General features: G+C 63.8%; 47 protein-coding genes, 1 tRNA gene and 1 pseudogene (1 of these 49 running past the window's edge). 16 read left to right on the top strand and 33 right to left on the bottom strand.

Annotation, left to right across the window (positions count from 1 at the left end; all coding sequences use genetic code 11):
* The 3 genes from sdhD to AAHE99_RS21975 all read right to left on the bottom strand — a co-directional run.
* Positions 1-146 carry the start of a succinate dehydrogenase, hydrophobic membrane anchor protein gene (gene sdhD, locus AAHE99_RS21985; protein ID WP_342119492.1) on the bottom strand. Its footprint begins 220 nt before the window's first position, so 146 of the gene's 366 nt are visible here — the first part of the coding sequence; its start codon is at positions 144-146; the stop codon falls past the left edge of the window.
* Positions 147-569, bottom strand: coding sequence for a succinate dehydrogenase, cytochrome b556 subunit (gene sdhC / locus AAHE99_RS21980; RefSeq protein WP_342119491.1), 423 nt, complete (start codon positions 567-569; stop codon positions 147-149). It abuts the gene before it with no gap.
* A 92-nt stretch (positions 570-661) separates the two neighbouring features.
* The gene (locus AAHE99_RS21975; RefSeq protein WP_342119490.1) at positions 662-1,435 is read right to left on the bottom strand and encodes a GntR family transcriptional regulator; all 774 of its coding nucleotides are present in this window, start codon (positions 1,433-1,435) and stop codon (positions 662-664) included.
* 197 nt (positions 1,436-1,632) lie between these two features.
* Here AAHE99_RS21975 and AAHE99_RS21970 point away from each other — a divergent pair, with 197 nt between their 5' ends.
* The 5 genes from AAHE99_RS21970 to AAHE99_RS21950 all read left to right on the top strand — a co-directional run bounded on the left by AAHE99_RS21970 (position 1,633) and on the right by AAHE99_RS21950 (position 8,238).
* The gene (locus AAHE99_RS21970) at positions 1,633-2,622 is read left to right on the top strand and encodes a malate dehydrogenase (protein WP_342119489.1); all 990 of its coding nucleotides are present in this window, start codon (positions 1,633-1,635) and stop codon (positions 2,620-2,622) included.
* A gap of 95 nt (positions 2,623-2,717) precedes the next feature.
* Positions 2,718-3,719 carry an HpcH/HpaI aldolase/citrate lyase family protein gene (locus AAHE99_RS21965; RefSeq protein ID WP_342119488.1) on the top strand — a complete coding sequence of 334 codons (1,002 nt, stop codon included), beginning with the start codon at positions 2,718-2,720 and terminating at the stop codon, positions 3,717-3,719.
* The gene (locus AAHE99_RS21960; protein ID WP_342119487.1) at positions 3,716-4,129 is read left to right on the top strand and encodes a hypothetical protein; all 414 of its coding nucleotides are present in this window, start codon (positions 3,716-3,718) and stop codon (positions 4,127-4,129) included. The genes AAHE99_RS21965 and AAHE99_RS21960 overlap by 4 nt, the downstream gene beginning before the upstream one ends.
* A gap of 15 nt (positions 4,130-4,144) precedes the next feature.
* Positions 4,145-6,850 (top strand): aconitate hydratase AcnA, encoded by a 2,706-nt coding sequence (gene acnA / locus AAHE99_RS21955; protein WP_342119486.1) that lies wholly within the window; start codon positions 4,145-4,147, stop codon positions 6,848-6,850.
* Between the two features lie 122 nt (positions 6,851-6,972).
* Complete coding sequence (locus tag AAHE99_RS21950) at positions 6,973-8,238, top strand: DUF2863 family protein (protein ID WP_342119485.1); 1,266 nt, start codon at positions 6,973-6,975, stop codon at positions 8,236-8,238.
* A 58-nt stretch (positions 8,239-8,296) separates the two neighbouring features.
* On the opposite strand, the gene AAHE99_RS21945 is transcribed toward AAHE99_RS21950, so the two are convergent.
* The 5 genes from AAHE99_RS21945 to AAHE99_RS21925 all read right to left on the bottom strand — a co-directional run bounded on the left by AAHE99_RS21945 (position 8,297) and on the right by AAHE99_RS21925 (position 13,309).
* Positions 8,297-8,764, bottom strand: a complete 468-nt coding sequence (locus AAHE99_RS21945; protein WP_342119484.1) for a CYTH domain-containing protein — start codon at positions 8,762-8,764, stop codon at positions 8,297-8,299.
* 5 nt (positions 8,765-8,769) lie between these two features.
* Positions 8,770-9,894: a M14 family metallopeptidase gene (locus tag AAHE99_RS21940; RefSeq protein ID WP_342119483.1), complete on the bottom strand. Its 1,125-nt coding sequence runs from the start codon at positions 9,892-9,894 to the stop codon at positions 8,770-8,772.
* Between the two features lie 52 nt (positions 9,895-9,946).
* Positions 9,947-11,410 (bottom strand): catalase, encoded by a 1,464-nt coding sequence (locus tag AAHE99_RS21935; protein ID WP_342119482.1) that lies wholly within the window; start codon positions 11,408-11,410, stop codon positions 9,947-9,949.
* 85 nt (positions 11,411-11,495) lie between these two features.
* A complete protein-coding gene (locus AAHE99_RS21930) occupies positions 11,496-12,557 on the bottom strand; it encodes a patatin-like phospholipase family protein (protein ID WP_446728947.1) in 1,062 nt (353 codons plus the stop codon).
* Between the two features lie 8 nt (positions 12,558-12,565).
* On the bottom strand, positions 12,566-13,309 hold the full coding sequence (locus AAHE99_RS21925) for a transporter (RefSeq protein ID WP_342119480.1): 744 nt from the start codon (positions 13,307-13,309) through the stop codon (positions 12,566-12,568).
* 61 nt (positions 13,310-13,370) lie between these two features.
* On the opposite strand from AAHE99_RS21925, the gene AAHE99_RS21920 reads away from it, so the two are divergent.
* Positions 13,371-13,724 (top strand): VOC family protein, encoded by a 354-nt coding sequence (locus AAHE99_RS21920; protein WP_342119479.1) that lies wholly within the window; start codon positions 13,371-13,373, stop codon positions 13,722-13,724.
* Positions 13,725-14,003: 279 nt separating this feature from the next.
* Here AAHE99_RS21920 and AAHE99_RS21915 read toward each other — a convergent pair whose 3' ends face one another.
* From AAHE99_RS21915 to AAHE99_RS21900, 4 genes are all read right to left on the bottom strand, one after another.
* Positions 14,004-14,744: a metallophosphoesterase family protein gene (locus AAHE99_RS21915; RefSeq protein ID WP_342119478.1), complete on the bottom strand. Its 741-nt coding sequence runs from the start codon at positions 14,742-14,744 to the stop codon at positions 14,004-14,006.
* A complete protein-coding gene (locus AAHE99_RS21910; RefSeq protein ID WP_342119477.1) occupies positions 14,745-14,972 on the bottom strand; it encodes a hypothetical protein in 228 nt (75 codons plus the stop codon). It lies immediately after the preceding gene.
* A gap of 77 nt (positions 14,973-15,049) precedes the next feature.
* Entirely contained in the window at positions 15,050-15,451 is a 402-nt protein-coding gene (locus AAHE99_RS21905; protein ID WP_342119476.1) for a VOC family protein, read from the bottom strand.
* Positions 15,452-15,536: 85 nt separating this feature from the next.
* A complete protein-coding gene (locus AAHE99_RS21900) occupies positions 15,537-16,364 on the bottom strand; it encodes an SIR2 family NAD-dependent protein deacylase (protein ID WP_342119475.1) in 828 nt (275 codons plus the stop codon).
* 64 nt (positions 16,365-16,428) lie between these two features.
* On the opposite strand from AAHE99_RS21900, the gene AAHE99_RS21895 reads away from it, so the two are divergent.
* Positions 16,429-16,505, top strand: a tRNA-Pro gene (locus AAHE99_RS21895).
* A gap of 49 nt (positions 16,506-16,554) precedes the next feature.
* Here the strand turns inward: AAHE99_RS21895 and AAHE99_RS21890 are convergent.
* From AAHE99_RS21890 to AAHE99_RS21880, 3 genes are all read right to left on the bottom strand, one after another.
* The gene (locus AAHE99_RS21890; protein WP_342119474.1) at positions 16,555-18,099 is read right to left on the bottom strand and encodes a class I SAM-dependent methyltransferase; all 1,545 of its coding nucleotides are present in this window, start codon (positions 18,097-18,099) and stop codon (positions 16,555-16,557) included.
* A gap of 63 nt (positions 18,100-18,162) precedes the next feature.
* Positions 18,163-18,870: a fumarylacetoacetate hydrolase family protein gene (locus AAHE99_RS21885; protein WP_342119473.1), complete on the bottom strand. Its 708-nt coding sequence runs from the start codon at positions 18,868-18,870 to the stop codon at positions 18,163-18,165.
* Between the two features lie 10 nt (positions 18,871-18,880).
* A complete protein-coding gene (locus AAHE99_RS21880) occupies positions 18,881-19,486 on the bottom strand; it encodes a TetR/AcrR family transcriptional regulator (protein WP_342119472.1) in 606 nt (201 codons plus the stop codon).
* A gap of 99 nt (positions 19,487-19,585) precedes the next feature.
* Between AAHE99_RS21880 and AAHE99_RS21875 the strand changes: the two genes are divergently transcribed.
* Positions 19,586-20,089, top strand: a complete 504-nt coding sequence (locus AAHE99_RS21875; protein ID WP_342119471.1) for a GNAT family N-acetyltransferase — start codon at positions 19,586-19,588, stop codon at positions 20,087-20,089.
* Here the strand turns inward: AAHE99_RS21875 and AAHE99_RS21870 are convergent.
* The 8 genes from AAHE99_RS21870 to AAHE99_RS21835 form a co-directional block, all read right to left on the bottom strand.
* Positions 20,086-21,471: an efflux transporter outer membrane subunit gene (locus AAHE99_RS21870; RefSeq protein WP_342119470.1), complete on the bottom strand. Its 1,386-nt coding sequence runs from the start codon at positions 21,469-21,471 to the stop codon at positions 20,086-20,088. The two genes, AAHE99_RS21875 and AAHE99_RS21870, sit on opposite strands and share 4 nt — an antisense overlap.
* A gap of 1 nt (position 21,472) precedes the next feature.
* Positions 21,473-24,607, bottom strand: coding sequence for an efflux RND transporter permease subunit (locus AAHE99_RS21865; RefSeq protein WP_342119469.1), 3,135 nt, complete (start codon positions 24,605-24,607; stop codon positions 21,473-21,475).
* A gap of 16 nt (positions 24,608-24,623) precedes the next feature.
* A complete protein-coding gene (locus AAHE99_RS21860; protein WP_446728946.1) occupies positions 24,624-25,814 on the bottom strand; it encodes an efflux RND transporter periplasmic adaptor subunit in 1,191 nt (396 codons plus the stop codon).
* A 62-nt stretch (positions 25,815-25,876) separates the two neighbouring features.
* Complete coding sequence (locus tag AAHE99_RS21855) at positions 25,877-27,196, bottom strand: reverse transcriptase family protein (protein ID WP_342119467.1); 1,320 nt, start codon at positions 27,194-27,196, stop codon at positions 25,877-25,879.
* 188 nt (positions 27,197-27,384) lie between these two features.
* Positions 27,385-28,101 carry a hypothetical protein gene (locus tag AAHE99_RS21850; protein WP_342119466.1) on the bottom strand — a complete coding sequence of 239 codons (717 nt, stop codon included), beginning with the start codon at positions 28,099-28,101 and terminating at the stop codon, positions 27,385-27,387.
* 108 nt (positions 28,102-28,209) lie between these two features.
* Positions 28,210-30,099: an MFS transporter gene (locus AAHE99_RS21845; RefSeq protein ID WP_342119465.1), complete on the bottom strand. Its 1,890-nt coding sequence runs from the start codon at positions 30,097-30,099 to the stop codon at positions 28,210-28,212.
* Positions 30,100-30,264: 165 nt separating this feature from the next.
* On the bottom strand, positions 30,265-31,587 hold the full coding sequence (locus AAHE99_RS21840) for a homoserine dehydrogenase (RefSeq protein WP_342119464.1): 1,323 nt from the start codon (positions 31,585-31,587) through the stop codon (positions 30,265-30,267).
* 22 nt (positions 31,588-31,609) lie between these two features.
* A complete protein-coding gene (locus tag AAHE99_RS21835) occupies positions 31,610-32,842 on the bottom strand; it encodes a pyridoxal phosphate-dependent aminotransferase (RefSeq protein ID WP_342119463.1) in 1,233 nt (410 codons plus the stop codon).
* 133 nt (positions 32,843-32,975) lie between these two features.
* Between AAHE99_RS21835 and AAHE99_RS21830 the strand changes: the two genes are divergently transcribed.
* From AAHE99_RS21830 to AAHE99_RS21820, 3 genes are all read left to right on the top strand, one after another.
* Positions 32,976-33,350, top strand: coding sequence for an Mth938-like domain-containing protein (locus AAHE99_RS21830; RefSeq protein WP_342119462.1), 375 nt, complete (start codon positions 32,976-32,978; stop codon positions 33,348-33,350).
* Between the two features lie 24 nt (positions 33,351-33,374).
* A complete protein-coding gene (locus tag AAHE99_RS21825) occupies positions 33,375-33,830 on the top strand; it encodes a peroxiredoxin (protein WP_342119461.1) in 456 nt (151 codons plus the stop codon).
* Positions 33,831-34,071: 241 nt separating this feature from the next.
* On the top strand, positions 34,072-35,850 hold the full coding sequence (locus AAHE99_RS21820) for a PhoH family protein (protein ID WP_342119460.1): 1,779 nt from the start codon (positions 34,072-34,074) through the stop codon (positions 35,848-35,850).
* Positions 35,851-35,900: 50 nt separating this feature from the next.
* Here the strand turns inward: AAHE99_RS21820 and AAHE99_RS21815 are convergent, their stop codons facing one another.
* Positions 35,901-36,800 carry a LysR substrate-binding domain-containing protein gene (locus AAHE99_RS21815; protein WP_342119494.1) on the bottom strand — a complete coding sequence of 300 codons (900 nt, stop codon included), beginning with the start codon at positions 36,798-36,800 and terminating at the stop codon, positions 35,901-35,903.
* A 105-nt stretch (positions 36,801-36,905) separates the two neighbouring features.
* Here AAHE99_RS21815 and ycaC point away from each other — a divergent pair, with 105 nt between their 5' ends.
* Both ycaC and AAHE99_RS21805 read left to right on the top strand, forming a co-directional pair.
* Complete coding sequence (gene ycaC / locus AAHE99_RS21810; RefSeq protein ID WP_342119459.1) at positions 36,906-37,511, top strand: isochorismate family cysteine hydrolase YcaC; 606 nt, start codon at positions 36,906-36,908, stop codon at positions 37,509-37,511.
* A gap of 67 nt (positions 37,512-37,578) precedes the next feature.
* Positions 37,579-37,779: a heavy-metal-associated domain-containing protein gene (locus AAHE99_RS21805; RefSeq protein WP_342119458.1), complete on the top strand. Its 201-nt coding sequence runs from the start codon at positions 37,579-37,581 to the stop codon at positions 37,777-37,779.
* On the opposite strand, the gene AAHE99_RS21800 is transcribed toward AAHE99_RS21805, so the two are convergent.
* Positions 37,763-38,506: a glutathione S-transferase gene (locus tag AAHE99_RS21800; protein WP_342119457.1), complete on the bottom strand. Its 744-nt coding sequence runs from the start codon at positions 38,504-38,506 to the stop codon at positions 37,763-37,765. The genes AAHE99_RS21805 and AAHE99_RS21800 overlap by 17 nt on opposite strands.
* 26 nt (positions 38,507-38,532) lie before the next feature.
* Between AAHE99_RS21800 and AAHE99_RS21795 the strand changes: the two genes are divergently transcribed.
* Positions 38,533-39,279, top strand: coding sequence for a sulfite exporter TauE/SafE family protein (locus tag AAHE99_RS21795; protein ID WP_342119456.1), 747 nt, complete (start codon positions 38,533-38,535; stop codon positions 39,277-39,279).
* Here the strand turns inward: AAHE99_RS21795 and cueR are convergent.
* From cueR to AAHE99_RS21755, 8 genes and pseudogenes are all read right to left on the bottom strand, one after another.
* Positions 39,280-39,660 (bottom strand): annotated as a pseudogene (gene cueR / locus AAHE99_RS21790) (Cu(I)-responsive transcriptional regulator); the annotation flags it as partial. It abuts the gene before it with no gap.
* A 3-nt stretch (positions 39,661-39,663) separates the two neighbouring features.
* Positions 39,664-41,886, bottom strand: a complete 2,223-nt coding sequence (locus tag AAHE99_RS21785; protein ID WP_342119455.1) for a heavy metal translocating P-type ATPase — start codon at positions 41,884-41,886, stop codon at positions 39,664-39,666.
* A gap of 68 nt (positions 41,887-41,954) precedes the next feature.
* Positions 41,955-42,773, bottom strand: a complete 819-nt coding sequence (locus AAHE99_RS21780; protein ID WP_342119454.1) for a FecR family protein — start codon at positions 42,771-42,773, stop codon at positions 41,955-41,957.
* Positions 42,742-49,242, bottom strand: coding sequence for a two-partner secretion domain-containing protein (locus AAHE99_RS21775; RefSeq protein ID WP_342119453.1), 6,501 nt, complete (start codon positions 49,240-49,242; stop codon positions 42,742-42,744). The genes AAHE99_RS21780 and AAHE99_RS21775 overlap by 32 nt, the downstream gene beginning before the upstream one ends.
* Positions 49,243-49,251: 9 nt before the next feature.
* Entirely contained in the window at positions 49,252-50,823 is a 1,572-nt protein-coding gene (locus AAHE99_RS21770; protein ID WP_342119452.1) for a ShlB/FhaC/HecB family hemolysin secretion/activation protein, read from the bottom strand.
* A gap of 163 nt (positions 50,824-50,986) precedes the next feature.
* On the bottom strand, positions 50,987-51,592 hold the full coding sequence (locus AAHE99_RS21765) for a hypothetical protein (RefSeq protein WP_342119451.1): 606 nt from the start codon (positions 51,590-51,592) through the stop codon (positions 50,987-50,989).
* A 125-nt stretch (positions 51,593-51,717) separates the two neighbouring features.
* On the bottom strand, positions 51,718-53,979 hold the full coding sequence (locus AAHE99_RS21760; RefSeq protein ID WP_342119450.1) for a CHASE2 domain-containing protein: 2,262 nt from the start codon (positions 53,977-53,979) through the stop codon (positions 51,718-51,720).
* Complete coding sequence (locus AAHE99_RS21755; RefSeq protein ID WP_342119449.1) at positions 53,980-55,596, bottom strand: GAF and HD-GYP domain-containing protein; 1,617 nt, start codon at positions 55,594-55,596, stop codon at positions 53,980-53,982.
* Between the two features lie 124 nt (positions 55,597-55,720).
* Here AAHE99_RS21755 and AAHE99_RS21750 point away from each other — a divergent pair, with 124 nt between their 5' ends.
* Both AAHE99_RS21750 and AAHE99_RS21745 read left to right on the top strand, forming a co-directional pair.
* On the top strand, positions 55,721-56,614 hold the full coding sequence (locus AAHE99_RS21750) for an MBL fold metallo-hydrolase (protein WP_342119448.1): 894 nt from the start codon (positions 55,721-55,723) through the stop codon (positions 56,612-56,614).
* Positions 56,611-57,671, top strand: a 1,061-nt coding sequence (locus AAHE99_RS21745; RefSeq protein ID WP_342119447.1) for an ATPase, T2SS/T4P/T4SS family, incomplete at its 3' end; no start/stop codon positions are given. The genes AAHE99_RS21750 and AAHE99_RS21745, both read left to right, overlap by 4 nt.

The raw sequence follows: 57,671 nt of genomic DNA, 5'->3' as shown, positions 1-57,671 counted from the left end.
GGGGTCGACGAGGTGAAGACCAGGAAGAACAGGACGGCGGTGTACACCACCATCAGCACGGCGGTCACACGCTGGACCAGCCAATCCTTGACGCCGTAGTGGGCGCCGACAACCAGGCGTTTTGGGCCGATGTTATTGTTAGCCATTTAGAACACTCCAAACAATTTCAGTGCGGCCAGCGCGGTCACCACGACGGTGATCACGATGACGACGGTGGCGGACTTGCGCGCGGAATCCTTGTCCAGGCCCACGTGGGTGTCCATGACCAGGTGGCGTACGCCGGCGCAGAAGTGCTGCACATAGCCCCAGATCAGGGCCAGCATGACCAGCTTGGCGATCGGGTGGGAGGCGATGATCATGAAGTTGGCGAAGGTGTACTCGGAGCGCAGGGATTCCTGCAGCAGGTACAGCACGAATGGCAGCAGCAGGAACATCAGTGCGCCGCTGATACGGTGCAAGATGGACACGATGCCGGCCAGCGGCAGCCGGTAATTCATCAGGTCCGTAACGTGGATGTTACGGAATTCTGGCCGCTCTTTTTTTGCGTTATCCCGCACGGCTTCAGTCATATACAACCTCCCTATGCTTTATTACTAATGATTTGCCAAAGTTGGCGAAACTGCGATTTTCGCCTATTTCGTTACATTTCACCAAATTTTCTCTAGCTGAGATCATTTTGATAATGATGACGTTCCGTCAAGTACAACCCACGGCGCAGCTCCACAGGTTTATCGCCGTAGGTGAACGAGACGCGTTCGGCGCATAACAGCGGCGTGCCGGCCGCTACGCGCAGCAGTTCGGCATCGCCCGGCTCGGCGCAGACGGCGCGGATTTTCTCCTGCGCGCGGATCATGCGGGTGCCAAATTCGGATTCAAACAGGCCGTACATCGGGCCTTTGTATTCATTCAGGCGTTCGGCGGTCAGGCCCTTGAAGATCAGGCCCGGCAGCCACAGTTCTTCCACGATGGTGGGCACGCCGTCAAAGTTCTGTACGCGCTTGATGTACACCACCGCATCGCCGGATTTGAGGTCCAGCAGGCGCGCCACTTCGGCCGGCGCGCGCAGGCGTTTGACTTCAATAAACGTCGATTCTGGATAATGCGGCACACCTTCGTCCGGCATTAAGCGCAGGAAACGGAAATGGGCGCGTGCCTCGTGGTGGGTGGAGACAAAGGTGCCCTTCCCCTGCCGGCGCATCACCAGGTTCTCCGCCGCCAGCTCGTCGATCGCCTTGCGCACGGTACCTTGGCTCACTTTGAAACGGTTGGCCAGTTCGACTTCGCTCGGGATCATTTCGCCCGGCTTCCATTCGCCGGATTGCAGGCTCTGGGTGATCAGGCCCTTGATTTGCTGGTATAGCGGGGAAAAGGTAGGCGATGCTGCCGCCGCGCCGGTGGCGTCAGAAGTGGTCTGGTTGGGCGTGACGGGATTCATAACCCGCAATTTCACCACATCCGACCCTTGGCGTCCAGAAAAATCCCCATAATTCATATGTCTTATATAAGACATAAGATAGGATTGACACACAGCCAATGGAAGCCTAAACTCGCCGTCGAAGCTGGTCTGCCCCGACTAAAATTGTCGTATCATTACGAGCTTACACCGTTTTCTATCCACCTTGGAGATTCACCATGGCTAAAACCCCAATGCGTGTTGCCGTTACCGGCGCCGCCGGCCAGATCGGCTATTCCCTGCTGTTCCGCATCGCCAACGGCGACATGCTGGGCAAAGACCAGCCAGTCATCCTGCAACTGCTGGAAATCCCTGACGAGAAGGCCCAGAAAGCGCTGAAAGGCGTGATGATGGAGATCGACGACTGCGCATTCCCGCTGCTGGCCGGCATGACCGCCCACTCCGACCCGATGACCGCCTTCAAGGACGCCGACGTCGCCCTGCTGGTCGGCGCGCGTCCACGCGGCCCAGGCATGGAGCGTAAAGACCTGCTGGAAGCCAACGCACAGATCTTCACCGTGCAAGGCAAGGCGCTGGACGCCGTCGCTTCGCGCAACGTGAAGGTCCTGGTGGTGGGCAACCCAGCCAACACCAACGCCTACATCGCCATGAAGTCCGCGCCATCGCTGCCAGCGAAGAACTTCACCGCCATGCTGCGCCTGGACCACAACCGCGCCCTGTCCCAGATCGCCGCCAAGACCGGCAAGGCCGTCAAGGACATCGAAAAGCTGTGCGTATGGGGCAACCACTCCCCAACCATGTACGCTGACTACCGTTTCGCCACCATCGACGGTCAGTCCGTAAAAGACATGATCAACGACCACGACTGGAACGCCAACACCTTCCTGCCAACCGTGGGCAAGCGCGGCGCAGCGATCATCGAAGCACGCGGCCTGTCTTCCGCAGCTTCCGCAGCCAACGCTGCGATCGATCACGTGCGTGACTGGGTGCTGGGCACCAACGGCAAGTGGACCACCATGGGCATCCCTTCCGACGGCTCCTACGGCATCCCTGAAGGCACCATGTTTGGCTACCCAGTGACCTGCGAAAACGGCGAATACAAGATTGTGCAAGGCTTGGCAATCGACGAGTTCTCGCAAGAGCGCATCAACATCACGCTGAAGGAACTGACCGAAGAGCGTGAAGGCGTGAAGCACCTGCTGCCATAATCGTTTTATAAACAGTGGAACCGGTTAAGCCACCGATCCGCCGTACCCGCCGCGCTACCGATGGTAGCGCGGCTGCTGTTTCTTCTTCTGCACTAATGCATCCATCCGAGGTTTTATTCCAGGGCACACGCCAGCCGCTGCTGCTTCCTGCTTGCGACCACTACGCAGGCAATGAGAAGCTGATGCGCAAATCCATGGCCCTGCAACAAGAGCTTGGTCCCCTGTTCGACATCACCTTCGATTGCGAGGACGGCGCCGCCGCCGGCAACGAAGAATCCCACGCCAAGCTGGTGGCCCTGCTGCTGCTGGACGAAGCCAACCGGTTCAACCGCATCGGCGCGCGCGTCCACGACGTCAACAGCCCGCATTTCGAGCGCGACGTGGAAATCATCTGCACCGAAGCGGGCCACAAGCTGGCCTACATCGTAGTGCCCAAGCCGGAAAGCGTACTGGAAGTAAAGCGCGCCATCGACCTGGTGAACAAACATGCCGCCAGTTCCGGCCGCACCACCCCGGTGCCGGTGCACGTGCTGATCGAAACCCACGGCGCCCTGCGCGACGTGCACGATATCGCCGCCCTGCCCCAGGTCGAATGCCTGTCGTTCGGCATCATGGACTTCGTCTCGGCCCACTACGGCGCCGTGCCGGGCAGCGCCATGCGCACGCCGGGCCAGTTCACCCACCCGCTGGTGGTGCGCGCCAAGCTGGAAATCGCCGCCGCCTGCCACGCGCACGGCAAGGTGCCATCGCATAACGTGACGACTGAAATCAAGGATTCCGCCGTGGTGGCCACGGACGCCCAGCGCGCGGCCGCGGAATTCGGCTACACCCGCATGTGGAGCATCCACCCTTCGCAGATCAAACCTGTCATAAAGGCATTTACGCCACGGGTTTCCGAGGTCAACGAGGCCGCCGCCATCCTGCATGAGGCAGAGAAGGTACAGTGGGGCCCCATCAGCCAGCATGGCCGCTTGCACGACCGCGCCAGCTATCGCTATTATTGGACGGTTCTGCAGCGAGCCAAGCTCGCAGGCCTGCCGCTGCCGGACTCCGTTGCCGCCCTGCTCGGGGCGGCCGAAGCCAAAGGAGCCCAATGATGTCGATTCTGAAACTGTTCACCGCCTGCGCCATGGCCTGTGCCATCGCCGTCGCCCCATCCGCCCACGCCAATCCGAAGAAAGCCGCCGCCAAGCCGGCCGCCGCCGCTCCCGCCGAGCCGGAGCCGAGCGTGACGGAGCACAAGGCCACCGAATACGCCTGCGAATTGGGCAACAAGATCACCATTTACACCAACGCGGAAGATAGCAACAGCATCGCGCTGCGCTGGAAGAACCGCCTGCACCGCCTGACTCGCGAAGCCACCACCACCGGTGCGCAGCGCTTCGAGAACAAGCTGGCAGGCCTGATCTGGATCGGCATTCCTGCCAAAGGCATGCTGCTGGATTCCAAGGTGAACCGCCAACTGGCAAACGAATGCAAAACATCTGAACAAGCGCTCGGACTTTAATTACAAGGAGAGGACATGTCCCGCAACACACTGAATACGCTTAAGGATTTCCCGATCGGGGGCAAGAAGGGTAAGTTCTACTCCCTGCCTGCTCTGGAAAAGGAACTGGGCGCAAAAATTTCCCGCCTGCCGGTATCGATCCGCGTCGTACTGGAATCCGTTCTGCGTAACTGCGACGGCAAGAAAGTGACCGAAGAGCACGTCAAGCAGCTGGCTAACTGGGGCGCCACCGCGGCCCGTACCGACGAAATCCCATTCGTCGTAGCCCGTGTTGTGCTGCAGGACTTCACCGGCGTTCCGCTGCTGGCCGACCTGGCTGCAATGCGTAACGTCGCCTCCAAAATGGGCGTGAACCCGAAGAAGATTGAACCGCTGGTCCCAGTGGACCTAGTGGTCGACCACTCCGTCACCATCGACCACTTCCGCGAGCCTAAGGCCCTGGACCTGAACATGAAGCTGGAATTCTCGCGCAACAACGAGCGCTACCAGTTCATGAAGTGGGGCATGCAAGCCTTCGACACCTTCGGCGTGGTTCCACCAGGCTTCGGTATCGTCCACCAGGTGAACCTGGAATACCTGGCACGCGGCGTGCACAATGCATCCGGCGTGTACTACCCTGATTCGCTAGTGGGCACCGACTCCCACACCACCATGATCAACGGTATCGGCGTGGTGGGCTGGGGCGTGGGCGGCATCGAGGCGGAAGCCGGCATGCTGGGCCAGCCAGTGTACTTCCTGACCCCGGACGTGATCGGCGTGAACCTGACCGGCGTGCTGCGCGAAGGCTGCACCGCGACCGACCTGGTGCTGACCATCACCGAAATGCTGCGTAAGGAAAAAGTCGTGGGCAAATTCGTCGAATTCTTCGGCGAAGGCACCGAGTCGCTGTCGGTTACCGACCGCGCAACCATCGCCAACATGGCGCCTGAATACGGCGCGACCATGGGCTTCTTCCCGGTTGACGACGCCACCGTCGAATACTTCGAAGGCACCGGCCGCACCAAGGACGAAATCGCTGCATTCCAGTCCTACTTCAAGGCACAGGGCATGTACGGCGTGCCGAAGAAAGGCGACATCGACTACACCCGCGAACTGCACCTGGACCTGTCCACCGTTGCACCGTCGCTGGCCGGTCCTAAGCGTCCGCAAGACCGTATCGAAATCGGCAACGTGAAGTCCACCTTCACCGAACTGTTCTCGAAGCCAACCACCGAGAATGGCTTCAACAAGAAGGCCGACGACCTCACCAACGTCTACACCACCAGCAACGGCGTTCACGTGAAGAACGGCGACGTGCTGATCGCCGCCATCACCTCCTGCACCAACACCTCGAACCCGAGCGTGCTGCTGGCAGCCGGCCTGCTGGCCAAGAAAGCTGTGGAAGCCGGCCTGACCGTCGCACCGCACATCAAGACCTCGCTGGCTCCTGGCTCGCGCGTGGTGACCGAGTACCTGACCGCCGCCGGCCTGCTGCCATACCTGGAAAAACTGGGCTTTGGCGTGACCGCTTACGGCTGCACCACCTGCATCGGTAACGCTGGCGACCTGACCCCTGAGCTGAACGCCACCATCACCGGCAACGACATCGTTGCTGCTGCGGTGCTGTCCGGTAACCGTAACTTTGAAGCGCGTATCCACCCGAACATCCGCTCCAACTTCCTGGCATCGCCACCGCTGGTCGTCGCTTACGCGATCGCCGGCAACGTGACCCGCGACCTGATGACCGAACCGGTCGGCCAGGGCAAGGATGGCAAGGACGTGTACCTGGGCGACATCTGGCCGACCTCGAAAGAGATCAACGCCCTGATGAAGCACGCGATGAACTCCAAGGTCTTCAAGTCCAACTACGCCGACGTCAAGGGCAACCCAGGCAAGCTGTGGGAAGCGGTTTCCTCGACCGAGGGCCAAGTGTACAACTGGCCAGATTCGACCTACATCGCCGAACCTCCGTTCTTCGATGACTTCGCGATGACCCCGAAAGCGGCTGCTGCCGGCATCACCGGCGCGCGCGCACTGGGCGTGTTCGGCGACTCCATCACCACCGACCACATCTCGCCAGCAGGCTCGATCAAGGAAGACGGCCCGGCAGGCAAGTGGCTGAAGGACAACGGCGTCCTGAAGGCGGACTTCAACTCCTACGGTTCGCGTCGCGGCAACCACGAGATCATGATGCGCGGCACCTTCGCCAACGTGCGTATCAAGAACAAGATGATCCCTCCAAAGGCAGATGGCTCCGCGGTTGAAGGCGGCATCACCATCCACCAGCCATCGGGCCAGCAACTGTCGATCTACGACGCAGCGATGAAGTACGTGGCGGAAGGCACCCCGACCATGATCTTCGGCGGCGAAGAATACGGCACCGGCTCCTCCCGTGACTGGGCAGCCAAGGGCACCCAGCTGCTGGGCGTGAAGGCTGTGATCTGCCGCTCCTTCGAGCGTATCCACCGTTCCAACCTGGTGGGCATGGGCGTGCTGCCGCTGCAGTTCATCGGCAACGACTCCGTCGAGTCCCTGGGCATCACCGGCAAGGAGGTGTACGACCTGAAGGGCCTGGAAGGCGAAATCAAGCCACAGCAACAGGCGACCCTGGTGATCCACCGCGCCGACGGATCGAAGAAGGAAGTGCAGGTACTGCTGCGTATCGACACCCCGATCGAAGTCGACTACTACAAGCACGGCGGTATTCTGCCATTCGTGCTGCGCCAGCTGCTGGCTGCATAATCAGGACTACTTCCTGCCAAAAACGCCGGGTTCGCCCGGCGTTTTTTATTGCTCCGCCATTTCTTGCCGAATCCACTACAATAGGCGTAACAAGTATCTTTTTTGACTAAGACAAAAGCGCTATGCGTCGCCCATCTAAAGATTCAACCCATAAATTATCTGCCGACAGCCAGCGCCTTATCACCCTCGCCCAAGCCCTGGGCCAGGCCGCCAGCCGCATTGAAGAGCGTAACTGGGAACGGGCACTGGATGTCCAGCTGCACAAACTGCTGCGTACTGGACACCAGGACACGGTCGATACCGCCCTGAACTCCCTGTTCAGCGTGGACCTGCCCGCCTACGACATCCTGATGGACAGCGTGGAAGCGGTCAGCGAATCCGACACCATCGTGGTCGAAATCGACGGCGAATCGCGCGAATACGACATCCTGCTGGTCGCCGCCCCGGTACTGGCCTGGACCCGTTTCTCGATCGCCTCCGGCCAGATCCCGGCCGACATCCTGAACACCCTGTCGGCGCACTTCTCCGCCCACCTGCTGGCCGATGGCACGCACATGGCGATGTCGTCCACCTTCTACTCCATCGACCAGCTGCCGCGCACCCATGCCGAAGCCTATTCCAAGGTGCACAAGCTGGCGCAGGCCGCGCTGAAAGGCCAGGCCGTCAAGTCCGAGCCCAAGGCGGCGGAAACCGCGCCCTTCCTGGCCGACACCCGCTACCTGATGGTGGCCGTGGTGGCGCCGCACAACGGCCCGCTGTTCCGCTGGCAGATGCCGGCACACCACGCCGCGCAAGCCGAAGCGCGCCGCGACGCACTGGCCGCCTGGACCACCCAGGCCACGCCAACCGTCGCGCGCCTGCTGCCGGGCTGCGGTATCGAATTGCTGCTGCCGGAAGCGTATTACACCGGCTGCCGCGAAGCCGACAAACTGATCCGCCCGGTCTCGATCCGCGCCGCCGTGCATTACCTGACACACTCGCTGGCCTGCGAAGCGTCCGACCTGCGCGCCGTGATCGCCGGCTTCGGCGAGGAATCCGCGCCGGATGGCCAGGTCGACGAGTACCGCGTCGCCTTCACCCGCCGCTCCGACAGCGATGTGATGTACGGTGTGGTGTGGCCTTTGTACGGCCAGGAAGACGAAGACGGCACGCCGGCCGAAGGCCTGTCCGGCAGCATGGCCGAGCTGCTCAAGCCACGCACGCCGGTGGAGGAAATCGTCGAGCACCTGAACGCCGCCGGCGTCACGCAGGTGAAAAAGCTGGGTGAGAAGTATGTCGCCGAATACTGCGACGACTGCGGTGCCCCGCTGTTCGCCGACCCAAGCGGAGAACTGGTCCACGCCGAAATGCCGGAAGACGCCGCCACCGGCACCGAACACTTCCACTAAACAAAAAGCCCGCGGTCAACGCGGGCTTTTTTTCTTGGGTCGGCGCCGGCTGCGCCAATCACTTCCAGGTGGTGAACGGCTGCTTGATCAGACGGGAGTTGAGGTAGCGCAAGTCGTGGGTGACTTCCTCCCCGACCCAATCGGGTTTGTCGAAAACGGCGTCCTCCGCCGGCAATTCGATCTCGGCGACAACGAGGCCGGCGTTCTCGCCGAGGAACTCATCCACCTCCCACACAAAGCCGCCGAACGGAATCCGGCGGCGGTACTTTTCGATCAGCGGACGCTCGCACAAGCCATCCAGCAGCTCGGCCGCTTCGGCCACGGGGATCTCATACTCCCACTCCCCGCGCGCCGCACCCACATTCTTGCTTTTGATGGTCAGAACCGCCCGCTCACCCTCGATCCGCACGCGCACCGTACGCTCGGCATGCGAGGAAAGATACCCCTGGCGCAGCAGCACCGGCTCGCCTTGCGCGCGCCAGCCCTCCCCCGCCACCAGGAACTTGCGTTCGATCTCGACGCCCATCAAGCTTACTCGTCCAGCGACAGCAGGATCGGCTGCAGGATCGCCGCGCCCAGCGCCGCGCTGCGGGCACCATTCCAGCCCACGGTCGGCACCGGTAGGTCCGCATTATCCTTGAACGGCATTTCCAGGGTCAGCGACAGCACCTGGAAGTGGTGGCCGATGTACTTGGAGGCCAAGGTCAGCATGTCTTCCTTGTACTTGGAAGGCGCATAGCCCACCGCATCCTGGAAGTCCGGCGACGCATTCTTGTAGCGGTCGATGAAGTTCTTCTGGCGCGCCATCTGCTCCGGCGTGAAGTTTTCCAGCATCTCGTTACCCGCCACGAAGTTGTACGGCAGCGCCTCATCGCCGTGGATGTCGAAGAACATATCCACGCCAACTTCGTGGATCTTCTCTTTCACGCACAGCACTTCCGGCGAACGCTCCAGCGAAGGCGTCATCCACTCGCGGTTCAGGTTTGCGCCAGCCGCGTTGGTACGCAGGTTGCCACGGATCGAACCGTCCGGATTCATGTTCGGCACAATGTAGAAGCAGCAGCGCTGCAGCAGCTTGCGCGCGATCGGGTTCGCATCGTCCAGCAGCGAATCGATCAGGCCTTCGATGAACCACTCGGCCATCGACTCGCCCGGATGCTGGCGCGCGATGAACCAGATTTTCTTTTCCGCTTCCGGATCGCCGATGACGACCAGGTTCATGTCGCGGCCATCGATCGAGGAACCGATATCCAGCACGCGCGCAATCGGGTTCTCGGCCACTTCGCCCAGCAGGCGCAGGTGGCGTTCCCACGAATACGGCTCGAAGTAGGCGTAGTACACGCTGTCGTTATGCGGCGTGTGCTTGATGGTCATTACCTGGCCATCGAAAGAGGTCGGGACGCGGAACCAGTTCTCGCCATCGTAGGACGCGGCAGCGTTGTAGTCTTCGTAACCTTTGGCGTAGGTGGCGTCGCCGGCGTTCAGGAACTTCATCGTCAGCGCTTCGCCACGTGCACCCTGCACGCGGAAGTGGAACCACTGGTGGATGTCGGCAGCGTTGTCCTTGCGGAGATTCAGTTCGATGTTCGCGGCGTTGTCGGCGCGGACTACTTCGATGGCGCCAGAGTCGAAGTTCTGGCTGATTTTGATGGTCATTGCGGTCCCGTTCAGATGCATGGGTTGATCGGAACCGCTATTTTACACAGGCTTAGTCGACGTTGCGCCCCCGAGCCTTGAGCGCAGCCCGCACACCGGCCCCATACGCCGCATCCGCCTTATCGAAAAGCGCCAGCTGCCGCTGGACAATCTCGTCGCTGACCTGGCTCAAGGGTCCGGAAATATTATCAAACAGGTTCTGCTTTTCCTGCGCCGGCATCAAGCGGAACAGGTTGCCGGCCTGGGTGTAATCATCCTCCTTGCCACGCCCATCGTAGCGTCCCGCCCCGCCATCCAGCGCCAGCACCGGCTCGCCATGTCCCATGCCCTGCGGATTGGTCCCAGCCGCCTCGGTCGGCGCGTAGTTCTGCTCCGCCCCGCCATAACCCAGCGCCATGGCGCCATCGCGCTGCTGGTGATGGAAAGGGCAGCGCGGCGCATTAACCGGCAGTTGCTGGTGGTTGGCGCCTGCCCGGTACAACTGCGCGTCGTGGTAAGCGAACAGGCGCGCCTGCAGCATCTTGTCCGGCGAGAAGCCCATGCCCGGCACGATGCTGGACGGCTTCAGCGCCGCCTGCTCCACCTCCGCATGGTAATTGACCGGGTTGCGGTTCAGTTCCAGCACGCCGACCGGGATCAGCGGGAAGTCCGCATGCGGCCACACCTTGGTCAGGTCGAAGGGGTTCCAGCCCGTACGCTGCTCCCAGGACGCCAGTTCCTGCTCGGTCGCCACCTGCAGCTTCACCTCCCACTGCGGGAAGTCGCCTTTGGCAATAGCGTTGAACAGGTCGCGCTGCGCATAGTCCGGATCCTCGCCCGCCAGGCGCACCGCATCGGCCGCGCTCAGGTTCCTTATGCCCTGCTTCGTCTTGAGATGCCATTTCACGTAAACACGCTCGCCGGCCGCGTTAATCAGGCTGAAGGTATGGCTGCCGAAACCGTCCATATGGCGATAGCCATCCGGAGTGCCACGGTCGCTGAACAGCATGGTGACCTGGTGCAGCGATTCCGGCGAGCGGCTCCAGAAGTCGAACATCATGGTTGGCGACTTCAGGTTGGTCTGCGGACAGCGCTTCTGCGTATGCACGAAGTCCGGGAACTTGATGCCGTCCTTGATGAAGAACATCGGGGTGTTATTGCCGACCAGGTCCCAGTTGCCTTCCTCGGTATAGAAACGGACTGCGAAGCCGCGCGGATCGCGCTCGGTATCGGCGCTGCCACGCTCGCCGCCGACGGTGGAGAACCGTACAAAGGTTTCGGTCTGTTTGCCGATGGCAGAGAACAGCTTGGCCTTGGTGTACTTGCTGATATCGTGGGTGACGGTGAAAGTGCCGTAAGCGCCGGAGCCTTTGGCATGCACGACGCGCTCTGGAATGCGCTCGCGGTTGAAATGCTGGAGCTTTTCAATCAGGTGGAAGTCCTGCAGCAGGACTGGGCCGCGCGGGCCGGCAGTCAGGGAATTCTGGTTATCGACGACTGGAATGCCGGATGCGGTAGTAATCGGGGTCTGGCTCATTGAATGCTCCTTCATGTGATCGGTGAAATCATTCTAAAGAGACACGAGCGATAAATAAATTTGATTAAACCTATGAAATCGATAGCTAAAATTGCTCGTGGATGGCAATGCCCCCGAAGGTGTCCGCTCCCGCGGCCCAAGGCTTTGCCTTGAATGCCCGCTGCGCATCCGCGTAGCCGGCCTGCCAGCGCTGGCTGATGCCCGCGCTCGAGAAGTCGATATCCTTGGTGTGGTCCTCGCAGCTCAGGCGCGGCGCCTTGAGCAGCACCACATGCATCACCGTGCCGCAGCCCCACAGCGCCAGCTCGCGCACTTCCGGCGACTGCCGCACATCCTCCGGCAGCTTCAGCGCCAGCTCGCGGATCACACGCCGCAAGCGGTGCAGCTTGCGCTGCTGCTCGATATGGCTGGCGCGGCTGGCGTACTGGATCTCCTTGTGCTTCTCCAGCACATCCAGCACGCTTTGCGGCTCGCTGCCGTCCGGGTTCCAGACCTGGACTGAAAAGATGACCGAGTCGCGACGCGGCTCATCGTCCAGCACCGCCTCGATCGGCGTGTTGGAATAGATGCCGCCGTCCCAATACGGCTCGCTGCCGATACGTACCGCCGGGAAGGCCGGCGGGATCGCGCCGGATGCGATCACGTGCGACAGCTCCAGCGCTTCTTTGCGCGTATCGAAATAGCGCATCACGCCGTTGCGCGCATTGACGGCGCCAACCGTCAGCCGCGTATGGCGCTCATTCAGATAGGTCATGTCCACCAGCCCTTCCAGCGTCGCACGCAGCGCGTTGGTGCGGTAGAAGGCCGCATTCTCCACGCCCAGCGGCGCAGCGGGATTCCACCACGCCATCGGGTTCGGATCGAAGAAAGCAGGGATACCCTGCGTCAGCGTGAGCGCATTGGCGAAGGCTGGAGGAAGGCCGGCGAAGAGATCGTGCCGCTCCATCGCCTCCCAGAACGCGCGCAGGCGCGGCAAGCGCTGTTCCGGCGGATTGCCCGCGATGATGGCGCCGTTCAGCGCCCCGATGGAAGTGCCGATCACCCAGTCCGGCTCAACGCCCGCCTCGTGCATCGCCTGGTAGACGCCCAGCTGGTAAGCGCCGAGCGCCCCACCGCCTTGCAGCACCAGCACAACCTGCCCCGGCATCGGCTTCTTCACAGGCGCACCGACAGGCCGACGGTCAGCGCACGGTCCGGCGTGCGGCGGTTCAGGCCCAGCATCACACCGACATCCACGTGCAGGTCGCGCGTCAGCGAATAGCCGCCGCCGAAATCGAAACTGGCCGTGCTGCCGCCATCGCGGCCTCGCGCAATGCGCGGCGCTGCCAGTTCAACGAAGGTGTAAGCGCGCTCGCCAAAATTCTTCGCCACGGTGATGCCGAACTGGCCGGTCGATATGCGGCGGCCGCGCTCATTGCGATCCAGATAGATGCCGGGCATGACACCCAGGTTCAGGTCATGCGGCAGATCCCACTCCAGCGGCAGCCGCAAAGAAGGCCGCGTGCCCTCGCCACGGAATTCCCGCGAGCCGGTGGACAAATCCAGCTGGCCAATCAGCCCGATCGCCGGCGCGCCACCCTCCGCCTCCCGCCACAGCCACTTGGCGCTTAGCGCCACATCGCCCCAACCCCGAGCGTGCCCTGCCGCGCCACGCTCGGCCAGCCGCCCATCCGACTCAGCGCGCAGCTCGACATCATCGGACACGCCCAACCGCAGCATCCACGGCGTACTGCGCGCCTCCTTCGATTGCAGCCAGCCCGTCTCCAGTTGCACGCGCCCTTTGCCGACAACAGCCGGCGCATCCACGAAGTCCGGACGGTCAGTCCCGATCCAGTCCTCGGACTCCGCCGCCGCACAACACAACGGCAAGGCAAGTACGCACAACAGGCTTCGTGGCATAAGGCTCTCCCGGCACATTTGGCTTAGGATAGAAATATGCCATCAATACCGGAGATCAACAATGCAGCTTAACCATATTGATTTGCCCGTTACGGACCTGGAAGGCGCCGCCGACTACTTGCAGCGCGGCTTCGGCTTCCAGCGCGTGCACGCGCCGGTCGATAGCATGGCCATCCTGCGCGGCGAAGACGGCTTCGCCCTGATCCTGCAGCAGGCCGAGAAGGCCGAGTACCCGAAAGCCTTTCACATCGGCTTCCTGCAACCGTCCGACGACGCCGTACACGCAGCCTACCAGCGCCTGGCCGACGCCGGCCTCCCCCTTCCAGCCGAGCCAGCCGTCAGCTACGGCTGCCTCGCCTTCTGGTGCCAAGCCCCCGGCGGCATCCTGATCGAGGTCAGCCACCGCCCCGGCTAAAAATTCCTGGAACTTTCCAGCATCCTTGCTGTCGAAGCTCAAAACGCCCGGCCATGGAGCACAACGAGAATGCAACGCCGAGAACCGCGCCCATACCGACCGCCAGGTCGAAAAACTCCGGGACCATTCCGAACAACAACTCGCCGAGCAGCGCAAGCACCACAGCACGCAGACGCAGCCCGGCATGAGGACAACATCATCAAGAGCATCCGCTGGACCACAGGCGCCATCCTGACCCTGGCTGGCATGATGATCGCCATGTACGCCAAACAGCTCGGCCTATACTAACATCCGCCCCGTACGCAGAGCAAAAGCCCACTCCGGCCGCCCATGCCGCTCAGCCACCTGCGCCGCAGCCTCCCAGTCATACGGCACCGCATACTGCTCAACTGCCCAGCCTCCGGCAGTCCGCTCCACAATCGCATACCGCGCATGCGGCGTCCCATTCTCCGCCTTGTGTGGATAGGGATGCTCGTCCGAATAAGCCTGCAAGCCCACGCTGCCCGGATTGACCACCAAGCGGCCATCCTCCAGCAATACAGAACGCGGCACATGCGTGTGCCCGCATAAAATCAAGGAAGCAGGTGCATTCCCCGCCCGCTCCAGCACCTCAGCATAAGTTGCCGCCCGCTGCCCCGCCGGATCGACCGTCTCCATCCAATACACCAGATCCGACCCCGGCGTGCCATGCACCATCTGCACATCGTCGTGCAAGCGCAGGGAAGCCGGCAAACCCGCAATCCAGGCGCGGTGCGAATCAGAAATATGGTCATGCGCCCAGCGGTCCGAAGCCCCCATGCGGGCCGGATCGTGCTCCAGGACTTGCCGTTCATGATTGCCCCGGATAGTCGGCAGCCCAAGCGCCATCAAGCGCTCAGCCGTCTCCGCAGGAAGTAAAGGGCCCGACAGAATGTCGCCCAGATTGACCGTCGCATCCACACTGCGCCGCGCCAGGTCAGCCAGCACTGCCTCAAGCGCCCACAAGTTACCGTGGATGTCAGACAAAACAGCTATCCGCATCTAATTTCCCGACAACGCATCCGCCACCTTATCCATCTGGGAAGCTTTAGCCACCGCATTGGCTGGCGCGCGTTCGTTCTTTTGGGCAAGCTTTTCAGAGGCGGGCGGTGGCACCGGCAACAACGAGGCAACGCGCACCGTGTCCATGGCGTACAGCGAAGCTGCGCCCCCCACAGTTGCAATCAATAGCCAGCGAACCCACCAGGACAGCACGATGACCTCCGACAAACTTGCCCACTCCTTCAGTGTAGTGAGCAAGTTTGCCTAAAAACTATACAATTGTCACGCGCTTAAGGAAACTTTTATTACTTTGGTGCCTCGGTCATGTAAACCAGCTCCCAAATGTGGCCATCCAGGTCTTCAAAGCCGTGGGCATACATGAAACCGTAATCCTTCGGCTCACGCGGCGTCTTGCCACCGGCCGCCACCGCCTTGCGCACCAGCTCATCGACCTCCTCGCGGCTTTCGCAGGACAGGCAAACCAGCACCTCCGTCGCCTCCTTCGCGTTGGCGATCGGTTTCGAGGTAAAGGTGCGGAAGAAGTCCTCCACCAGCAGCATCGCGTAGATGCTACCGTCATGGATCACCATGCTCGCCGCATTTTCGTCGGTGAACTGCGGGTTGAAGGTATAGCCCAGCGCAGCAAAGAAGGCTTTCGACTTTTCCAGGTTCTTGACTGGCAGGTTCACGAAGATTTGCTTGTTCATTTTGTCCTCACTGTTTGGTTAGTTGATGGCAGCACGCCTGCCATATTCCGACGACGCGCCAGCTTTCCCGAAATCGACAGCTGCTTCAATTTATTTTCGCAATCGCGCGCAGCCCTTCCAGCGCGCCGGCTGCGATACCGACGTCCGCGCCACTCGCAACCGCGTGCTCGCGCGGATTGATACGCACCATCCGGCCGCCGCGTTGCAGCACGCTGTGGCCAAAGTGGCGCACGGACGGAATCGCCGTCCCCGCCCCCAGCTCAATCACCAGCGGCCGCCGCACCCGCGACAGCCATGCCTCCAGCCGCGCCGCCTGCAGCTCGCTGCGCCGCTCGATCCAGCCCCAATCGCCGAACATCAGAATATTCGGCCGCGCCAAGCCACCGCAATGCGGGCAGCGCGGCGGCTCGTTGCGCAAACGGCAGGCACCGGCATCGACATCCGGAACGAAATCGTCCGCCGGCCAGATCGCGCCGCCGCACGGCTCCAGGCATTGCAGGTGATGGATCGAGCCATGGCATTCGTAAATGGCTTGCGGGTCGAAACCAGCCTTCTGGAACTGGCCATCGACATTGCTGGTGAAAACGAAGCAGCCATGTTCCATCGCCCCGCCCCAGGCGCGCAGCAGCGCAAAACCCTCATGCGGCACGGTTGCGCGGTAAAGCGCCAGCCGGTGGCCATAAAAGCCCCAGGCGAGCGCCGGGTCTTCATGGAAGGTGCGCGGCGAGGCGATGCTGGTGAACTCCATGCGCGCCCGGCCAAGGGCCGGATAGGCTTTCCAGAACCCCTCGTTGCCGCGGAAATCGGGCAAGCCGGAATCCACGCCAAGCCCGGCACCGGCCGCGATCACAAGTCCATCCGACTGCGCGATAAGTTCGGCGGCGCGCTCCGCCTGGGTCAGTTCGATTGGCATTTGTGTAGTCTGAGGTAACTTTGACAAAAGCTCAAATCGCTCTGCTATAATCCGAGGCTCGAGTCGGGGCGTAGCGCAGCCTGGTAGCGTACCTGCATGGGGTGCAGGGGGTCGGAAGTTCGAATCTTCTCGCCCCGACCATTCGAATAAAAAAAGGGTTACAGTTTTTGGCTGTAACCCTTTTCCATTTTCAAAGCATGTTCAGGTGGCGCCAAACCGGCAATTTTTCGCGCAGCACCGTGCCAATCTGGGTCGTCAGTTCCGCGATGTTGGATGCATCATCCGACAAATGGACGCCCTCCTTCACCATGTGGCGGCCCTGCGCCTTCATAAGGACCCAGCCCGCCTTGCCCAGCGCCTTTTCATCGACTTCGATCTTTTCGCCGGCAATCAGCCAATACACCAGGCGTGCGATGAAGTCGGTTCCCAGCGCCCCGCCGGTCAGGCTGCTGCACAGGTTGTTGAATTCGTCCCCATAACGGGCTTTGGCCGCCAGCGCCAGGTTCATCCGCTTGGCCTGCGCGGCGTCTTGCTCCGCGCCGTCCAGATTGAATAGAACCGCCTGTTTCGATGCCACCAGCAAGGCGGCCAGCTGCACCACGTCTTCGAAATTCCGCCCCTGCAAGGCCGGCAATTCCGCCAGCTGCGCCAGGGTGTGCGGCTTGCGGGCCAGGGCATCGCAGATTGGCAGGCAAAGCTCCGATTTGACCGTTACTTCTCCAATGCCAAAGCTCATGCTCACCTTGACATCATCGCGCGTCACGCACAACGCCAGCCCGGTTCGCTCCAGCAGTTGCCGGCGCCGTAGAGGCTCCAGTTTGCGCGCGCCGCGGATATAGATGTCCTTGCGGAAGCAGGTATTCTGGCAGTAGTCCTTGATGGTTTCCTGCATTGCCGAATCAGGGAAGGTGGCAATCAGCTGCTGCTTCTCTTCCGACAAATACAGTTTCGGATACGCTTCCGGCAATTCGGCCGTGCCAACGAAGTCCAGCTTGGCATCGGTGAAGTCGCGCGCCACATCGGCGTGATAGAGCGGCTGCCAATGCTTATGCATGTATTCGTGCACCAGGTAGCTGCGGTTGTACTTCGCAAACGCATCCAGCCGGACTTGCAGCATGGGGCCGCCAGTGCCGAAGTAGGAGGCCTTCGCGTCCACCATTTTTTGCACGAATTCCACCGCGTTGCCGACCTGGATGTCGCTGCGGTTCGGGAAGGCGTCGCCATACTCCACCAGCAGGCGCTGCAAAGGCAAGCTCACGGTCCAGCCAGGCATCGCGTTGTAGCTCACGTAGACAAAGCCGCCGGGCTTCAGGTAGCGGGCCACGAAATCCACGATGCAGCGGCGGTTTTCCGCCGTCACCCAGGTATAAATGCCGTGCAAGGTGATGAAGTCGAACTGCGGCAGTTCCACCGCGCCGGCGGCCAGGTCGGCGAAACTGCTTTCCAGCAGCGTCAGGTTTTCCAGGCCAGCGGCATTCGCCAGCGCAGTGGCGCCGGCCACATGCGCCGGGTTGAAGTCCGCCGCGTAGAAGCGCCCTTGCGGGTTGGACGCTGCCAGCAGGTTCACCGTCTCGCCGCGGCCAAAGCCCAGCTCAAAATATGTGAACGGCTTATCCAGTGGGTGCGGCTCGTAGCCGTTCACCGTGGCGACGAAATTCAGCAGTACCGGATTCTGCTCCGGGTAATAGCCTGCCGTGTACTCAATGTCTGAGGTGTATCCACCGGTCCAACCCATCTGCCTACTCCTTTTTCGGTTGATAAAAAAGTAATGCGGTGATGGATTCTAGCGCAGTTTTCGTTACACGAACTTCACGGACAAGCTATCCAGGCCATCGATGCTGCCGGTCAGCGACTGGCCGCGCTCGACGGCGCCGACGCCTTCGGGCGTGCCGGTGAAAATCAGGTCGCCCGGTTCCAGCCGGAACAAGGTGGACAGCTTGGCGATGGTTTCAGCCACCGACCAGATCATGTGATCGGTGCTGCTTGACTGCCGCACCGCGCCATCCAGCGCCAGCGCGATGCCGGCGCTTTCGACGCCGGGCACCTCGGAAGCGCGGCGCAACTGGCCGACCGGCGCGGAGTAATCGAACGCTTTGCCGATTTCCCACGGACGGCCGGCGTCCTTCATCTTGCCCTGCAGGTCGCGGCGGGTCATGTCCAGGCCAACGGCGTAGCCGAAGATGTGCTGGTGCGCGTCCTCTACTGGGATATCGCTGCCGCCCTTGCCGATCGCCACCACCAACTCGCATTCATAGTGGTAATTGCTGGTCTGAGGCGGGTATGGCAGCTCGGCCACCGTGCCTGGCGCCACCGGCACCACCGCGGCGGCGTCGCCCGGTTTGCAGAAGAAGAATGGCGGCTCGCGGTCAGGGTCGGAACCCATCTCGCGCGCATGGCCGGCATAGTTGCGGCCCACGCAGTAGACGCGGCGCACCGGGAAAAGCTGGTCGCTGCCGGCGATGTGCAGGGCCGCGAACAAGTGCGGCGGGAATACGTAGTTGGCCATGCTGATGTCCTTAGCTAAAAAGCAGCGCCTTCAGCGCGATGCGGAAAGAGTCGACCACGCCGGCAACCGGCAGGCCAGGATTATGCAGGGCCCGCAGCTGCAAGCCCTGGTACAGGCAGATCACCGCCTCCATGCGCGCGGCGACGATAGCGTCGTCCGCCGCCAGGCCATGCTTTTCACGGCCAGCCTTCAGCAAGGCGTGGAAGCGCACGCCCATGCGGCGGTCGGCGTCCTGGCTCAGGGCGGCGATGACGGGGTTGCGCGCACTCTCGGCAAAAATTTCGAGGGGAAGCGCCCAGTGGTCGGGGTCCAGGTTGTTGCGGACGCTCTGCTCCACATCGTCCACAATAGCCTGCAGCGGGTCGGGCTGGATCTCGATCGCGTGGATCAGCTCCATGACGCGGGTGACGTTATCCTCAACGAAGGCCGCGATGATGGCGTCCTTGCTGGCGAAGTAATTGTAGATATGGCCCGCGCTCATGCCGGCCGCCTTGGAAATCTCCGACATGCTGGCGCCATGGAATCCGCTGCGGCGGAAACAGATAGTGGCGGCATCCAGCACCTGGCGGCGGCGGGTGGCGGCGCGCTCTGGGTCAATGTGGCGTTTTTCAGTCATAAGGCGTTTACTCTGGCCAAGGGAATGCGCTTTGTCAAATTACAACGTGCTATGATTGAAAGGCAGTTACTTCATTCTTAAAGGAAAGAGTGTAACGATATGCCCTCCCGAACCTCCCGCTCCATCGAGATGCGCCCCGCCGAAGCGGGCGATATGGCTTTCATGCAGCAGCTGTATTCCAGCACCCGCAGCGCGGATGTCCACATGGGAGGCTGCGACCTCGAAACGGAAACCCTGCTGCAAGGCTTGCAGTTCAAGGCCCAGCAAACCTGGTTTGAAACCCGCTACCCCAATGCCGACCTGGCCGTGATCTTCGAGCGCGACCGGCCGGTGGGCCGCCTGTATGTCGATTACGGCCCGGACGAACTGCGCATCCTCGACATTTGCCTGCTGCCCGAATGCCGCAACCGCGGCATCGGCCTCGGCCTGCTGCGCAGCCTGCAGGCCCAGGGCGAGCGCCTGCGCCTGCCGGTGCGCATCAATGTCATGCTGGGCAGCCCAGCCCAGCGCCTGCTGCAGCGCTGCGGCTTCGAGATCCTGGGCGTGGACGGCATCTACAACGTGATGGAGTGGATGCCGCCGGCCGGTATCGATCTCGATTAAGCCCAGCCCCCAAGCACCTTGTACAAGGCCACCTGGTTGGCCGCCTTCGCCAGCCGCACGCTGATCAGGCCTTGCTGCGCCGCGTACAAGGCACGCTGCGACACCAGGGCATTCAGGTAAGACTCCGCACCTTTCTGGTAGCGCGCCTCGTGGATGCGGTAGCTGCGGCTGGCCGCTTCGGCCAGCGCGGCCTGCGCCGCCACACGTTCGTCCAGCGTACCGCGCTGGGCCAGCGCATCCGACACTTCGCGGAACGCCGACTGGATCGACTTCTCATAGCGCGCCACGGCAATGCCGTTGTCGGCCTTGGCGATATCCAGCCTTGCGTTGTTGGCGCCCGCATCGAACAGCGGCACGGTCAATTGCGGCAGGAAACTCCAGGCGCCGCTGCCGGCCTTGAACAAGTCGCCCAGCGCGCCGCTGGCACTGCCCGCCGTGCCGGTCAGCGTAATGCTCGGGAAGAAGGCGGCGCGCGCCACGCCGATATTGGCGTTGGCGGCTTTCAGCGCATGCTCGGCTTCCAGCACGTCGGGGCGTTGCAGCAGCACCGACGACGGCACGCCTTCCGGCAGTTCGGCCAGCGTGGTGACGGCTGTCGGCAAGGCCTGCGGCAGCAGGCTGGCCGGCACTTGGGTACCGACCAGCAGGGCCAGCGCGTTCTCGCCGGCCGCTACCTGGGCGGTGTAAAAGGCCATGTCGCTGCGCGCAGCTTCAACGCTGGTTTGCGCTTCGTACATGTCGAGGCCCGAGGTGGCGCCGGCTTCGAAGCGGCGCTTGCTCAGGTCAAAAGTGGTTTGCTGGCTTTTCAGCGTGTCCTGCGCCAGGCGCAGGCGCTCCTTGTCGGCCGCCAGGCCAAGCCAGGTGGTGGCCACTTCGGCCACCAGGCTAAGGCGCTGGGCGCGCTGCGCCTGCTCAGTGCCGAGCCAGGCTTGCAGGCCCGCCTCCGACATATTGCGCAGCTTGCCGAACAGGTCCAATTCATAAGCCGGCAACGCCAGGCCGCCGCTGTACTGGCGGCTGATGTCGCCGCCCGGAGCGCGCGCTGCGTTCTGGCCGACTTGTGCGTTCACCTTCGGCAGCTGGGCGGCACTGTCGATGCCGTACTGCGCCCTTGCCTTCTCGATATTCAGCGCAGAGACGCGCAGGTCGCGGTTATTGGCCAGCGCCAGATCGACGACGCCGCGCAACTGCTGGTCGCCGATGAAGTCGCGCCAGGCGATTTCGCTGGCCGGTTTGGCATCGGCGGCGCTGGCCGCCGGCTTATACGCTTCGCCTTGCGGCCAGGCTGCGGCGACCGGCGCCGCTGGGCGCTGGTACACCGGCGCCAGGCTGCAGCCGGCCAGCAGGGCCGCCGCAGCAAGAGTAAAGATAGTCTTGTTCATATCACGCCTCCTTGGCGATAGCGGTTGGCGCGACGGCGGGGGCGGCCTTGCGGGCCACCCATGCGCGCACCAGCACGAAGAACACCGGCACGAAGAAGATGCCGAGGAAGGTCGCGGTCAGCATGCCGCCCAGGACGCCAACGCCGATAGCGTTCTGGCTGCCGGAACCGGCGCCGCTCGCCAGCGCCAGCGGCAGCACGCCGAGGCCGAAGGCGATGGACGTCATCAGGATCGGGCGCAGGCGCAGTTTTACTGCCTGCAGCGTCGCTGCGCGCAGCTCAATGCCCTGCTCCTGCAGTTCCTTGGCGAATTCCACGATCAGGATCGCATTCTTCGCCGACAGGCCGACCACGGTCAGCAGGCCGACCTGGAAGTACACGTCGTTCGCCAGGTGGAAGCCCCAGGTTGCCAGCACGGTGCCGATCACGCCCAGTGGCACCACCAGCAGCACCGAAAACGGTACCGACCAGCTCTCATACAGCGCGGCCAGGCACAGGAACACGATCAGCACCGAGATGGTGTACAGCACCGTGGTCTGCGAACCGGAATCGCGCTCTTCGATCGACAGGCCGGTCCACTCGAAGCCGATACCGGCCGGCAGCTGCGCCACCAGCTTCTCCATCTCCGCCATGGCGACGCCGGAACTCACGCCAGGCGCCGGCATACCCTGCACGTTCACCGATGGCACGCCGTTGTAGCGCTCCAGGCGCGGCGATGCGTAGATCCAGCGGCCGGTGGCGAACGCCGAGAACGGCACCATTTCGCCATGCGCGTTGCGCACCGACCACTTGTTCAAATCTTCCGGCGACATGCGCGATTCCGGCGTACCTTGCAGGTACACGCGCTTCACGCGGCCACGGTCGACGAAGTCGTTCACGTACGACGAGCCCCAGCCCACGCTCAGCACCTTGTTCACGTCGGCCACGGTCAGGCCCAGCGCGGTGGCTTTCTGCTGGTCGATATCGAGCTTGAACTGCGGCGTGTCTTCCTGGCCGTTCGGACGCACCGCCATCAGCATCGGGTTCTTGGCGGCCATGCCGAGCAACTGGTTGCGCGCCGCCATCAAGGCTTCGTGGCCCACGCCGCCCTGGTCCTGCAGCTGCAGGTCAAAGCCGCTGGCATTACCCAGTTCCATCACAGCCGGCGGCGCAAAGGCAAATACCATCGCTTCGCGGATCTGCGAGAAGGCGCCCATGGCGCGGCCGGCAATCGCTTTCACGCCCAGTTCCGGGCCCTGGCGTTCCGACCAGTCCTTCAGGCGCACGAAGGCCAGGCCGGCATTCTGGCCGTTGCCTGCAAAGCTGAAACCGGCCACCGTGAAGATGGAAGCCACCGATGCTTTTTCATTTTCCATAAAGTGGTGCTCCAGCTTTTCCAGCACTTTCTGCGTGCGCTGCTGGGTGGCGCCGGTTGGCAGCTGGACCATGGAGAACAGGATGCCCTGGTCTTCTTCCGGCAGGAAGGAGGTTGGCAGGCGTACAAAGGCCACCGCCAGCACGGCCAGCATCGCGCCATACACCAGCAGCGAACGGCCGCTGCGCGCAATCATCTTGCCGACCCAGCCCTGGTACCTGGTGCTGCTGCGGTCAAAGGTTCGGTTGAACCAGCCGAAGAAGCCCTTCTCCGATACGTGGGCGCCCGGCTTCAGGAAGGTTGCGCACAGTGCAGGCGTGAACACCATCGCCACCAGCACCGACAGCGCCATGGCGGAAACAATGGTCACCGAGAACTGGCGGTAGATCACGCCGGTCGAACCGCCAAAGAACGCCATCGGCACGAACACGGCCGACAGCACCAGGGCGATGCCTACCAGCGCACCGGAAATCTGGCCCATCGACTTGATGGTGGCCTCCTTCGGCGACAGGCCCTCCTCCGTCATCACGCGCTCAACGTTTTCCACCACCACGATGGCATCGTCCACCAGCAGGCCGATCGCCAGCACCATGGCGAACATGGTCAGCGTATTGATCGAGTAGCCGAGCGAGAACAGCACGGCGAAGGTACCCAGCAACACCACCGGCACCGCCATGGTCGGGATCAGCGTGGCGCGGAAGTTCTGCAGGAACAGGTACATCACGATGAACACCAGGATCACCGCTTCCACCAGGGTTTTCACCACTTCTTCGATGGACAGCTTAACGAACGGCGTGGTGTCGAATGCCACCACCGCCTTCATCCCTTGCGGGAACTGCTTGCCCATCACTTCGATCTTCTGCTTCACCGCGTCGGCGGTGTCCAGCGCATTGGCGCCGGTCGCCAGTTTGATCGCCACGCCCACCGCCGGCGCGCCGTTGTAGCGCGCCATGGTGTTGTAGTTCTCGTTGCCAAGCTCCACGCGCGCCACGTCGCGCAGGTGCACGGTAGCGCCGCTGGCGGTAGTTTTCAGCAGGATGGCGCCGAACTGCTCCGGCGTCTGCAGGCGGCTTTGCGCCGTCACGGTGGCATTCAGCTGCTGGCCCGGCACGGCAGGCGCGCCGCCCAGTTCACCGGCCGATACTTCGGCGTTCTGCGCCTGGATGGCAGCGGTCACGTCGGCTGGCGTGAGCTGGAAGCCTTGCAGCTTTTGCGGATCGAGCCAGATGCGCATCGCATACTGGGAACCGAACAGCATCACGTCGCCCACGCCCTGCACTCGGCTCAACGGGTCGATCACGCTGGCTGCCACATAGTCGCCCAGGTCGGACTGTTTCATCTTGCCGTCTTCGGAGACGAAGCCCAGCACCATCAGGAAGTTGCGGGTGGCTTTCGACACCACCAGGCCTTGCTGGGTGACTGCGCTTGGCAGCAACGGCGTCGCCAGCTGCAGCTTATTCTGCACCTGCACCTGCGCGATGTCTGGGTTGGTGCCGCTCTTGAAGGTCAGCGTGATATTGATGCCGCCGGTCGAATCACTGGTCGAAGACATATAGCGCAGGCCGTCGATGCCCTTCATCTTCTGCTCGATGATCTGGGTCACGGCATCCTCCACCGTCTTGGCCGATGCGCCCGGATAGGAACCGGTGATCGAGATCGACGGCGGGGCAATGCTTGGGTACTGCGAGATTGGCAGCCCTTTGATTGCCATGACACCCGCCAGCATCACGACGATGGCGAGTACCCAGGCAAAAATCGGGCGGTTGATAAAGAAGCGGGCCATGGTTCAGACTCCCCGCTCAGCGTGCGGCGACTGCGCTGGACGCATCGCTGCCGGCGGCCGGCGCCGGGCTGGCCGACTTGGCGACGATAGCCGCAGCCCCCGGCTTCACCTTCTGCAGGCCTTCCACGATGACGCGGTCACCGGCGCTCAGGCCGGACTTCACCAGCCACTTGTCGCCGACGGTGCCGCCGGTCTGCAGCACGCGCTGTTCAACCTTGCCTTCCTTGTTCAGCACCAGGGCCGTGGCCTCGCCTTTCGGGTTGCGGGTCACGCCCATCTGCGGCACGGCGATGGCCTGCTCGCTGACGCCGGTTTCCAGCACGGCGCGCACGAACATGCCCGGCAGCAGGTCATGCTTCGGGTTCGGGAACAGCGCGCGCAGGGTCACATTGCCGGTGCCAGGATCGACGCTGACATCGGAGAACTGCAGCTTGCCCGGCAAGGCATACTTGCTGCCGTCCGCCAGCAGCAGGGTCACGTTGGCCTGGCCATTGGTTTTCCTGATCGAGCCGTTGTCCATCTCGCGCTTCAGGCGCAGCAGCTCTTCGCTGGACTGGGTCACGTCGACATAGATCGGGTCCAGCTGCTGCACGGTGGTCAGTGCGTTAGCCTGGCCGGCGGTTACCAGTGCACCGGGCGTCACGCTGGAGCGGCTGATGCGGCCCGAAATCGGCGCCGCCACCTTGGTGTATTCGACATTGATACGCGCCGCATCCAGCGCGGCCTGCGCGGCTTCCACTTCGGCCTTGGCCTGTTCGTGGGCGGCCACGGCATCGTCGTAATCCTGGCGGCTCACGCCTTCGATCGCCACCAGTTCCTTATAGCGCGCCACTTTCGGGCCGGCTGCCGCCAGGTTGGCTTTGGCCTTGGCCAGGTTGGCCTTGGCGGAGTTGAACGCTGCCTGGTAGGTGGCGGCGTCGATCTGGTACAGCTGCGAGCCGGCCTTGACGTCGCCGCCTTCAGTGAACAGGCGCTTCTGGATCAGGCCACCGACCTGCGGACGCACCTCGGCCACCTGGTAGGCGGCGGTGCGGCCTGGCAGCTCGGTACTCAGGGACAGCGCTTGCGGTGCCACGGTATAGACGGCCACTTCCGGCGCCTGCTGGCCGCCTGCGGCAGCAGGGGCGGCGGCAGGTTTGCCGCCGCAGCCGGCGAGCATAGCAGCCACTGCGGCGACAGCGCCCAGCAGCACAAATTTCTGTTTCATGTTTTTCATCGTTTTTCCAGAAATAACTAGAATGAACGATCATTCTAACATGAATTCCTACACTAATGAATTTCCCAGCGGATTGCCTCGAACAGCGCCTGCAGGCGGATGGCCCGGCTCGGATTGAGTGCCCGGGCATAGGAAATTCTGCCGGCCAGGTAGGCCTGGAAGTCGGGATGCTGCGCCCGGTTTTGCGATGCGGGGCCGTGCCGCACGCAGTTCGTTAGCGTCGCTTTCAGCCGGTCATATTCGCCGCGTGCGAGGTTCGGGTGCCGGTTGACGACGACGCCGGTCACTTGCTGCCGCATCCCGGCGCGCATCAACTTCGTCTTGCGTGTATTCACGCGGAAGCCCTCTTCCAGCGCGATGGCGGCGACCTGGATATGGAAGCGCTCCGCGCTGCGCGCAAATTCGGGGCCGCCGGAAAAGGCCAGGTCGTCGGCATAACGCGTATAGGTGGCGCCAACCGATCGGGACAGCGCCTCGAGCCGCATGTCGAGCCGGTAGGCGCACAAATTGGCCAGCGCCGGCGAGCATGGCGAGCCTTGCGGCAGATGCGGCGACTTTAAAGCCTGGCGCTCGGCCCAGTCCTGCCCCAGGCGCAGTACTTCCTGCGGCGCGCGGTTCACGCACAGCCGCGCCAGCACACCGGCGACGCTGGCCGGATAGCCAAGCTTTTCGAACAGCGCGTGCAGCCGCGAATACTGGATGCGCGGGAAGAAGTCCTTCAAGTCCATGCGGACCACAGCATGCTGCCCGGCGTGCGGCGCGGCATGCGTGATGCTGGAACGCCCGCGCCGGAAGCCATGCGCGGAAGGATGCGGCGGCACCAGGTCCAGGATCCCGCGCAGGATCCTGTGCTGGATGCGGCGCAGCCGCTGCTTGGGAATTTCGATCAGCCGCTGGCCGCCGCTGCGCTTGGGCACCCAGCGGTAGTGGTAGTGCTGCAAGCGCGCCTGCCCCGCGCTGCCGGGCCGCCACTGGTCGGCGAACCATTCCAGCGCCCCAACCGGCTCCTCCAGCCAGGCGGCCAGCACACCCGTTGTCGCTAGTTCCGGCAGCGCCAGCGCCTGCAGCCACCCGGCTTGAGGCGGACGCACCGGCGGCTCGACGCAGTAGCGCCGCAACGGTGGAATGGCGACCGATGCGCGCTGCAGCAGCTGCGCCAGGATATCGGCCAGCTCCTGCCGGTTGAAGTAATGGAAGTTATCGCCGGTGCGCTTGGCGAGCGCGCGGCAAATGCGCGGTGCCCAGGGCGGCGCCAGGTCGAACACGCGCTGGCATGCGGCGACCAGTTGTTCCAGGCTGCCGTCGGTGGCAAGCATCATGTCGGCCAGCGCCAATGCGGCCAATTTCCTTGTATTCAGGAGCGGAGCCTCCAACGAGTCTCGTGATGCGTGAGCAAGGGTGCGTGGAACGCACGGCCGCTCATGCGGCGAAATGCTGGATATTGAAAATCCCACGGGGTAACCCCGTAGAGGCTGTCCCTGCACAAGGCATAAGACAGGCCGGCTTGGAGGAATCCGCCCCGGCCTTCACAGTAGGTGATTTTTATCTAATCGTCAACACTTCACAGCTTGACGGGAGTCACTTCGAGCAGCAGCGATTGCAGTGCGATTTCGGAGCGCGCCTCGAAGCCCGAGTCGATGCCCACGATGACCCACACCGCGCCGTTGGCGTCGGTCGTCACTTTATGCTCCTTCGTGCTGGTCAGGGTCTTGCTGGCATAGGTAGTGCTGCCGCAGGACAGGCCGTTGGCGATATTGCCGATCACCTGGGCATCCTTGCCGCCTTCGGCCTGGTTGCCCTTGTCGATGTTCATGCGGATTTCACCGTTCACGGTAACCGGCTTCGGTTCGGCCGCAGTGGCGCCGGCATACACCCACACCGCCTCGCCCGGCGCACCGCCCACGCCCATGCAGCCGGACGGCACGTTGCTGGCAATCTTGAGCGTGTACTTCACGCTATAGGTGGTGTTTTTGGCCAGGCCGTTGAACTGGCGCTTCACGAACAGGAACAGGTCGTCGCTGCGGTTGGTGCCGCCGATGAAGTAGGCTTTGCCGGTCAGCGGCGATGCCAGCCCGCGCTGCTCAAAGACCACGTTGGTCGGTGCGGTTTCCGGGCTGTAGTCGGACGAGCCGCCGGTCCAGCCGGCAATGCCCTTGTCGAAGTCGGTCAACGACGTAATGGTTTCCGGCTTGGAGCCAGCTTCGCCATTGCCGCCACCGCATGCGGCCAGCAGCGACAGCATTGCGATGGACAGGCCGGTCTTCAAAATTGTTTTCATTTGTCTGCTCTTTCACAAAAGTTTTGGAATGAACGATTGTAAAAAAGGCCAAAGGCGTCCGACGGACGCCTTTGTATGTAGAAGTATGTAGCCGGCAACTACAATTTATTACTTCCAATCGCCGCGCAATTCTGCCACCTGGCGGTACAGCATCTCCGGACTCACGTCGGTCGGCGCAAGCGGCTGTCCGACCGCCAGCGACAGCTGCGAACGGAAGCCTTTGCGGAAAGCCCGTTCCAGCAGGCTGTCCTGGCTGCGGCTAAGCAGGTGGCCCCACAGGCCGCGCAGCGCCATCGGGATCACCGGCACGTGCGAGCGTTCCACAATTTTCTTGATGCCGCCTTTGAACTCGCTCAACTCTCCGTCGCGCGTCAGCTTCCCTTCCGGGAAAATGCAAACCAGCTCGCCTTCGTGCAGGGCCTGCGCGATATCGACGAAAGCCTTCTCCATCAGCCACGGGTCTTCCTTGGCCGGTGCGATCGGGATCGCCTTGGCGGTGCGGAAGATCCAGCCGAAGAACGGGGTCTTGAAGATGCGGTAGTCCATCACGAAGCGGATCGGGCGCGGGCTGGCCGCTACGATCACCAGGGCATCGACGTAGCTCACATGGTTGCACACCAGGACCGCGCCGCCCTCCTCCGGAATGCGGTCGGCATCGACGGTTTTCACCTTGTGCACGGTATGGATCAGGATCCAGGCCAGGAAGCGCAGCAGGAATTCCGGCACCAGCGAGAAGATGTACACCGCCACCACGCCATTCATGATGGCCGTGGCCAGGAACAGCTCAGGAATGGTGTAGCCCATTTTCAGCAGCAGGATCGCCACGCCGGTCGCCACTACCATGAACAGCGCGTTCATGATGTTCATGCCGGCAATGGTGCGCGACAGGTGCTGCGAGTCGGCGCGCAGCTGGATCATCGCGAACAGCGGCACGATGAAGAAGCCGCCAAATACGCCGATCAGGACGACGTCCATGATGATGCGCCAGGCGCCAGGCTGCAGCGCCATCGCCATAAAGTCCACCTGGCCGGCCGGCACGCTGTAGCCCAGGCTCGCCAGGTACAGGTCAATGCCGAACAACGACAGGCCGATGGAACCGAACGGCACCAGGCCGATCTCCACCTTGCGGCCGGAGAGCTTTTCGCACAGCAGCGAGCCGGCGCCGATACCCAGTGAGAACATGGTCAGCAGCAGCACGAAGACGGTACGGTCGCCGTTCAGGAAATCCTTGGCGTACACCGGGAACTGGGCCAGCACGATCGCGCCGTAGAACCAGAACCACGAGTTGCCCAGCATGGACAAGAAAACCGTGCGGTTGGAGGCCGAAAAACGGATATTGCGGATCGATTCGGTGAACGGGTTCCAGTTGATCTTCAGGTCCGGCTGCGGCGCCGGCGTGCGTGGGATGCCGTAAGCCGACACCAGGCCCATTACCGCAAAGATCACCGTCGCCGCCGCCAGCCACGCCACGCCATTCGGCTTTTGCTCCACGATCACCGCGCCGAACACTTGCCCGAGCAGGATGCCGACGAAGGTGCCCATTTCGACCATGCCGTTGCCGCCGGTGAGCTCTTCCGGCTTGAGGTGCTGCGGCATGTAGGCATATTTGACCGGGCCAAACAGCGTCGAGTGCATGCCCATGCCGAACACGGCGAACATCAGCAGCCACAGGGTGTGCGTGAACCAGCCAACCGCAGCCACCGACATGATGCCGATTTCCAGCCACTTGATGACGCGCGCCAGGCTGCCCTTCTCGATCTTTTCGGCGATCTGCCCGGAAGTGGCGGAGAAGAATACGTACGGCAGGATGAACAGGCCGGGCACCAGGTTGGTGACCAGCGATGGCGGCAGGTCGGTCCAGTTGGCGGCGTCGAACGCCAGCGCCACCACCAGGGCGGTCTTGAACAGGTTATCGTTGAACGCGCCGAGGAATTGCGTCCAGAAGAAGGGAGCGAAGCGGCGCTGTTTCAGCAGGTCGAACTGGCTGGGATGGCTCATGTTGCGTCACGGGAAAAGTGAAAGTGCTGACAACATACAGCACATTCTCCCGCCACTCAACCCGCCTTGTCAAAGTATCGTTATTTAATACTTTACAGTGGCAGAACGATGGATAGCCCCGAAAACAGGGACGGAACAAGTTTCCGTCCCCGTTGTTCGAATTGCTTACGCCAGGTTTTCGAGTCGGATCTTGGTGACGTTGCCGACTACGCTGGACAGCTTTTCAATCTTCTCGATCGCCGCCGTCACATTCTTTTCCTGCGTCTGGTGCGTCAGCAGGATGATGTCGGCTTCGGTCTCGCCTTCCGCCGGCTCCTTCTGCATCATGGCGTCGATCGAAATGCTGCCGTCGGCCAGGATGCGGGTCAGCTCGGCCAGCACGCCCGGACGGTCGGCCACAGTCATGCGCAGGTAATAGCTGGTGGTGATTTCCGACATCGGCATGATCTTGATATCGGTCATCGCATTCGGCTGGAAGGCCAGGTGCGGCACGCGGTGCTCCGGATCGGCAGTCGCCAGGCGGGTGATATCCACCAGGTCCGCAATCACGGCGGAAGCGGTCGGCTCAGGACCCGCGCCTTTGCCGTAATACATGGTCGCGCCAATGGCGTCGCCCTGCACCAGCACCGCATTCATCGCGCCCTCCACATTGGCAATCAGGCGCTTGGCCGGGATCAGGGTCGGGTGCACGCGCAGTTCGATGCCCTCGCCGCCATTCACCTTGGCGCGGCGCGCGATACCCAGCAGCTTGATGCGGTAGCCCAGTTGTTCGGCGTATTTGATGTCGATCGCCTGCAGCTTGGTGATGCCTTCCACGTGCGCCTTGTCGAACTGCACCGGAATGCCGAAGGCAATCGCCGACAGGATGGTCGCCTTGTGCGCCGCATCCACGCCTTCGATGTCGAAGGTCGGGTCGGCCTCGGCATAACCCAGGCGCTGCGCCTCCTTCAGCACGGTGTCGAAGTCCAGGCCCTTGTCGCGCATTTCGGACAGGATGAAGTTGGTGGTGCCGTTGATGATGCCGGCGATCCATTCGATGCGGTTGGCGGTCAGGCCTTCACGCAGCGCCTTGATGATCGGGATGCCGCCCGCGACAGCCGCCTCGAAGGCCACCATCACGCCCTTGGCCTGCGCCGCGGCGAAGATCTCGGTGCCGTGCAGCGCCAGCAGCGCCTTGTTGGCGGTCACCACATGCTTGCCGTTGGCGATGGCCTGCATCACCAGTTCCTTGGCGGTGTCATAGCCGCCAATCAGCTCCACGACGATATCGATTTCCGGATCGTTGACGATCGCGAACGGGTCTGCCACGACTTTGCACTGGCCCTCAGTGCGCTCCTTGGCGCGCTCCAGGTTGCGGGCCGATACGGCCACAATCTCAATACCGCGGCCGGCGCGGCGGCGGATCTCTTCCTGGTTGCGACGCAATACACTGAACGTTCCTGCGCCTACGTTGCCGACGCCCAGCAAACCTACTTTAATCGATTTCATCTTTCAAATTCCCTGGATTGTGTTAACCGTGCCCGTGCCGTTTTCGGTAGCCTTCCATGAAGCGCGCGATGCGGCCAAAGGCATCTTCCATATCGTCCGAATTGGACAGGAAGACCACGCGGAAGTGGTCCGGGCTATGCCAGTTGAAGCCCGTGCCCTGCACGATAAGAACTTTGGTTTCTTCCAGCAGTTCGTAAGCGAATTGCTGGTCATCCGCGATCGGGTAGATCTTCGGATCGAGGCGGGGGAACATATAGAGTGCAGCTTTTGGCTTGACTACGCTGACGCCCGGAATCTCGGACAACAGCTTGTATGCCAGGTCGCGCTGCTTGAGCAGGCGCCCGCCGGGGGCCACCAGGTCGTTGATGCTCTGGTAGCCGCCGAGCGCAGTCTGGATCGCACACTGGCCCGGCGCATTGGCGCAAAGGCGCATCGAGGCCAGCATGTTCAGGCCCCAGATATAGTCCTTCGCGTACTTTTTGTTTTCGCCCGAAAGCACCATCCAGCCGGCGCGGTAGCCGCACGAACGGTAGCTCTTGGACAGGCCGTTGAAGGTCACGCAGAACACGTCCTCGCACAGCGCGGCGATGGAAGTGTGCTGGACGCCGTCGTACAGCACCTTGTCGTAGATTTCGTCGGCGTAGATGATCAGCTGGTGCTGGCGCGCCAGTTCGATAATCTGCAGCAGCACCTCATCCGGGTACAGCGCGCCGGTCGGGTTGTTCGGGTTGATCACGACGATCGCCTTGGTGTTCGGCGTGATCTTCTTGCGCATATCGTCGATATCCGGGAACCAGTCCTGCTGCTCGTCGCAGACATAGTGCACCGGTTTGCCGCCGGACAGGCTGACCGCAGCGGTCCACAGCGGATAATCCGGCGCCGGCACCAGCACCTCGTCGCCGTTGTTCAGCAGCGCATTCATCGACATCACGATCAGCTCGGACGCGCCATTCCCCAGGTAGATGTCGTCCATGGTCACGCCGGCGACGTTCTTCTGCTGGGTGTAATGCATCACCGCCTTGCGCGGTGCGAACAGGCCCTTGGAGTCGGTATACCCCGCCGCATTCGGCAGGTTCAGGATCATGTCGTGGACGATTTCGTCAGGCGGGTCGAAGCCGAACGGCTGCATATTGCCGATGTTCAGCTTGATGATCTTGTGGCCTTCTTCTTCCATCAGGCGGGCCTTTTCGGGCACCGGACCGCGGATTTCGTAGCAAATCTCGTTTAGCTTGTTGGATTTCTGAACCGGACGCAAAATCAATCCCTTACCTGTAAATGCTGCATTGCGAAAATACCCATTCTGCCGAATTAAATTGGTTTAATCAACCATGGATATGCGCAAAACGTTACAATAAGATCTCTATTGCATTTAAATATAGCTAAGCGTTATGAAACTTCACTCTTCCAGCACCGGCCAGTATCAAACCGTTTCCGGTTATTTCGAGGGTGGAGTCGAGATTAACGGCCAGCCTTTCGCCTACAGCCTGATGGTGCTGCCGGAAAGCACGCCGCGCGCCTGGCCGGTCGCCAAGTTCGAGGAACTGACGGTCGAACACTTCGAACAGCTGCTGGCCGAGCAGCCCGATGTCGTCATCCTGGGCACCGGCGAGCGCCAGCGCTTCGTGCATCCGCGCCTGACCGCCCCGCTGATCGGCAAGCAGATCGGCGTCGAATGCATGGACACCAACGCCGCCTGCCGCACCTACAACATCCTGATGGGTGAAGGCCGCAAAGCCCTGCTGGCACTGATCATTGAGAAATAAGAATTTGCATCCATATACACGCGCATGAGCCAAAACATCCCTGATTTCAGCGCCGCCATGACCAGCGGCCAGACCTTCCAGCTTTCGGGCCGCCCTGCCAAATCCACCGTCCTGTTCTTCTACCCGAAGGACAACACCCCGGGTTGCACCACCGAGAACATGGCTTTCCGCGACCTGCATGAGCAATTCACCGCAGCCGGTGCTGAAATTTATGGCATCAGCCGCGACTCCCTGCGCTCGCACGAAAACTTCAAGTCCAAGCTTGGCCTGCCGTTCGAACTGATCTCCGACCCGGACGAAGCGGTATGCCTGGCCTTCAATGTCATGAAGATGAAAAAAATGTACGGTAAAGATGTACGCGGCATCGAGCGCAGCACGTTTGTGATTGACGCAAAAGGCCGATTGGTGAAAGAATGGAGAGGCGTGAAAGTACCAGGTCACGTCGATGAAGTGCTGGAATTCGTGGCAAACCTGGGCTGATGGCAAAGCCCTCGCTGCGAATGTGTTAGCTCAACGGGAGCTTTACATTTGATCGTGTCAGCCAGATTTTGAGTCGAGTAAGTCCTTCCACCCACTGTCCCCGGTGGCACAATGCCCACCGGCTTTCGGGCGACGCAGACGCCCGCCAGGCATCCTTTAGTTTTTCCGATTACCCCCTTGATCGTCCATGCACAGGCGTATGCCTTCGCGTGGCCGCATCCTTTTTGAGATTGAGATCCTGATGCCACTGCCAAAACTGCCTAGCAAGCCAGCCACCCTGCTGCTGGCTAAAGACTACCCGAAGGCGAGCGGAGCGAATCCGGTTCCCTTCCCTACCGAAGAAAAGGCAGCACCTGCGCCGAAGAAAGCGGCGACCAAGACTGCTGCCAAAGCAGTGAAACCCGCACCAGCGGCCAAAGCCCCAGCGAAAAAAGCTCCGGCATTGAAGGTCGCCAAGCTGCCGGACGATGTGCCGGCACCACCGCGCACCAAGGCCGCGCCGCAAGCGCGCGCCAAGGTCACCCCGATCAAGGCCGATGCGCCGCATCCAGCCAAGCACAAGGCGCACGAAGTGGTGCTGAAGTCCGCCACCAGCCGCAAGGCCGATGTGCTGGGCAGCACCAAGCTGTTCGTGCTCGATACCAATGTGCTGATGCACGACCCGTCCTCGCTGTTCCGCTTTGAGGAACACGATGTCTTCCTGCCGATGATGACGCTGGAAGAATTGGACAACCACAAGAAAGGCATGACCGAAGTCGCCCGCAATGCGCGCCAGGTTTCCCGCACCTTGGATGCCCTGGTCAGCAACACCGACGACGACGACATGGAAGCCGGCATCCCGCTCAATAAGCTGGGCAACAAGGACGCCAAGGGCCACCTGTTCTTCCAGACCAAGGTACAGGTAGCCGACCTGCCAGAAGGTCTGCCGCAAGGCAAGGCCGACAACCAGATCCTGGCCGTGGTGCGCTCGCTGGAAGCCGAGCAGCCAGGCCGCGCGGTGGTGCTGGTGTCGAAAGACATCAATATGCGCATCAAGGCGCGCGCCCTGGGCCTGCCGGCGGAAGACTACTTCAACGACCACGTGCTGGAAGACACCGACCTGCTGTACTCGGGCATCGTCCAGTTGCCGGACGACTTCTGGAACAAGCATGGCAAGGACATGGAGTCCTGGCAGGAGAACAAGCACGGCCAGTCGAGCACCTTCTACCGCGTGACCGGCCCGTTCATCCCGTCCCTGTTGGTGAACCAGTTCGTGTTCCTGGAACCGAACAACGGCGAGGCGCCGTTCTACGCGCAAGTGAAGCAGATCAACGGCAAGACCGCCGTCCTGCAAACCCTGCGCGACTACTCGCACAACAAGAACAGCGTATGGGGTGTCACCGCCCGCAACCGCGAACAGAACTTCGCGCTGAACCTGTTGATGAATCCCGAGTGCGACTTCATCACCCTGCTGGGCCAGGCCGGTACCGGCAAGACCCTGCTGGCCCTGGCCGCCGGCCTGGCGCAGGTGCTGGAGACCAAGCTGTATAACGAGATCATCGTCACCCGCGTCACGGTGCCGGTGGGTGAAGATATCGGCTTCCTGCCGGGTACCGAGGAAGAGAAGATGGGCCCGTGGATGGGCGCCTTCGACGACAACCTGGAAGTGCTGAACAAGTCCGACGGTGAAGGCGGCGAATGGGGCCGTGCGGCAACGCAGGACCTGATCCGCTCGCGCATCAAGATCAAGTCGCTCAACTTCATGCGCGGCCGTACCTTCGTCAACAAGTTCCTCATCATCGACGAGGCGCAGAACCTGACGCCGAAGCAGATGAAGACCCTGGTGACGCGCGCCGGTCCGGGCACCAAGATCCTGTGCCTGGGTAATATCGCGCAGATCGACACGCCATACCTGACCGAAGGTTCGTCCGGCCTGACCTATGTGGTCGACCGCTTCAAAGGCTGGGCGCACAGCGGCCACGTCACGCTGGCACGCGGCGAGCGTTCCCGCCTGGCCGACCACGCGAGCGACGTGCTGTAATCCAGCACCGCCGCAGCAACCAGAGCCCCGCCAAGTGCGGGGCTTTTTATTTAGTCCTGCTGGATATTCGCCGCCAGGAAGTCCAACAGCAGCCGCACCCCCGGCAGCACGCCGCGCCGCGACGGGAATACCGCGTGGATCAAGCCTCCCTTGGGCGCCCATCCGGGCACTACATCGACCAGCGTGCCCTTAGCCAGCGCATCCTCCACCACCATGCACGGCAGCTGCACCACGCCGATGCCTTCCAGCGCCGCCTGGCGCAAGGCCGTCATATCGTCCGTGATGTAGCGCGGCTGGTGCGGCACCGTAGCCAGCACGCCGTCCGCGCCTTCCAGCTGCCACACATGCTCGCGCGCAGGTCCCCAGTCCAGGCTGGGCAAGCCAGCCACCGCCAGTGCGTCGGGATGCCTGAACGATTTGCGCGGCTTTAGCAAGGCCGGGCTGGCCACCAGCCGCTGCGGACTGTTTGCCAGCACGCGCATGACCAGCTCGCTCGACTCCAGCGGCGGAAAGCGCACCCGCAACGCAATATCGAATCCCTCGCTCAGCACATCGACGCGGCGGTTGCTGGCTTCCAGCAGTATTCGTACTTTCGGCCACTGCTTCATGAAGCGCGCCACCAGCGGGCCGATGCGGTACTCCAGCAAGGCCGTCGGGCAGCTCACCCGCACCATGCCTTGCGGCTCCGAACGCTGGCGCTCCATCACCTCGCGCGCGCCCTGCACCTGCGCCAGCACCGCCTGGCATTGCTGGTAGAACTCCAGCCCGGTATCCGTCACGGAGAAGTGGCGCGTGGTCCTTTGCAGCAGGCGCACATCGTATTGCTGCTCGAGGGCGGCGATGCGCCGGCTCAGTTTCGACTTCGGCATGCCCAGGGCCCGCCCGGCAGGTGTAAAGCCGCCATGGTCCACCACTTGCACGAAGTAATAGAGGTCGTTCAGGTCGTTCATCATTGTTCCGCAAAAAGAACACTGAAGCCATTTTACGGCACTACCGCCCCGATTGATGCGTGTCTATGCTGTCCTTACCCCAAACCACCTCCCAAGGAGAATGCCATGTACAAACGCCTCGACAAGAACAATGCCGCCGTGCTGCTGGTCGACCACCAGGCTGGCCTGCTGTCCCTGGTGCGCGATATCGAACCGGACAAGTTCAAGAACAATGTGCTGGCATTGGCCGCCTCGGCCAAGTACTTCAAGCTGCCCACCATCCTGACCACCAGTTTCGAGAACGGCCCGAATGGTCCGCTGGTGCCTGAGCTGAAACAGATGTTCCCCGAAGCCCCGTTCATTCCGCGCCCAGGCCAGATCAATGCCTGGGACAACGAGGACTTCGTGAAGGCCGTCAAAGCCACCGGCAAGAAGCAGCTGATCATTGCCGGCGTGGTGACTGAGGTGTGCGTCGCCTTCCCCGCCCTGTCGGCGATCGACGAAGGCTTCGAGGTGTTCGTGGTAACCGATGCTTCCGGCACCTTCAACGAGATCACCCGCGACGCAGCATGGCGCCGCATGCAGGATGCCGGCGTGCAGCTGATGAGCTGGTTTGGCGCCGCCTGCGAGCTGCACCGCGACTGGCGCAACGACATCGAGGGCCTGGGCACCCTGTTCTCCAACCACATCCCCGACTACCGCAACCTGATCACCAGCTATAACAAAGGCTGAACACGCTTGACCTTGCTACGGTGGGAGGGATTAAAGTACGTTTAGCCATCATTCGAAAGGAGCAAAAATGTACGATCTCACCGTAGAAAACATGACTTGCGGCCACTGCGTGTCGGCCGTAACGGAAGCCGTCCACGGCGTCGACCCGGCGGCGCTGGTCGAAGTCGACCTGAAAGGCAAGCACGTCAAGGTTAACTCGGCAGCGGCGCTGGAACCGATCAAAGCCGCCATCGTGGACGCCGGCTACCCGGTCACGCGCGCGGCCTGACGCGCACGCCCTGTTCCAGTTCGGGGTAATGGCGGAAAACGTCATCCTCGTTATTGGGCAGGCGGCGTTTTGAGGCAAGATAGGCCGCCACGCGCGGCCGTGCCGCCACCCGGCCGGACAGCCGCGCCAGGCCAGGCCAGCGTCCTTCATAGGCTTCCATCGACTTCGGGAAAGCGTAGCGCAGGCCGTCCAGCAGCTGGAACAGCGACAGGTCCACATAACTCAGGCGCGAGCCAACGATCCATCCCCCGCGTGCGTGGTTGGCCCGCAGCACGCTCTCGAAATAATCCAGGTACTTCGGAATGCGTTCGGTGGCGAAGTCGCGCGCCCGCGCCTTCGATTCGCGCGCCTGCTCTTCGTAGTACATGTTCACGGAAATAGGATGGTGCGTGTCGTGCGCTTCCCCCACGATGTCGGCGATGGTGAGCTGCAGCTGGTTGCACCACAGCCGCCCCGCCTCGGCACGCGGCGCCAGCCCATGGCGCGCGCCGAGGAACATCAGGATATTGGCGGTCTGCCCAATCAGCAGCTCTCCCGCCCGCAACACCGGCGGTGCGAATGCCGCGCGGATGTCGCTGCCGCCGGCAATCAGCTCCTGCATCGCTTTCATGCCCCCTTTGCCGCGCGCCACGTCGATATACGGCACGTCGGCCTCCTCCAGTGCAAGACGCACAAATTCGCCGCGCCCCTGGATGGTCGGCCAGTAGTAAAGCTTGTAAGGCTCCATCTTTGCTCCTTGGCTATAATGATCCGATGCCCGACATTCATACCATCTTACTGCTTGCCGCCGCCGGACTGTTTGCCGGTACGCAGAACGCCTTGGCTGGCGGAGGTTCCTTCATCACCTTCCCTGCCCTGTTGCTGGCGGGACTGAACCCGGTGGCCGCCAATATGACGTCCACCGTTGCCATGTTCCCGGCCCAGGCCACGTCCGCCATCGCGGGCCGCAAGATCGCGGAAGGCGTCAGCGGCCTGAGTTTCGGCCAGCTGTTCACCATCAGCATCATCGGCGGCATCATGGGCGCTATCCTGTTGTGGATTACACCGCCGACCTTTTTCGCGAAACTGGTCCCGTGGCTGGTGTTGTTCGCCACCGCCATGTTCGCATGGGGCGCGTTCCGCCGCCAGCCGATCCAGGCCACCGCCAGTATGCCGAAATGGGTACTGGCCGTGGTGCAGTCCTGCATCGCCATCTACGGCGGCTACTTTGGCGGCGGAATCGGCTTCCTGATGCTGGCCGCACTCACCATCGCCGGCCAGCAGATCCGCGCCGCCACCGCGACCAAAAATATGCTGGCCATGGCCATGAATGCCTCGGCCACCCTGATCTTCGCCTTCTCCGGCATGATCAGCTGGGCCGCCGCCGTGGCCTTATGCGCCGGTGGTATTGCGGGCGGCCTTCTGGGCTCGTGGCTGATCTACCGGCTTCCCCCGCAGCTTATGCGCATCTTTGTCGTGATGGTGGGCGCAGTTCTCACCGTGTACATGTTCCTGCGCTGATCCAAGGGTTTGCAGGATCGGGCATTCCGGCCGGCCGTCGCCGTGGCAGGTCTTGGCCAGGCTGGCCAGCGTGTCGCGCATTTCCGTCAGCTCCACGATGCGCTGGTTCAGTTCCTCCACATGGCCCATCGCAATCGACTTCACGTCGGCACTGGCACGGCCGGTGTCCTGCCACAGCGACAGCAGGTCGCCGATCTGCTCCAGCGAAAAGCCCAGGTTGCGGGCGCGCTTGATGAAGCGCAGCGTGTGCAGGTCGTTGTCGCCGTAAATCCGGTATCCGCTGTCGGTGCGCGCAGTTTCGCGCACCAGGCCGATGCTCTCGTAGTAGCGGATCATTTTGGCGCTGACGCCGGATGCGGTGGCGGCTTGTCCGATATTCATGGCTTACTCCTTCGAAGGTTGCCAGCGGCGCAGCAGCAGCGCGTTGCTGATCACGCTGACCGAGCTGAATGCCATCGCGGCGCCGGCCAGCAAGGGGTTCAGCATGCCGAGTGCCGCCAGCGGAATCCCTGCTACATTGTAGATGAAGGCCCAGAACAGGTTCTGGCGGATCTTGGTGAAAGTGCGGTGCGAGATATCGATCGCGTCCGCCACCAGCAGCGGTTCGCCGCGCATCAGGGTGATGCCGGCGGCGTTCATCGCTACGTCGGTGCCGGTGGCCATGGCGATGCCCACGTGCGCTGCGGCCAGCGCCGGCGCGTCATTGATGCCGTCGCCGACCATGGCGACGCGCTTGCCCTCCGCTTTGAGCCTGGCGATGACGGCGGTCTTGTCGGCCGGCAGAAGGTTGGCTTCCACCTGGCCGATGCCGAGCGCTTGCGCTACAGCCTGCGCGCTGCCCAGGTTGTCGCCGGTCAGCATCACGGTGGCGATGCCGCGGGCGTGCAGGCGTTCGACCGCAGCGCGCGCGTGCGGCTTGGGCTGGTCGGCGAAGGCCAGCAGGCCAAGCAGCCGCGCTGCCCCGGCATCGGCCAGCCAGGAGATGGTGTGCCCCTGCACTTCCAGTTCGGCCGCGCGCAGCAGCAGCGGCGCCAGGTCGATACCGCGCTCCGCCATGAGCCGCCCGCTACCCAGCAGCAGCTCGGCGCCATCCACCCGGGCCTGCAGCCCGCGCCCCGGCAACGTCACCAGCGCGTCTGCCTCCAGTATGGGCAGTCCAATCCCCGCCGCCCCGGCCCCGCGACCGCTTGCCGCGCCGGCGGCGCCGTCGGCGCTCGCCTCGGCGTCAAGGACGGCGCGCGCCAGCGAGTGTTCGCTGCCGCGCTGTATGGCCGCTGCGAGCTGCAGCAGGCGCGGCGCCTCCACCTCGTGCGGCAGCAGCTGCGCCAGCACGGGCTTACCTTGCGTCAGCGTGCCGGTCTTGTCGAACACCACGGTATCCACCTGGCGCGCCATTTCCAGCGCCTCCGCATCCTTGATCAGGATGCCGTGTTGCGCCGCCACGCCGGTACCCGCCATGATGGCCGCCGGCGTCGCCAGCCCCAGCGCGCAGGGACAGGCAATCACCATCACCACCACCGCATTGATCAGCGCCTGCTCCGCATCGCCCGCCACCAGCCACCAGCCAGCAAAGGTCAGCGCCGCCAGCACCAGCACCACCGGCACGAACACCGCCGCCACTTTATCGACCAGCTTTTGCACCGGCGCCTTGGCCGATTGCGCATCCTCCACCAGGCGGATGATCCGCGACAGCATGGTCTCGGCCCCGGTCGCGCTGGTGCGCACCAGCAGCAGCCCCTCGCCATTGATGGCGCCCCCGGTCACGCGGTCGCCCACATGCTTGGCGACCGGCAGGCTCTCACCGGTTATCAGGGATTCATCCACGTGGCTGGCCCCATCCACCACCTCGCCATCCACCGCCACCCGCTCGCCGGCGCGGACCACCACGATGTCGCCCACCAGCACCTGCGCGATCGGCAGGTCGGCATCCGACTCCCCTTCGCGCCGCACGCGCGCCGTCACCGGCCGCAAATCCTGCAGGGCGCGGATGGCGGAAGCCGTCTGCCGCTTGGCGCGCGCCTCCAGCCATTTCCCCAGCAGCACCAGCGTCAGCACCACGGCCGACGCCTCGAAATACAGGTGCGCCATGCCATGCTGCGGCGCCAGGGCCAGGTACACGCTCAGGCCATAGGCGGCGGAAGTACCCAGCGCCACCAGCAAATCCATATTGCCCGCCCCGGCCCGCAGCGCCTTCCAGCCCGCGCGGTAGAAGCGCGCACCGAACACGAACTGTACCGGCGTGGCCAGCAGCCATTGCAGCCACGGCGCCAGCATCAAGTGCATGCCGAACCACTCGGCTGCCATCGGCACCACCAGCGGCAGCGACAGCGCGGCCGACAGGATGACGGCCAGCCCCTCGGGAATGCGCGGCGATGCCTCGTCCGCTGGGGCGGACACTTCGCTGGCGTTATAGCCTGCCTTGCCAATCGCCTGTTGCAGGGCGGCAAACGCCAGCGGCGCATCGGAATCGACGCGCGCGGTCTCGGTGGCTAGGTTGACGGCGGCATGCCTCACGCCCGGCACGGACGCCAGCGCCTTCTCGACGCGGCGCACGCAGGATGCGCAACTCATGCCTTCAATGTGGACGGTTTGCTGAAACTGACTCATGGGATACTCCTGGCCTATCTTCTGGCGACCAGTATCAAGTATCCCATGGTGGGAAGGTCAAGCGCTTTTTAACGGACGATGCAGTCGACGGCGTTCGATTGCTGCGGCGCTGTGTTGCCGTTCTGCGCTGGTGCGTGAAAGGCCGGCGGCGGCGAGAATTGCATGCCTGGGTTGCTCGGCAGGATAACCGGCGGCAGCTGGGAACTTGGAACAAAGCCAAATTGTCCGGCCGCAAAGTTTTGCGCACCGCTGCCGTTGCTCAAGACCACCATGCCGTCGAGTACCTGGACATACAAGCCCGGCGGCTTGTTGCCCGGCATAGGCGGCGCCGGAACCTGGGCCAGGGACGCGCCCTGGGACGGCAGCATCGCCCCATTCGAGCCCGGGGCGCTGGCGCTGGGCAAAGCGACCGCGCCGACGTACTCGGCGATGAAGGTGGTGCCGCGGATACCGATGGTGGCCGATGGCGTCTTCAGCTCAAACTTTTCCTTGCTGCGCTTGCCGAGCAAACCGGTCACCGAGCGCAGCCCACCCTTGACCAGCTTGAAGCTGGCCTGGTCCTTGTCCTGCTGCCCGCTGTCGAAGCTGAAGTTCTCCACCGTCATCGTACTGCCCGGCTTGAGCGTCATTTCGCTGTTATCGATGAAGCGCACCAGGGCGTAGGTGTTCTTCTCCGTCATCAGCGTGTCGCCATTTTCGACTTCCGACTTAAGCGACAGCACTTTCACGGTGCCGTCGGCTTTCTTCGCAAACAACGGGCCGCTCAGATGCACCACCGTGCCCGCCACCGGCCCGGCCAGCGCCAGTGTCGCCATCGCCCACAGGGCGAACAGCAGCACGCCTTGGGCGAATTGCTTAGTTGCAGTACATTTTCTTAGCAGGATCATCTTTTTTCGCCTTCGAAGTATCTTCTTTCGTGCCCGCGGTATCTTCAGACTTCTTCTCTTTATCGCCTGGAGTGTCGGACGTGGCTGCGGGGCCACCGCTGCCGCTGCTGCCGGAGTTGCTCGAGCTGCTCGAGCTGCTGCCACCAGCACCCGTCGGGGCCGTGACGTTTTTACCGCCGCCCACTTGCGCGGTCGACTGATTGATCGTCTGGACCGTTTGGTTGACTGCGAGCTGCACCGGGTTGGCCGGCTGGCCCACGGATGGCGGCGAAACCACCTGGCACAGCGGCAGGTTCGGTTTGGCCGCGCAATTGTCCTGACGCGGCAACACCACTTCGCATCCGGCCAGCGTCGGGCTGGCCGCGCACTGGTTAATTGACGGCAGCACGGCCACGCAGCCCGCGAGGGTCGGGCTCCCAATGCACTGGGTAAGGCTTGGCAGCACCACGGAGCAACCGGCCGTCGCCGGCGAAGCCACGCATTGGTTAAGGGTTGGCAGCACCACCTGGCAGCCCTGGGCGGTCGGCGACGCCACGCACTGGCTGATCGATGGCAGCACCACCGAGCAGCCAGCCGCGCCAGGCGTTGCCACGCATTGGCCCAGCGAAGGCAGTACCACCTGGCAGCCTTGGGCGGAAGGCGTCGCCACGCACTGGTTCAGCGAAGGCAGCACCACGGAGCAGCCGGCGGCAGTAGGCGCCGCAACGCACTGGCTCAGCGACGGCAACACCACCTGGCAGCCTGGCGCGGACGGATTCGCCACGCACTGGCCGAGGGTCGGCAGCACCACCTGGCAGCCCTGCGCGGACGGATTCGCCACACACTGGCTGATCGATGGCAGCACCACCTGGCAGCCTTGCGCGGAAGGCGTCGCCACGCATTGGCTCAGCGACGGCAGCACCACCTGGCAACCCTGCGCGGACGGATTCGCCACACACTGGCCCAGCGTCGGCAGCACCACCTGGCAGCCCTGTGCGGACGGATTGGCCACGCACTGGCTGATCGAAGGCAGCACTACCGAGCAGCCCGGCGCGGACGGCGTCGCCACACACTGGCTGATCGATGGCAGCACCACCTGGCAACCTTGTGCCGCCGGATTGGCCACACACTGGCTGATCGAAGGCAGCACCACCGAGCAGCCTGGCGCCGACGGCGTCGCCAGGCACTGGCCCAGCGACGGCAGCACCACCTGGCAGCCCGGGGCGGCCGGGGTCGCCACGCATTGATTGAGCGAAGGCAGCACAACCTGGCAGCCGGCCGCCTTTGGAGTCGCCACGCACTGGCTGATCGACGGCAACACCGCCTGGCAGCCTGGCGCAGCCGGCGTCGCAATACACTGGCTCAGCGGCGGCAGCACAGCCTCGCAGCCCGCAGCAGTCGGCGTCGCCACGCACTGGGTGAGCGGCGGCAGCACCACCGAGCAGCCTGGCGCAGCCGGCGTCGCCACACACTGGCTCAGCGACGGCAGCACCGCCTGGCAGCCTGGCGCGGTTGGCGTTGCCACGCACTGGTTAATCGACGGCAGCACCACCTGGCAGCCCGGCGCGGTCGGCGTCGCCACACACTGGCTGATCGATGGCAGCACAGCTTCGCAACCCGCCGCAGCCGGCGTCGCCACGCACTGGCTCAGCGAAGGCAGCACGGCAGCGCAGCCCGGCGCAGTTGGATTGGCTACGCACTGGCTGAGCGACGGCAGCACGGCGGAGCAGCCTGCGGCACCCGGATTGGCTACGCACTGGGCCAGCGACGGCAGCACGGCGGAGCAGCCTGCGGCACTCGGATTGGCCACGCACTGGCCCAGCGACGGCAGTACGGCGGAGCAGCCTGCGGCGCTTGGGTTGGCCACGCACTGGGCCAGCGACGGCAGCACGGCGGAGCAGCCAGCGGCGTTTGGATTCGCCACGCACTGGCTCAGCGACGGCAGCACCGCGGCGCAACCGGCGGCGCTTGGATTGGCCACGCACTGGCTCAGCGACGGCAGCACTGCGGAGCAGCCCGCTGCATTCGGATTCGCCACGCACTCGCCCAGCGAGGGCAGCACCACCGAGCACCCTGCGGCAGTCGGATTCGACACGCACTGCCCCAGCGACGGCAGCACCGAATCGCATCCCGACAGGCCAGGATTGGCCACGCACTGGGCCAGCGTCGGCGGTGTCGGCACCGTCGGCGTGTTCTCGTTGGCTGCATTGGTAATGGTGCCATTGGGCGCCACCACGTTGCTGCTTGCATAGGTGATATCGGCGCCAGCGCGCAGGGTGATGTTGCCGCCCGCAGTGCGCACCAGGTTGTTGATCACCAGGTTATCGCCGCTGCTGCCGCTGCTGCCGGCCACCAGCGTGATATCGCCGGAACTGCTTTCCACACGCCCGTTGATGGTCAGCGGGCTATGCGCGGTCAGGCTGATGTCGCCGCTATCGCTGGCTACTTCGCCGCCCGTCGCCACTTCGGTGGCGCCGTAGTTATTCAGTACGATGTTGCCGGCATTGCCGGTATTGGTTTTCAGCTTGATCACCGACAGCGACGACGGCGCACCGCTGTTGTTGGTGATATTGATCGGCGCATTGCCGCTGCTGGCGGTGGATTCCGCGTGCAGCATGGCCACCTTGGTCAGCAGCGGCGAAGTCGCGGTACCGATGCTGCCGCTGGCGGTCGCGGCCAGCTTGTTGGCCTGGATCGTGGCGCCGGACGAGGTCAGCGAACCGGTGACATTCATGTTGACGGTGCCGTTGTCGACCACGCCATTGATGGCATAGTCGGTATCCAGCGCGGCGTTGCCGCCATTCATGCTGGCAATCGCCACCGACTGGGCATTGCGGAACGTGATGTCGCCGCTGCCGACGCTCGCCGCCAGTTTGCCCACCTGGTTGGAAGCATGGTCCAGCACGACGTCGCTGCCGGCGTCGATGCCCAGCTCGTTGACGGTCAGGGCGGCGGCGGCAGTGTTGCTGTCCTGCGTGATGGCGCCGTTGCTGAACAGGGCCAGGCGGTTGGTGACACCGTCCAGGTTGGCCGCGCCGGCCAGCGTAATGGCGCTGGTCCCGCCGGCTTGGTTGCTGCCGATGCCGACCGTGGTGGCCTTGATGTAGCTCAGGTCCGTCAGGGACAGGCAGCTGCCGGTGCAGGTCGCGCCAATGGTCACCGAATGGCCGGAGGTCGACGGCGCCAGCACGGCCGTGCCGGCAGTGACGAAGTCCGAGAATTCCATGGCATCGGCGGCCAGCTTGATGCTGCTGGCTTGCACCGGCGCCGCAATGGTCAGCTTGCCGCCCTGCGCTTCCAGCGCCAGGTTCATGCCCGAGCTGCCCAGCGCCCCGCCCACCTTCATCGCGCCGCCGCTGCCAATGTGCAGGCTGCTGCTGGTGATGGCGCCCAGCACGCTGGCCGGCAGGTAGGTCGGTACGGTCGCAGTGGCGGTGGTGCCGCCCAGCTCGACATCGTTACTGCTGTACAGCGAGACCACGTCAGCCGTGATCGAACCGCTGGCCAGGCTCAGGCTCTGCCCTTCCAGGTGCACACCATGCGCCTGCAATTGGGCGGCGCTATTGGTGGTCAGTGAGCTGCCTGCATAGGCCTTCAGGTTGGCTGCCGACGGAAGCTTCAGCGTGCCGCTGAAATTCACCGTGCTGCCACTGCGCAGGATCAGCGAATCGCTCAGCGGCATGCTGCTGATATCCAGCGCGCCGACATACATGCCGGCGATGACTTCCGAGAAGCGGTTATCCAGCACCAGCTGGCGCGCGGTAATTTTCGACAGGGTGGAGCTGTCCAGCGTCAGGGCGAAACCGCCAAACTGCGTGGCGACTGAGCCCAGCTGGATCGTGCCGCCCGGATTCGCCAGCGTCACCTGGCCGCTGTCTTCCAGCGCTGCGCTGGTAATGCCCTGCACCGTGCCGCCAAGCGACAGGCCGTTGGTCTGCAGGGTCACATAATTGCCGGCGATCGAAGAACCGGCGGCGGTGCTGATGCCTTCGCTGCTGCCCTTCAACTTGATGGTGCGCCCGTTCACGACGGCGCCGCTGCCCAGCGCAACGTTGCCGCCTGCCAGCTCCATGCTGCCGTTGCGGCTGTCGACCGTCCCGCTGATGCTGAGGGTACCGCCAGCATTGACCCACAATTGTCCCGTGCCGCCGGAAGCCAGGCTCAGCGAGGAGACCTCAAGGTTGCTGCTATCGGTATATTGCAAGTCGCCGACATTCTGCGCCACCAGCTTGTTGGCGTGGTTGTCCCAGCTGGTTGTCAGGTCAACCTGGCCGCTGCTCTTCAAGGTCAGGGTGCCGGCTTGCACCGAAGCGTCGGTTTCCTGGGTGATCGCGCTGGCCTCCAGCGTCACGTTGCCGGCGCTGGACGACTGCACGCCGGAGGGGCCATCCCAGCTGCCCAGGTGCAGCGCGCCGGTGGTACGGAAGCTGATGTCGCCAGCCGCCATCGCGCGCAGTATGCCAACCTGGTTGGCGCCGTCCAGCGTAATGCTGTCGCCGCTGGCGTCCAGGCTTGGCGCGGTAATGGCGCCGCTGCCGCTGATGGCGCCGGTGGAGTACAGGTTCAGGCGGCTCTTGCTGCGCAGGCCCGCGCCGATATTCAGCGTGCTGCCGGTCAGCGTCAGCGCGGAGCTGCCGGCACTGGAGCTGGACAGGTCGACCGCGCCGCTCACCGACACGGCGTTGGCGGAAGTGCCGATCGTCAGGTCCTGGGCGCTGATCGCGCCTAATACCGAATTAGTAAGGTTCAGCGTGCTGCTGGAGCCCGAACTGCCGCCCAGCGTGATGGCATTGCCGCTGGTACGCGGCGCAATATACACGCTGGTGGTGGACGCCAGGCTGGCGGTGCTGGCCACATCGATGCTATCGGCCAGCAAACGCATTTCCTGGCCACTCACGGCGACGCCGTTTTGCAGCGACAGGCCCGCGCCTTTCAGTTCAACGCTGCCGCCCCCGGTCGAAATGCCGGCTGCCAGGGTTAGATTGGCGGTCGTCGCGGTCGCGCCGGACGAACTGTCGCCGGCCACCAGCTTGACGGCGCCGCCATTGGTCGTCAGCGCCGCGTTGACATTGACGTCGTTACCCGCCAGCGCCGTCAGGCCAACGCCGGGATTCGTGATCGACACCGCTTCGTTGAAGAAAATGTCGTGCTTGGCCTGCAGGATAACATTGGCCGTCGCGCCGTTCAGCAGCGAAGCCGCAATCTGCGTCATGCCGCTGCTCGCGCCGTCGTCGAACAGGTCGACGTCCTCCAGGCCCACGGAGCCGGTCGCGCCCACCGCGATATCGTAAGGGTCAAGCAGCCAATCGCCGCGCTGGCCCTTGGCCGCGCCGGCATCGACCCGCAAGCCCGCCAGGTCCAGCTGCTGGCCGGACGTTTCAATCAGGCCGCCATTGCCGCCCGCAGCACCGCCGCGCGCCGACAGGCTGCCGTGCACGCGCGCCGACTGGTCGGCCCACACGATCACCTTGCCGCCCTTGCCGCTGGCGCCGGCGTCCGCCGCCAGCACCGCATCCTTGCCCACGTAGACCTGCTGCGCATTCGGCACGGCGGCATTGGCGCCGCGGTAATCGCCGCCCACCAGTACGGCGCCGCCATCCTGCGCGCCGCTGGCATCGATGCGGGCATTGCCGGTCACGCCGACCTGCGGCCCCAGCACCGCCACCTCGCCGCCGCGCGCCGAGGTCAGGCTGCCGCCCTCCACCATGGTGCGGCTGCTGGAACGCAGCAGCACCTTGCCGTTTTCACCCAGCACCGCGCTGTCGGCGCTGGCCACGCCGCGCTGGTTGACCAGCGCGCCGAAAATGCCGATGCGGCCGCCCTGCGCCACCACCTGGCCCAGGTTGAGCGCACTGTCAGCCGGCGCCGACACCACTACCTGCACCGACGGGTCGGCGGCATCGACCAGCTGCACGCTGTGGCCGGCAGCCAGCATCACGGCGCCGCCCGGCGCGTTGATGATGCCGCTGTTCTTCACATCCGGCGCCACCAGGTAGACCTGGCCGCCGCGCGCGGTGCTGATGCTGCCCTGGTTCTCCACCTTGCCGGCCGCGCCCTGTGCGCTGAAGTCCAGGCGCCCGGCCAGGAAATCGGCATTCGACATGCCGAGGCTGGAAGCGGCCAGGCCCTGCACGTCGACCCGCGCGTCCTTGCCGAACAGGATGCCGTTCGGGTTGATCAGGAATACCTTGCCGTTCGATTGCAGCGTACCGAGGATGCGGCTGGGGTCCTGGCCGGTGATGCGGTTCAGCACCTTGCTGTCGGCGCTTTGCTGCAGGAAGCGCGTGACCTCATTGGCTTCGACCGAGAAGCTTTGCCAGTTGATGATGGTGTTCGGCGCATTCGTCACCGTGAATACATTGCCCTGCTGCTGGAAGCTGGCTTGCCCGGCCACCACCTGGGGCGCTACCGGGTTGGCTTGCACGCTGCCGAAGCAGGCCGCGACGGCCAGGCTAAGCAGCGCAAGTTGGCATGGTTTGTTCTGTTTCATGGTGAGGTCTCAATAAGCAAGGCCGAGGCGCACGTGCAGGCGCCCGCCGTGGTCGCGGCCGGTGGCGCCGGCTTGCAGGATGCGGCCGTAATCGAGCTGCAGGTTGGCCTGGCTGGACAGCATCAGGCGCAGGCCGAGGCCGGCGCTGGCAATCGAGGTGCTGGTCAGCTCGCCCGCCAGCACATGGTTGCGCCGCACATAGGCGCGGTCGTGGAAGGCCAGCAGACGGCATTGCCAGCCGCTGTTGCCGCACAGCGAAGGCGTGTACAGCTCCAGGTTCAGGCCGGCGCCGCTGTCGCCCGCCACATCGCGCTCGCCAAAGCCGCGCACCGAACCGGCGCCGCCGCCGCCGAACTGCTCGCCGGGCGCCAGCGCATCGCTCGAAACCTGCGCATTGGCCACGGCGCGCCACATCCATTCACCCGCCAGCAGGCGGCTGATGCTGGCGCTCGCCCGCACGGCCATGTAATCCTCGTCGGCGCCGGCGCGCGCGCGCCGGAAGTCGTCCTGGCGGCCGCGCTGGCCGCCCGGGAGATTGCGCAGCACCGTCAGCGCCACGCCGGCGTCGCCGCCGGCGCTGTTCCAGTTGCCCAGGTAGGCCACGCTGAGCGGATGCAGGGCCACGTCGTTGCCCAGCTCCTGCCCCAGCAGGATCACGCTGTTGCGGAAGTCCTTGTAGTCGACGCCGTACTGCAGGCTGGACTCATAACCGGGCGTGCTGAGCAGGCGCTGCGTATAGCGCGCGCCGTACACCGCACCCTTGCCGCTCACCGCCAGGTTGAAGGCGCCGGCGTTCACCGTGCCGGAATCGATGTTGGAGTAGCTGGCATAAAAGTCCAGCGTATCGCCCAGCGCGTACAGCGGGATGTGGTAGCCCAGGCCGTACACCTTGACCCGGCCCGGCTCTTCGGCCGAGGTGGTGTACTGCAGGCTGGCCACGTGGTCGCGCCCGAACAGGTTGGCGTGCTGCAGCACGGCGCCCACGTGGGTCTTGCCGGTACTGCCGCTGCCGCTGTTGTCGCCATTGAGCATGGCTTTCCACTGCTTCTCGTCGGCCACCTCCAGGGCAGCATCGACTTCATCGTCGCGCCCGCCGCTTTGCAGCTTCATGGTGACCTTGCGCGCCGGCTGTTCGTTGGCCAGCTTCAGCGCGGCGGAAATCGACGGCATATGCGGCACCGCGCCCTCGCGCAGCGGCGGCAGTGCGCGCCGCACATTGGCCTCATCGACAAATTTCTGGCCGCGTACCTGCACCCGGCCGATGCGGGTTTCCACCACGTCCAGCCGCACCACGCCGCGCTCCAGTTCCTGCTCCGGCAGGTTGACCGCCACCACGCTGTAGCCGGCCGCCTGGTAGGCGGCCGTCAGTGCGTCCTGCGCCTGCGCCACATGGCCGAAGTCGCGCTCGCGGCCGCGGAACGGCGCCAGCACGCGCTCCACTTCCGCCGCCGGCAGCAGGGTATTGCCGCGCACGTCGAAGCGGCTGATTTCAAAACGGATGATGTCGGGCACCACCTCGGCTGCATGAACGGCGGCCGCCAGCGATGACACCGCCAGCAGGAACGCAAGGCGTTGTTTCATAATCAATTATTAGTATTTGGAGGGAACAGCAGGCAAGCCAATTATCCCGCATTTGCATACGGAAACAATCGATATCATAAGACAAGCTTGGACGCTTGCGGCGGCGTGGTCACACTTTTTTGACAATATTTATTGTCGAAGTGAAAATTAAATGGAACTTCTTTCACCATCTGTAACCAAACCGTAATGTCAGGCGGTTACGGGCGTCGTCCGGCATCAGGTCCGAGCGCATCACCCGGCCGTAATCGACCTGCAGGCTCATGCCGTGCTGCAGCTGCATGCGCATCCCCACACCCAGGCTGCCGACCTTGCGGCCGCGCAGCTCGCCATTCACATTGCGGTTGTATGGCACGGCATTGCGGTCGTAGAACAGCAAGGCGCGGCACTTGCGCATCAGGCTGGCGCACAGGTTGGGCGAGTACAGTTCGACATTACTGCCCAGGCCGCCATCACGCAGCACGTCGCGGTTGGCCATCAGGCGCAGTGCGGTGATGGGCGCCGGCGCCAGGCTGTCCTGCAGGCTGGGCGTGCCCTGGCTGTACTGGGTATTGATGCTGGCGCGTACTTCCCAGTCGCGCGGCAGCGATTTGGTCAGGGTCGCCGCCAGGCGCACGGTGGAGGAACTGCCGGGGATGCCGGGGAAATCCGACTGTGGGTAGGCGGTGGCGGAAAATCCCAGCGGCGAGGCGTCGCGGCGGTCTGCGGGAGGAGCCGCTTGCACCGCAGCGCAGGTAGCCACGGACAGAATAGATACGATGCAGTGCTTCATGACATTTCTCCCGGCGATGTCCGCCTAGCTAGGGAGCAACTCTTGTTACTCTCAGTTTAGGACGAAATAGCCGAATTGACAGGTCCATTTTACGCCTGTCCGCCGCTCGCACCGTTGAGTGTTGCTTATTTGCTGTCGAAGCTGGTCACGCCGTCCCAGTCCGCGCCCGGCGGGTGGGCCTGGTAGTGCGCGATGCGGCCCAGGTACAGGGCGTACAGGCCGCAAGCCGGGGCCGCGGCGGCCAGCGGCGCCAGCAGTTCCTGCGCGGCCTGCCATTGCTGGCCGCGCACCAGGGCCAGCACTTCGTGCCAGCGCGCCAGCTCGGCGCGGCGCGCTTCGTCCAGCTCGGCGTCCACACCGAGCGGCTCGAAGATCGCCACCGGTTCCTGCTTGCCCTTGACCCGCACCAGGTCCAGCTCGCGCCAGGCGAATTCCGGCGCCGCCGCGCGCGTCAGGGCGCCGGCCGCGATGCCCACGCCATACACCTTGGTGATGCCCTCCAGGCGCGAACCCAGATTGACGGCGTCGCCCATCACCGTATAGGCGCGGCGGATCGCCGAGCCCATGTCGCCCACGTGCATCAAGCCGCTGTTGACGCCGATGCCGATTTGCAGCGCCGGCCAGCCGCGCTGTACGAATTCGCGGCTCAGCGCCGCCGCCGTGGCCTGCATCGCCAGCGCGGTCGCCACCGCGCGGCTGGCATGGTCCGGCTGCGCCACCGGCGCGCCCCAGAAAGCCATCACGGCGTCGCCGATGTATTTGTCCAGCGTGCCGCGGTGGCGCTCGCGGATCTCTTCCGACATGGCGGTCAGGTAGCGGTTGATGTACTCGCGCAGCTGCTTCGGCGTCAGCCCTTCGGAGATCGTGGTGAAGCCGCGCACGTCGACAAACATCACCGTCAGTTCGCGGCTCTCGCCATCCATATTGTATTGCTCGGGATCGTCCGCCATTTCCGCCACCAGCTCGGGCGCCACGTATTCGCCAAAGCGCGACACCAGGGCGCGCCCGCGCCGCACCTCGAAGAAGTAGCCCCAGGCCACGTTCAGCACGAACAGCGCCAGCACCAGCAGCAACAGCGTGGCCAGGTTGAGCACCCAGTCGTAATGGGTGTACAGGAAAAAATTCAGCCAGGCTGCGCCGGCCATCGCGCCCAGCGACAGCAGGATCGCCCACACGGGCGCCACCACCGGCAGCACCAGCGCCAGCACCACGCCCAGCACCAGCGCCTGCGCCAGTTCCATCCCCAGCCACCAGTCCGGGCGCACCTTGAAGCTTTGGTCCAGCATGGACTTGATCAGGTTGGCGTGGATTTCCACCCCGGGATAGTCCTTGCTGACCGGCGTGGCCCGCAAGTCGTTCAGGCCGGGCGCCGTGGTCCCGACCAGCACCACGCTGCCTTCCAGGTGTTCGGCCGGCGTGCGGCCGGCCAGCACATCGGCCGCCGATACATAGCGGAAGGCGCCGCCGGCCGGGCCGCCGCTGCCGCGGTATTGCACCGTGGCGGTCAAGCCCTCGCTGACCGGGATCAGCAGCGGCTTTTTGGCCTGGGCATGGTACATGGCGATCATGTCCAGCCCACCGTTTTCGCGCTCCGCTTTGCTCAGCGTGTCCACCGTACCTTCCCACACCGGCGTGATGGCGCGCGCCTGCAGCGCCGCCGCAACCGTCGCCAGCGACAGCGCCGGGTAATAGCCGTCGCCGATGCGCTGCAGCAGCGGCGAGGAGCGCACGATGCCGTCGCTGTCGGGCAGCGCGGTAAAGATGCCGGCGCCGGCCGCCGCCGCCTGCAGGCGCACGATATTGGCTTCATAGCCCTGCGAACTGTAGGCGTCGAGCGTGCGTCCATTCAGGCTGTCCACGGTGAAGGCCGGCGCCGGCAGCACGCCCTTGCGCTGGCTGCCCGACAGGCTGTAGCCCAGCACCACCGGCTGGTCGCGCATGGCGCGCGCCAGCTGGCCGTCGTAGTCGAGCTCCGGCTGCAGCTTGGCCAGGCGGGCCGGCAAGCCCGGCACGTCGCGCAATTCGGCGCCGGCCAGGCGCTCCAGCACCGCGTAGCCGGAACTGGTGTCGGCCTCAGGGAAGGAAACGTCGAAGCCCACCGCCGCCACGCCGTAATGCGCGGTCAGCTGCTCGACCAGGCGCGCCACCTTGTCGCGGCTCCAGGGGAAGCGCCCTACTTCGGCCAGGCTGCGCTCGTCGATGTCGACAATGACGATGCGCGGGTCGAGTTCAGCCGGCTCCAGCCGCATGCGCAGGCCGGCAAAGAAGGTGTCCATGCGCGCGATGGAGTCCGACGGCAGCACCTGCATCAGCTGCGCCGCGGCCAGCGCCGTGAGCAGCAAGCCAAGCAGCCAGCGCGCGCCGTGGCGGGTCAGCAGCTTGCGCATTTACGGCGTGTAGCCCGGGATGCGCGACTCGTCGATGGCATCGATCTGGCGCGGGTCCATGTGTTCGCCGGCGAAGGCCAGGTAGACTTTCTGGCGGATGAAGATATCGAACAGGTCGGGGTCGATGTGGCCGTTCAGGCTGAACTTGCCCAGGATGTCGAGCGCCTCCGACAGCAGCTTACCCTTCTTGTAAGGGCGGTCGCGCGCGGTCAGCGCCTCGAAGATATCGGCAATCGCCATCACGCGCGCCGGCACCGACATCTGCTCCTTGGTCAGACCCTTCGGATAGCCCTTGCCGTCCATGCGCTCGTGGTGGCCGCCGGCGTATTCCGGCACGTTCTGCAGGTGCTTCGGCCACGGCAGCGATTCCAGCATCTTCACCGTCATCACGATGTGGTTGTTGATCACCTTGCGCTCGCCGTCGGTCAGGGTGCCGAAGCGGATCGTCAGGTTTTCCACTTCCTCCTCGCTGAGGAACGGCTGCTCGCTGCCATCCGGCCCCACCCAGCGGCGCTGGGCGATGCGGCGCACGCGCTCCTGGTCGTCGGGCGACATGCCCTCGCCGCCCACATTGGCGTGGCGCAGGAAATCGCGTTCGGCGCGCAGCGCTTCCTGCTCCTCGCGCAGTGCGGCCTGCAGCTGGCCGGCGTCGCCGCCATCGAGCTGGGCGCGCAGCGCACGCAGTTCGGCGTCGCGCAGCAGCACTTCATAGCGCGTGTCGAGCAGGCCGATACGGTCGTAAATGGTTTGCAGCTTGGTGGCCTTGTCCACCACGTGCACCGGCGTGGTGATCTTGCCGCAGTCGTGCAGCAGGCCGGCCAGCCACAGCTCGTGGCGCTCGGCCTCGCTCATGCGGAACGCCGCCATCGGCCCTTCCTGCACGGCATGGGCGGCATCGGCCAGCATCATGGTCAGCTTGGGCACCAGCTGGCAGTGGCGGCCGGTGTACGGCGACTTCTCGTCCAGGCCGATGTTGATCAGGTTGACCAGGGCTTCCAGCAGCTGCTGCAGCTGGATGATCAATTGCTGGTTGGTCAGCGCCACCCCGGCCTGCGCCGCCAGCGCCTCGATGAAGCGCTGGTCGGTCTGGTTGAAGGCGACGATCTTGCCCGAATCGGTATCGGTGGCATTCACCAGCTGCAGCACACCCAGCAGCTCGCCCTGGTGGTTGCGCATCGGTACCGTCAGGAACGACTGCGAGTGGTAGCCGAATTGCTGGTCGAACTGGCGCATCCCGGAAAAATTGAATTCCGTCGTGTTATAGACGTCTTCGATATTCACCGAGCGGCCCTGGTTGGCCGCGAAAGCCGCCACCGAAGCCAGGTTCTTTTCGCCGGCCGCGTCGAACAGCGGCACCGGTGGGATATCGATCGCCGTGCCGCCGCTGCCGCCGCGGCGGATGTGCAGGGTGTCGTTCAGCGTCAGGTAAAAGCCCAGTGCGCGCCCGTCGGCGGTGGGCCGGTACAGGGTGCCGCCGTCGGCGTGCGTCATGCGCTTGGCAACCAGAAGTATGCGTTCCAGCAGTAAGTCGAGGTCGTGGCCATCGCCCAATGCGACACTTAATTCAGTCAGCTGTTCCAGCCGCTGTGCAATTTGTTTCGGGGTCAGTTCTTCCATAGCGGGACAGTGTATCCTTGAGGCAAAAATTTGTATATCGGCCCACCACCACCGCAACAAAAACGCTATCATCAACTTATAAGTAAAAAAGCAACAATATCGGGATAGATTAAGGGTTCATTGAATGAAATTCACTTTTTGGGGTGTGCGCGGTTCCATCCCCTCGCCGGGTCCGCGCACCGTGCGCTACGGCGGCAACACCACTTGTATCGAAGTCCGCACCGATAACGACAGCCTGCTGATTATCGATGCCGGCACCGGCATCTTCCCTCTGGCACAGGCGCTGGTGGCCGCGCCCAAGCGTCCGATCGAAGCGCACATCTTCATCACGCACAGCCATTGGGACCATATCCACGGCCTGCCGTTCTTCTCGCCGCTGTTCGTGCCGGGCACCAAGGTGCGGCTGTATGGCGCGGCCGAGCCGGAAACCGGGCGCGATATCAGCCATGTGGTAGGCGTACAACTACAACCGAGCTATTTCCCGGTCTCGGAAGCGCAGCTGGCGGCCACGCTGGATTACCGCACCCTGGCCGTCGGCGAACCGGTGACGGTGGAAGACGCCACCGTCAGCAATGTGCTGATGGGCCATCCGGTGACCGACCTCGGCTACCGCATCGACTGTAACGGCAAGTCGCTGTTCTTCACCGGCGACCACGAGCCGATGTTCAACATCTACCAGGCCGGCCACCCCGAGCACTGCGCCTTCAACGACTACATGGAGCGCCACAGCAGCGCTATCGACGAACTGCTGCAAGGCGTGGACGCCCTGATTGTCGATTGCTCCTACACGCGCGAGGAATACCCGTCCAAAGTGGGCTGGGGCCACGGCACCTTCGACAACGCCATCGCGATGGCCTTGCGCTGCGGCGCGCGCCGCCTGTACTGCACCCACCACGAACCGACCCGCAGCGACGATGAACTGGAAGCCGTATTTGCCGACGTGATGGCGCGCCATGAGGGCACGCTGGGCGAGCTGCAGGTGTTCCTGGCCTACGAGGGCCTCGAGGTCACGCTGTGAGCGATGCCGCACTGCAGCTGTACCGCAAGCTGCAGGCGGTCAGCACGCGCCTGCACGCGGCGCGCGGCCTGGATGCACTGATGGCCGGCGTGCCGGCCGACCTGTGCCACTTGTTCGAATGCGACCGCTGCATGCTGTACGTAATGGACCAGGAGAAGGACTACCTGGTGTCGCGCGAAGGCCGGCTGGCCGCCACGCCCGGCAGCATTGCCGGCTTTGTCGCCCTGTCACAGCAAACCCTGAACATCGCCGACGTCTACGACGCCTCCCAGCTGCGCGATATTTCGCCCGAGCTGCAATTCCTGCCGGGCCTGGACCAGCGCACCGGCTACCGCACGCGCCAGGTGCTGGCCGCGCCGATCGCCGATGCGCAGGGCAAGGAGCTGCTGGGCGTGGTGCAGCTGGTGAATACCCGCAGCGGTGAGGCCTTCAGCGCGCTGCAGGTGGAAGGCCTGCAAGTACTGTGCGAATCGCTGGCGGTAGCCCTGGCCGCGCGCCAGTCGCCGCGCTTTGCCGCGCAGGCGCACGCCAGCGGCGCGCGCCCGCAAGCCGGCAGCGCGAACGCCGACGCCGCAGCCGCCCTGGCCGACAAGATCATCACCGAAGCCTGCCGGCTCGACGCCTCGGACATCCACATCGAACCGCATGCCGCGCGCGGCATCACGGTGCTGCGCCTGCGCCGCGACGGCGCGCTGCTGCCCTATGCGGAAGCCGCGCTCGACATGCACAACGCCCTGGTGGCGCGCCTGAAGACCATGTGCGGCCTGCCCGCCGCGGCGGCCAGCCATCCGGTGCAGGGCAAGCTGCTGTTCCGCGAATTCAGCCAGCTCGATGTGGAGCTGCGCGCCACCTTCATCCCGTCGGCCGGCGGCATGGAAGACGTGGTGCTGCACCTGCTAAGCAGCGGCGCCCCGATGCCGCTGGAACGCCTCGGCATGCAGGCCGCCGTGCAGGACCGCCTGCGCGCCGCCATCGACACCGCGCACGGCCTGTTCCTCCTGAGCGGCCCGGCCGGCGCGGGCCGCCCCCCCCCCCAGCCCACCCAGCTGCTGCAGCT

Source organism: Pseudoduganella sp. OTU4001, from assembly GCF_038440195.1.
Taxonomy (GTDB): domain Bacteria; phylum Pseudomonadota; class Gammaproteobacteria; order Burkholderiales; family Burkholderiaceae_D; genus Rugamonas.
This window is presented reverse-complemented; position numbering and strand designations above follow the sequence as displayed.

Bases quoted from the DNA above. Each gene is read 5' to 3' on its own strand.
- sdhC (WP_342119491.1), bottom strand. From the start codon at position 569: ATGACTGAAGCCGTGCGGGATAACGCAAAAAAAGAGCGGCCAGAATTC.
- AAHE99_RS21975 (WP_342119490.1), bottom strand. From the start codon at position 1,435: ATGAATCCCGTCACGCCCAACCAGACCACTTCTGACGCCACCGGCGCG.
- AAHE99_RS21970 (WP_342119489.1), top strand. From the start codon at position 1,633: ATGGCTAAAACCCCAATGCGTGTTGCCGTTACCGGCGCCGCCGGCCAG.
- AAHE99_RS21965 (WP_342119488.1), top strand. From the start codon at position 2,718: ATGCATCCATCCGAGGTTTTATTCCAGGGCACACGCCAGCCGCTGCTG.
- AAHE99_RS21960 (WP_342119487.1), top strand. From the start codon at position 3,716: ATGATGTCGATTCTGAAACTGTTCACCGCCTGCGCCATGGCCTGTGCC.
- acnA (WP_342119486.1), top strand. From the start codon at position 4,145: ATGTCCCGCAACACACTGAATACGCTTAAGGATTTCCCGATCGGGGGC.
- AAHE99_RS21950 (WP_342119485.1), top strand. From the start codon at position 6,973: ATGCGTCGCCCATCTAAAGATTCAACCCATAAATTATCTGCCGACAGC.
- AAHE99_RS21945 (WP_342119484.1), bottom strand. From the start codon at position 8,764: ATGGGCGTCGAGATCGAACGCAAGTTCCTGGTGGCGGGGGAGGGCTGG.
- AAHE99_RS21940 (WP_342119483.1), bottom strand. From the start codon at position 9,894: ATGACCATCAAAATCAGCCAGAACTTCGACTCTGGCGCCATCGAAGTA.
- AAHE99_RS21935 (WP_342119482.1), bottom strand. From the start codon at position 11,410: ATGAGCCAGACCCCGATTACTACCGCATCCGGCATTCCAGTCGTCGAT.
- AAHE99_RS21930 (WP_446728947.1), bottom strand. From the start codon at position 12,557: ATGCCGGGGCAGGTTGTGCTGGTGCTGCAAGGCGGTGGGGCGCTCGGC.
- AAHE99_RS21925 (WP_342119480.1), bottom strand. From the start codon at position 13,309: ATGCCACGAAGCCTGTTGTGCGTACTTGCCTTGCCGTTGTGTTGTGCG.
- AAHE99_RS21920 (WP_342119479.1), top strand. From the start codon at position 13,371: ATGCAGCTTAACCATATTGATTTGCCCGTTACGGACCTGGAAGGCGCC.
- AAHE99_RS21915 (WP_342119478.1), bottom strand. From the start codon at position 14,744: ATGCGGATAGCTGTTTTGTCTGACATCCACGGTAACTTGTGGGCGCTT.
- AAHE99_RS21905 (WP_342119476.1), bottom strand. From the start codon at position 15,451: ATGAACAAGCAAATCTTCGTGAACCTGCCAGTCAAGAACCTGGAAAAG.
- AAHE99_RS21900 (WP_342119475.1), bottom strand. From the start codon at position 16,364: ATGCCAATCGAACTGACCCAGGCGGAGCGCGCCGCCGAACTTATCGCG.
- AAHE99_RS21890 (WP_342119474.1), bottom strand. From the start codon at position 18,099: ATGGGTTGGACCGGTGGATACACCTCAGACATTGAGTACACGGCAGGC.
- AAHE99_RS21885 (WP_342119473.1), bottom strand. From the start codon at position 18,870: ATGGCCAACTACGTATTCCCGCCGCACTTGTTCGCGGCCCTGCACATC.
- AAHE99_RS21880 (WP_342119472.1), bottom strand. From the start codon at position 19,486: ATGACTGAAAAACGCCACATTGACCCAGAGCGCGCCGCCACCCGCCGC.
- AAHE99_RS21875 (WP_342119471.1), top strand. From the start codon at position 19,586: ATGCCCTCCCGAACCTCCCGCTCCATCGAGATGCGCCCCGCCGAAGCG.
- AAHE99_RS21870 (WP_342119470.1), bottom strand. From the start codon at position 21,471: ATGAACAAGACTATCTTTACTCTTGCTGCGGCGGCCCTGCTGGCCGGC.
- AAHE99_RS21865 (WP_342119469.1), bottom strand. From the start codon at position 24,607: ATGGCCCGCTTCTTTATCAACCGCCCGATTTTTGCCTGGGTACTCGCC.
- AAHE99_RS21860 (WP_446728946.1), bottom strand. From the start codon at position 25,814: ATGAAACAGAAATTTGTGCTGCTGGGCGCTGTCGCCGCAGTGGCTGCT.
- AAHE99_RS21850 (WP_342119466.1), bottom strand. From the start codon at position 28,101: ATGAAAACAATTTTGAAGACCGGCCTGTCCATCGCAATGCTGTCGCTG.
- AAHE99_RS21845 (WP_342119465.1), bottom strand. From the start codon at position 30,099: ATGAGCCATCCCAGCCAGTTCGACCTGCTGAAACAGCGCCGCTTCGCT.
- AAHE99_RS21840 (WP_342119464.1), bottom strand. From the start codon at position 31,587: ATGAAATCGATTAAAGTAGGTTTGCTGGGCGTCGGCAACGTAGGCGCA.
- AAHE99_RS21830 (WP_342119462.1), top strand. From the start codon at position 32,976: ATGAAACTTCACTCTTCCAGCACCGGCCAGTATCAAACCGTTTCCGGT.
- AAHE99_RS21825 (WP_342119461.1), top strand. From the start codon at position 33,375: ATGAGCCAAAACATCCCTGATTTCAGCGCCGCCATGACCAGCGGCCAG.
- AAHE99_RS21820 (WP_342119460.1), top strand. From the start codon at position 34,072: ATGCCACTGCCAAAACTGCCTAGCAAGCCAGCCACCCTGCTGCTGGCT.
- AAHE99_RS21815 (WP_342119494.1), bottom strand. From the start codon at position 36,800: ATGAACGACCTGAACGACCTCTATTACTTCGTGCAAGTGGTGGACCAT.
- ycaC (WP_342119459.1), top strand. From the start codon at position 36,906: ATGTACAAACGCCTCGACAAGAACAATGCCGCCGTGCTGCTGGTCGAC.
- AAHE99_RS21805 (WP_342119458.1), top strand. From the start codon at position 37,579: ATGTACGATCTCACCGTAGAAAACATGACTTGCGGCCACTGCGTGTCG.
- AAHE99_RS21800 (WP_342119457.1), bottom strand. From the start codon at position 38,506: ATGGAGCCTTACAAGCTTTACTACTGGCCGACCATCCAGGGGCGCGGC.
- AAHE99_RS21795 (WP_342119456.1), top strand. From the start codon at position 38,533: ATGCCCGACATTCATACCATCTTACTGCTTGCCGCCGCCGGACTGTTT.
- AAHE99_RS21785 (WP_342119455.1), bottom strand. From the start codon at position 41,886: ATGAGTCAGTTTCAGCAAACCGTCCACATTGAAGGCATGAGTTGCGCA.
- AAHE99_RS21780 (WP_342119454.1), bottom strand. From the start codon at position 42,773: ATGATCCTGCTAAGAAAATGTACTGCAACTAAGCAATTCGCCCAAGGC.
- AAHE99_RS21775 (WP_342119453.1), bottom strand. From the start codon at position 49,242: ATGAAACAGAACAAACCATGCCAACTTGCGCTGCTTAGCCTGGCCGTC.
- AAHE99_RS21770 (WP_342119452.1), bottom strand. From the start codon at position 50,823: ATGAAACAACGCCTTGCGTTCCTGCTGGCGGTGTCATCGCTGGCGGCC.
- AAHE99_RS21765 (WP_342119451.1), bottom strand. From the start codon at position 51,592: ATGAAGCACTGCATCGTATCTATTCTGTCCGTGGCTACCTGCGCTGCG.
- AAHE99_RS21760 (WP_342119450.1), bottom strand. From the start codon at position 53,979: ATGCGCAAGCTGCTGACCCGCCACGGCGCGCGCTGGCTGCTTGGCTTG.
- AAHE99_RS21755 (WP_342119449.1), bottom strand. From the start codon at position 55,596: ATGGAAGAACTGACCCCGAAACAAATTGCACAGCGGCTGGAACAGCTG.
- AAHE99_RS21750 (WP_342119448.1), top strand. From the start codon at position 55,721: ATGAAATTCACTTTTTGGGGTGTGCGCGGTTCCATCCCCTCGCCGGGT.